Source organism: Amycolatopsis sp. NPDC059657, from assembly GCF_042734395.1.
Taxonomy (GTDB): Bacteria; Actinomycetota; Actinomycetes; order Mycobacteriales; family Pseudonocardiaceae; genus Amycolatopsis.
Genome location: NZ_JBHWEB010000023.1, coordinates 17,368 through 74,080, shown reverse-complemented (window position 1 = coordinate 74,080; position 56,713 = coordinate 17,368). Strand labels below are relative to the sequence as shown.

Sequence of the window (56,713 nt, the reverse complement as noted above, 5' to 3'; positions counted from 1 at the left end):
GAGCGGCTCGCGGAAGCGGATGAGGTCGACGAGATCTGGTCACGGTTCACCGGCTATCACGCCCAACTGGCCACCGAGCTGGAGCCGAAGGTCAGGACGGCGGACCAGCTGTCCGCCATCGCCGTCTACGACGTCGAGCAGGACAACATCATGGCGGCACTGCGCCACGCCATCGACACGGCGGACGCGCCGCGCGCGTGCGACCTGTCCATCTCGATGTTCTGGTTCTGGATACTGCGCGGCCACAACGAGCGAGCACTGTCGACCATGACAGAGCTACTGCCCTTGCGTGACGGCATGCCACGCGACGCGGCCGCCTCGATCAGCGCCTTCCACGCGATGAACCTCAGCATTCCGATCGTGCCGGACGGCCTCGACGTGCGCGCGGTCATCGACGAGTGCGTCGACAGCGGCGCTTTTCCCAGGTTCCCCGGCTTGAGCATCGCGTTGCCGATGCTCGCGTTCTTCAGCCATGACCTCGACCTGGCGATGCGCGAGGTCAGGCGCTCGCTCGACAGCGACGACCCCTGGGCGCGGGCGGCAGGCAACTGGATGGAGAGCTTCATCCTCAACGACCTCGGCGACGTCGAGGGCGGCTATCGCGCGCAGACCAGGGCGCTGGAGCTCTTCCAGTCCATCGGCGACCGGTGGGGCACCGCGATGACTCTCGGCATGCGCGCCGAGACGCTGTCGCAGGCAGACGACGGCCCCGGCGCGATCAAGCTGTACGAGCAGGGCCTGGAATTGGCGCTGGAGCTCAATTCCGACGACGACATCATCCAGCAGCGCTGGCGGCTCGCACTGGAACGTGCCCGCGCCGGTGACCACGACGGCGCCTGGCAAGAGGTGCGCGACGCCGAGGCGGTCGCCGAGCGCAGCGGGAACCTGCAGCTGAACCTCATGGCTTCGTTCGGCAGGGCGGAGCTGCTGCTGATGACGCGTGACCTGGAGGCGGTGCGCGTGGAGATCGAGCGCTTCCGCACGAGCGGGTCGGTCCTGCCGTTCCCCGGCGAGATCGGCGAGGAGTGGCTGGCCGCGCTGGAAGCCCGGCTGGCGCTGCTCGAGGAGGACTGGGACACCGTCGCGGACCGGCTCAAGAAGGTCGCGCGGTCCACCGTCGACCGCCGTGACATGCCGGATCTCGCCCGCGGCGTCGAAGTGCTCGCGCAACTCCGGTTCGGGCAGTGCGACGCCGCCACGGCCGCGACCGCGCTCGGGGTGAGCGAGGTCATCCGCGGCCGCTTCGACTTCGGCAACCCGGAGCTGCGCGCACTGGTGCCCCGCCTCGAAGAAGAGCTCGGCGCACCCGAATACGCCGAGCTCTACCGCCTCGGCTCCGCACTGTCCAAACCGGACGCCACCGCCTGGGCCCTCCGCGAAATCGGCGCCTAATCCCTCGTTTTTATCCCAATGTGGCTTTCGTCAGGTTTCATCTGACCAATGCCACATTGGGGGTCTCGAACCTGACGAATGCCACATTGGGGGTTTTGCTAGACCCGCCTGCGGTAGGCCCACATCGCCAGCGGGAAGAACACCGCGACCAGGCCGGCCATCCAGCCGAACGCCCCGAGCAGCGGCCCGGCGAACTCGCCGCCGTTCATCAGCCCGCGACTGGCGTTCGCCATCAGGCTCACCGGGCTGATCTCGGCCCAGGCACGCAGCCAGCCGGGCATGGTGTCGGCGGGCGCGAACACGTCGCTGCCGAAGGTCAGCGGCATGAGGAACACGAACATCACGCCCTGCACCGCGCCGGGTGTCTTCATCAGCATGCCGACGAACACCGAGATCCAGCAGGTGCAGAGGCCGAACAGGAGCAGCAACGCGACCGTGATCACCAGGGACGCGAAGTCGGTCTGCAGGCGGTAACCCATGATCGTCGCGACGACCAGCAGCACGACCATGCACACCACATAGCGGACCAGGTCGGCCAATACCGCGCCGATCAGCGGCGCCGACCTGGCGATCGGCATGCTGCGGAACCGGTCGAACAGGCCCTTGCTGACGTCGGTGTTCAGCGAGACGCCGATGGTCATGCTGGCCTGCAGGATGTTCATGGCCATCACGCCGGGCACGACACGCTGCAGGTAGGCGCCGATGTCGCCGTTCGCGATCGCGCCGCCGAAGATGTAGACGAACATGACGAGGAAGGTGATCGGCATCAGCGTGACGTCGATCAGTTGTTCCGGGTTCTTGCGGATCTTGAGAACTCCGCGCCAGGCAAGGGAAATCCCGTCCTGGAGCACCCGGCCGGGGCTGAGGCGCAACGGCGCCGGTGCGGTCATCGTGGTCATACCAGGCTCTTTTCGGGTTCGGCCTCGGCGGGCTTCCCGGTCAGTGCCAGGAAGACCTCGTCGAGACTGGGCAGGCGCAGCGCGAGCTCGTCGGCGGTGATGCCGGCGTCGTCGAGCCGCCTGACCAAAGTGGACAGCAGAACGGGGTCGGCCACGGGCGCTGTCAGCAGCCCGGTGTCCTCACTGCGGGATGGCGCCACGCCGGTCAGCTCGGCGAGTATCCGGCCGACGGCGTCGAGGTCGGCGAGCGAGCTCGGCCGCACCTGCAAGGTCTGGCCGCCGACGCGGCGCTTGAGCTCGTCGGCGCGGCCGTCGGCGACGACGCGGCCGTGATCGAACACGGTGATGCTGTCGGCCAGCTGGTCGGCCTCTTCGAGGTACTGCGTGGTCAGCAGCACCGTCGAGCCGCCGGCGACCAGGCGCCGCACGACCGCCCACACCTCGTTGCGGGCGTGCGGGTCGAGCCCGGTCGTCGGCTCGTCGAGGAACAGCACGGCAGGCCGCCCGACCAGGCTCGCGGCCAGGTCGATCCGCCGCCGCATGCCCCCGGAGTAGGTCTTGACCGCGCGCGACGCCGCGCCGGTCAGCTCGAACTGCTCGAGCAAGTCGACCGCACGCGCCTTCGCGTCCCCACGCGAGAGCTGCAGCAACCGGCCGATGAGCACCAGGTTCTCGGTGCCTGACAGGTCTTCGTCGACCGAGGCGTACTGCCCGGTCAGCCCGATCATCTGCCGGACCCGCACGGGGTCCTTGACGACGTCGAAGCCGCCGACCGTGGCGTGCCCGGCGTCGGGCTTCAGCAGCGTGGCCAGAATCCGGACGGCCGTGGTCTTGCCTGCGCCGTTCGGCCCGAGCACCCCCACCACCTTGCCCTCCGGAACTTCGAGGTCGACCCCCGCCAGCGCCTTCGTGGCGCCGAATTCCTTTACCAGGCCTTCCGCCCGGATCGCATGAGACATCGTGTGTCCTCCCTTTCACCGGATCTCAGCTTCGGCGGCGGGCCTGGCAGCGGCCGCACAGCGGGCTGGCAGAAAATCGGCGGCGCTGACAGGGCCTGTCAGGCACGATGCGCGGATGGGGCTCGAAGATGACCCGTTCGAGTGGCGGGCGACGAAGAACGGCCAGGTCATGGTGGCCAGAGGCGGCCGGACGGTCACCGTGCTGCGAGGCAAGGCCGCGGCCGCGTTGCTCGGCAAGCTGACGAGTGCTTCCGAGGAGGCGGCTCAGCAGCTGCTGGCCCGCGCGACCGGGCACTACCGGCATGTCGGCAGGCCGAAGGGTTGAGTTGGGCAGATCTCGTGTAGGTCCTGTGTAGACCGGGCCTGACCGGCGAAAACTGGGCAGACTGGGTGCGTGCAGGTAGTTGAGAAACCCCGCGTCCGCGTGGTCGCGCTGTGGCTCGCGGTCGTCCCGTTCGCCATGCTCACCGGGCTGCGGCTACTCGGGATCGACGGCCCGAAGCAGACCATCGCCGCGATCGCGCTGACGCCCTACGCGACCGTCTGCGCGGTGCTGCTCGCGGCGCTTTGCCTGGTGCTGAGGGAGTGGCGGGTCGGCGCGGCCGCGGTGGTCGTGGTGCTGGCGTTGACCTCGATGGTGTTGCCACGCGCCTTCGCCAATGAGCAACCCGCTGTTTCCGGCCCGACTTTGCGGGTGATGGCGTCGAACCTGCTCGCCGGTGAAGCCGACCCGGCCGAGGTGGTCCGCCTGGTCCGCGTCCAGCACATCGACGTGCTGAACCTCGTCGAGCTGCCGACCTCGGCGGTCGCCCGCCTCGACCAAGCCGGGCTGGGGGAGATCCTGCCGTTCCGCGTGGTCCATCCCAGCCGCGGCGCCGCCGGTGGCGGGATCTTCTCGCGCTACCCGCTCACCGAGGTCCCGCTGACACGCAAGCAGCCGATGGCCTCACTGACCATCGACGGCCGGGCGGTCGAGATCGTCGCGGCCCATCCGGCGGCGCCGATGTGGGAGGCGGGCGTCTGGGCCACGGAGTTCGCCGACCTGCCGCCCGCGGGTCCCGGGCTGCGCATCATCGCGGGCGACCTGAACGCGACCCTGGACCACTTCAAGCTCCGCGACCTGCTCGCCACGGGCTACCACGACGCGGCCAACGAGGTCGGCTCCGGTTTCGACCCGACCTGGCCGTCAGCGAACTTCCCGCCCCCGGTGACGATCGACCACGTGCTGGCCGACCAGCGCATCGCGGTCCGCGCCTACCAGGTCTTCGACATGCCGGGGAGCGACCACCGTGCGGTCTACGCCGAGCTGGCCCTGCCCTGACCCGGGGAAAAAAATCCCAATGTGGCGTTCGTCAGCTCTGGAACCCCCAATGTGGCTTTCGTCAGCTCAGAGCTGACGAAAGCCGCATTGGGAGGCTGAAACCTGACCAATGCCGCATTGGGATTTTTTCCCCGGGTCAGGGCACGCTGAGCAGGGCATCGATGGCCGTCAGGGTTTCCAAGGCGCCCGAGGCGAGGGAGACGCCGCGGTCGTGCCGGATCCGGGGTTCGCGCGGGTTGACGCGGATCAGGGCGCCGCTGGCCGCGCTGGCGATTTCGGCGTAGCGGCGGACCGTCGGGACCGCCTGGCCTGCCCCGAGTTCGATGACCACCAGGTCGCGCTGGGAGCGGCGCCAAGCCGTCAGGCCGGACATTTGGGCGTCGGTGCGGGCGGACTCCCAGCTGTAGTCGTCGAACATCAGGATGTTCGGCCTGGCGAGTCCGCCACACGAAACGCACGACGGCAGCTCCGAGACCGCGCGCATGGTTTCGGGGTCAACGGAGACCGAGATCTCCGCCGGCCAGATCCCCGAGCCGCACTGGTCGACGCACTGCAGGTGATGGATCGAACCGTGAGCCTCGACCACGCGAGGGTAACCGGCGCGCTGGAACTGTCCGTCCACATTGGACGTGAAAGCCCAGACGCCGCCTGGCGTCGAAGCGCCCCACTCGAGCAGCAGCCGGAAGCCGTCGTGCGGCACCGTCTCGCGATACAACGCGAGACGGTGCCCGTAGAAGCCCCAAGCCAGCGCGGGGTCGTCCGCGAAGTGCCGCGGGTTCGCCAAAGTCACGAACTCGAGGCCCAGCCGGGCGTACGGCGGGTACGCCTGCCAAAAGCCTTCGTCGCCGCGGAAATCCGGTAGGCCGGAGTCGACGCCCATGCCGGCGCCCGCGCATACCAAGAGCGCGCCAGCCGAAGAGATCAGCTTGGCCGCGCGTTCGAGATCGGTCACCGAAGATCAGTCAGCGAGCGGGACGACCTCGAACTCCAGCAGGTTCGCGCCGCTGGCCACCGGCTTGGCGCGTTCGCCCGCGTGTGCCTCGACCGCGGGGCCGTTGCGCCACGCCTGGAAGTGCTCTTCGGTCTCCCACTTCGTGTAGACGAAGTACCGGTTCTCGCCCGCGACCGGGCGCAGCAACTCGAAACCGAGGAAACCGGGCTGTGAGTCGACCGCGTGCTTGCGTGCCGCGAACCGCTTCTCCAGCTCGGGGCCCGCGCCTTCGGGAACTTCGATCGCGTTGATCTTCACTACTGCCATGGCCTCCACCCTACTGGCCAACCCGCGTGACCCGTGCCACTCTCGAACCATGGGGGACGACCACGAATTCGCGATGGACCTGCACCGCATCATCAAGTCGACGGCCGACGCGGTGGCGGGCGCCGGTTCGTCGAACGAGCTGGTGGAGAAGGTCACCACGCATCTCGGCATCCCGCTTTCCCAGGTCGTGCTCGTCGGCCGCGACGGGCCGCAGTGGGAGCACGCGTCCGTCCAGGCCGGTGTCGACGCTTACCTCGAGAAGCACGGCGCGGGCGAGTGGTTCGGCATCGTCGGCGGGCAGCGCGTCCACGAAGAGCTGATCAGCATGCTGGTGCAAGCGCGGCGCAGCGGCACGTTCGAGCTGGGCGCGGTCGACTACGCCACCGTCGCGACCGGGCCGGATGACGCCACCGAGGTGATCCAGCTCGGCCTGGTGCCCGCGACCGCGGCCGGCGGCACGCCGGTGATCATCGGGATTCGCGGCGCGAACGCCATGTTCGGCCAGGAGGTCTGCCGTCTCGAAGTGCTCGCGGGCGCGCGCGAGGTCGCGGCAGCCGTGCGCGAGGAGATCGAGCGGCTGATGGGCACGCACAACGTGCTGCGCGGCCAGGTGCTCTCGTTCGGCACCAACGAACATCGCGGCAACGAGCTGTTGAGCTTCATGCCGCGGCCTCAGCTTTCCGACGACGAGGTGATCCTCCCCGAAGGCGTGCTCGAAGCGATCGAGCGGCACACGGTCGGCATCGACGCGCACGGCGAACGGCTGCTCGCCGCCGGGCAGCACCTCAAGCGCGGCCTGCTGCTGCACGGTCCCGCGGGCACCGGCAAGACCCACACGGTCCGCTACCTGCTGGGACGCCTGCCCGAGAGCACGGTCATCGTGCTGACCGGAATGGCCATGCGCTGGATCGCGAAGGCGGCGGAGCTGGCGAGACGGCTCCAGCCGAGCGTCGTGGTGCTGGAGGACGTCGACCTCATCGCGCAGGAGCGCAGCTACGGGCCCGTCGGCGCCAACCCGTTGCTGTTCATGCTGCTCGACGCGATGGACGGCATCGGGCGCGACGCGAACGTCACCTTCGTGCTCACCACCAACCGCGCCGATGAGCTGGAGCGCGCGCTGACGGACCGTCCCGGCCGGGTCGACCTCGCCGTCGAGATCCCGAAGCCGGACGCCGACGGCAGGCTGCGGCTGCTCGAGCTCTATGGCCGCGGCATCGAGCTGACCGCGGATCTCGCGCCGATCGTCGAGTCGACCGAAGGCGTGACGGCCTCGTACATCAAGGAGTTGCTGCGCCGCGCCGTGCTGAAGGCGATCGCCGCCGACCCCGGCGGCGACGCGGTGACCGTCGACAGCGAGACGCTGACCGCGGCGCTGGCCGAGATGCAGGGCGACCACAACGCGCTGACTAGGGCTTTGCTGGGTGCCGGCGAGGCTCAGCCGCGCAGTTTCCCCGGGTAGAGGTCGGCGTCGGCAGGCACCTTGTCGGAGTGGAACCAGGTGTCGAAGAAGGCGTTGAGCTTCTCGCCAGCCAGATTGCTGGTGAACAGCTCGAAGTCGCTCCAGGACGCGTTGCCGTTCTTGAACTGCTGCGGCCAGCCGGTCAGCAGCCGGTTGAAGACGTCTTCGCCGAGCTTCCGCCGCAACGCGTGCATGGCGAGGATGCCCTTGTCGTAGACGCCTTCGAACTCGTGGCCCGCCGCCGCGCCGGTCAGCCGGTGCGACCAGAACTCCGGGCTCTTACCGGTGATCTCCAGCGCCGCGCGGTAGCGGGCGTCGAGGTTGTCGCCGCTCTTTTCCTGCCACAGCCACTGCGCGTACGAGGCGAAGCATTCGTTGAGGCAGACGTCGGACCAGGACCGCACCGAGACCGTGTCGCCGAACCACTGGTGGGCGTTCTCGTGCACGATCGTGCCGAGATCGGCCCATTTCGCGTACGTCGGGCGGGTCTGGGTCTCCAGCGAGAAGCGGATGTCCTCGTTCACGAAGATGCCGCCGGCCGCGCTCTGCGGATACGGGCCGAACTTGCTCTTGAGGAAGTCCAGCACCTCGGGCAGCTTGTTCTCGATGTCGCGCTTGGCCTCGGTGCCCGGCGCGTACGCGTTGAGGATCGGGGTGCCGTCCGGCAGCGTCGCGCGGTCGACGGTGAACTTGTCGATCGCGACCGTGGTCAGGTAGCTCGCGATCGGGTTCTGCTCGGTCCACGTGGTGGTCGACCAGCCGCCTTCCGACTTCGGCGGCGTCTCGCGGCCGTTGGAGATCACGGTCCAGCCGTCCGGGACGCGCGCGGTGAGGCGGAAGGTCGCCTTGTCGAGCGGGGTCTCGTTGACGGGGTACCAGAACGCGGCCGAATGCGGCTCGCCGACGACGTAGGCGCCGCCGGACGTCGACTTGAGCCAGCCGCCGTCGCCGAGCTCGGCAGTCGCGGCCTGCGTCGGCTTGCCCGAGTAGATGATCCTGGTCCGGTAGACCGTGCCGGAGCGGATCGGCTCGGCAGGCGTGATCGCGAGTTCGAAGTCACCTTCGCGGGCGAACTGCGCCGGCTTGTCGTCGATCTGGACCGAAGCGACCTCCAGGCCGCGCAGGTCGAGGTTGAACCGGCTGAGGTCCTGGGTGGCGCGCGCGGTGACCGTGGTGTCGCCGTCGAGGTGACTCGTCGCCGGGTCGAACCCGATGCCGACCTGGTAGTCGAGCGCGTCGTAGCCGCCGTTGCCGTCGTTCGGGTACGCCTCGTCGCCGGCGCCGGGCGCACCCGGCTTCGGGTCCATCGGCGCTGGTGGCGGCTTCGCGAGCACGGGCGGGGCTTGGGTGTCGGCACTGCAGCCGATAATCGTGACGGCGATCAGCGCGAGCATGATCGTCGGGGTTCGGCGGCGGCGCATGAAAGCGAGTCTAGGTGATCCAGCGCGACGGTTTGATTACGTTCGGCGGTCAAGGACGGCCGATCGTCCTGCTGCACGGGCTGATGGGGCGGGCCCGTACCTGGTCACGGGTGGCGCGCTGGCTCGAACCATATGGTCAGGTTCTCGGACTCGACGCGGCCGGTCACGGGCGTGGTTCGCGCAGCGGACCGTGGGAGACCGAGCGGTTCGCGGACGACGTCGCGGCGCTCGTGCGTTCGCTCGACGCGGGCCCGGCCGTGGTGATCGGGCACTCGATGGGCGGGCTGCACGCGTGGGCGTTCGCGGCGAAGTACCCGTCGCTGGCGCTGGCCGTGGTGAGCGAGGACTTCGCGCCGGATCAGCGCGGACGGACGGTCGACCCGTGGAAGGCGCACTTCGAGTCCTGGCCGGTGCCGTTCGGCTCGCTCGACGAGGTGCGCGCGTTCTTCGGCTCGCTGGGCGACTACTTCGCCGACTGCTTCGAGGAGCGCGCCGACGGCTATCACCTGATCGCGGAACTGCCGACGCTGTACGAGATCGCGGCCGAGTGGGGCCGCCGCGACTACTGGTCCATTGTGGACTCGATCAAGTGCCCGCTGCTGGTCATCGAGGGTGAGCACACGTTGATGCCGCCGGGTCAGCAGGCCGGGGTCGCCGCGCGTGCCGCCGACGGGCGGCACCTGGTGGTCGCCGGCGCCGGTCACGTCGTCCACGAAGACGCCCCGTGGGAGTACCGGGGCGCCGTCGAGGCCTTCCTCAGCGAGGTCCTAGCTCGTTGAGGCCAGCTGTGCCTTGAGACCGTGTGGATCATTCGTGAGCAGTGGCCACAAATCGGCGCCGAGGAAGCCGGATTCGTCGGCGTTCGCGCTCGCGTAGCAGGTCGCGGACGGCACACCGCGCGAGTCGGCGAACGACCGCGCGGCATCCTTTGTGGACGGACCGAACACGCCGTCCGTCGGGACCTTGAAGCCCTTGTCTCGCAGAAGCCGTTGTGCGATAAGGACTCGCTGCCCGGTGGCACCTGGCTTGAGCAGAGGCCACTCGGTGACGACTGTTCGCCTGGCCGCGTAGCCGAGCAGTCGCGAGACCTCGTCGCGCAGCTCCGGCAGCCGGTCGTAGAGCACCTGGCCTGGGCATTCGGTCGAGTTGAAGTCGCGGTGGCCCTTGATGAACTCGGGGTCGACCACGTACTGCTGCGCCATGTACGCGACGAGCTGCACCAGGGAGTTCCAGAGCGCGCCCGGCACGTCTTCGGTGCTGTAGAGGCCCTCGTTCTCGATGCCGACGCACTCGCTGTTGTGGTTGCCGACGTTCGCGCCCTGCACGTGTTTCGTGCCGCCGCGCAGTACTTCGAGGCTGCGGTGGCGGCCTTCCATCACGTAGCCGCCTCGGCTGTTCGTGAACTGCTGGCCGGTGTCGATCCAGCCGCGGGTGTCCATGTGGAAGTTCTGGATCGCCCGCGCCGCCCAGAAAGCGTGCGCCTTCGAGTAATCGTCGACGTTGCCGGGTTCGACGGTGTGGTGGACGACGATGTAGGTCGGCCGGTGGTTTTCCACCGTGATCGGTGCGGACGCGGGTCGCGCGGCCCATTCGGTGCAGCTGTAGATGCGGGGCGACGGGATCGCGTGCGCGACTCCCGTGCCAAGGATGCCGGACGCGCCGACGGCCGTGGCGGCCAATCCGCTTTTGAGCAGGGTGCGGCGATCAACCATGTCGAACTCCCTCGCCGGGATGCAGGTGCGAGGAAGGTAACCCCGGTCACAGCTATTCGACAACTACCAACAGACTTTTGGCCTAACGCGTTAGTGTTCGCCGGGCAGCGCGAACAGTCCGTCACGGGTCTGTTCGAGCAGCCCGTCGACCAAAAGCGAGTCGAGGCAGCGGGACCGTTGCCCGGCATCGTGCCAAACCAGGTCGAGTTTCGCCTGTTCAACCGGGCCGTCGGTGCCGCGCAGCACGTCGAGCAGCAGTCCGCGCACCTGACGATCGGTCCCGGCGAACTTCTGCACGGCCTTCGCCGGGCCCGCGTACGCCGGGCGCCCCGCTTTTTGCCACGCGCAATCCGCGTACAACGGACAATCGGCGCATCGCTGCGATTTCGCCGTGCAGATCAGCGCGCCGAGTTCCATGAGCGCGGCGGAGAACTTCGCCGCTTCGGCATCTTGGGCGGGCAACAGCACTTCGACGTCCGCCATGTCACGCGTGTTGGACGGCGGCCCGGCGTCCCCGGCGCCGTGCACGGCCCTGGCCACAACCCGGCGGACGTTGGTGTCGACGACCGGAGCCCGCTTGCCATAGGCGAAAGCCACGATCGCGCGAGCGGTGTAGGCGCCGATCCCCGGCAGCGCGAGCAGAGTGTCCACATCGGACGGAACAACGTCGCCGTGCTTCTCGGCGATCTCGGCCGCGGCGGCGTGCAGCCTGAGCGCGCGCCTCGGGTACCCGAGCTTGCCCCAAGCGCGGACCACCTCGCCCTGGCTCTCGGCGGCGAGCGCCGAGGGGGTGGGCCAGCGCTTCAGCCACTCTTCCCAGATCGGCTGAACCCGCGCGACCGGCGTCTGCTGCAACATGATTTCGCTGACCAGCACGCCCCAGCCGGTGCACTCCGGCTCACGCCACGGCAGATCCCGCCCATGCTCGTCGAACCAGTCGATCAAAACCTCTGCGCGCACCGCCGAGACTCTACTCATTTGCCCCAATGTGGCATTGGTCAGGTTTCGAACCCCCAATGTGGCTTTCGTCAGGTTAGAGCTGACGAAAGCCACATTGGGAGGCTGAAACCTGACGAAAGCCACATTGGGATTTTTTTCCCAGGCCCCGGGGTCAGGCGCAGCGGTGGCAGTCGGCGTTGTCGGCGTCCGGGTCGACCTCGGTCAGCTTGCCCGTGAAGACGTCGTAGACGAAGCCGCGCACGTTGTCGGTGTGCGGGAGGAAGTCGCTGCGGCGGACGCGCTGCATGGAGCGGCGGACGCTGTCGTCGACCTCGCGGAAGGCTTCGATCGACCAGGTCGGCCGGACGCCGCCCGCCGCTTCGAGTTCGTCCTTGAACGAGTCCTCGGTGACGAGCGAGAGGCCGCAGTTCGTGTGCTGGACGATCAGCACTTCGCGCGTGCCCAGTTTGCGCTGCGACAGTGCGAGCGAACGGATCATGTCGTCGGTGACCACGCCGCCGGCGTTGCGGAGGACGTGTGACTCACCTTGGAGCAGACCGAACATCTCGAACACCCTGATCCGCGCGTCCATGCACGTCAGGATCGCGACGTGGAGTGAGGGCTGCGGGGACGAACGGTCACCCTTGCGGTCATCACCCAGGTCGTCGTGTCGCTTGAGCAATACGTCGATGGAGGTCATCAGGTCCCACCCTTCGGCGTTCTCGGCTGTTCACCTATTGGACCCGGTGAACAGCCTCGCGGGCAACGCCGTTAGGGGTTCAGTTGACCAACATCACGGGCCGAACCAGCGCTCCTCGGCGGTCCTAGGGGGTCCTGACGTCCGGCCGACGCGCAGTTCGGTCGGCAGGGTGATGATCTTGGGTGTCACCCGTTCGGAGGCCCCGAGCAGCAGTTTTCCGGCCGCCTTGCCCTTCTCGAGCACCGGCTGGTGGACCGTGGTGAGGCCGATCCGCTCGGCTTCGGCGATGCCGTCGAAGCCAGTGACGGTCAAATCACCCGGAACGTGCAGCCCGCGCCGCTCGGCTTCGGCCAGTGCGCCGAGCGCGAGGATGTCCGAGGTGCAGATCAGCGCGGTGACCTGGGGATTGGCGTCGAGCAGTTGCCTGGCGGCCGACGCGCCCTCGTCGACGGTGTGGTCGAAGCGCTCGACCACGGGCACGTTGGCCCAGTCGACGCCCGCCAGCGAGAACGCGGCGGCCAGCGCCTCCAGGCGCAGCCGCTGGACGTGGAAGTGCGCGTTGCTCTGGCGTTCCAGCGTGACGAAGCCGTCGTTGCGCTCGCGGGCGAGCCGCATGCAGAGCACGCCGATCTGGCGGTGGCCCAGTTCGACGAGGTGATTGGCGATGTTGGCGACCGCGGCGGCGTCGTCGGGGCCGACGCGGTCGACACCCTCGATGCGCGGCTGGTCGATGATCACCGTCGGCACCGGGCGTTGCAGCACGGCTGCCAGGTGCGGATCGTCGTCTGGCACCGAATAGACGACGAACCCGTCGACGCCCGCGCGATGCACGGCCGCGACGTCCTCGTGGCCCGCGGGGCTGGCGGGCACGAGGTGCAGGCCGACGCCGGCATCCTCGCAGGCCAGCGCCAGTCCCTCGAGCACGCCGACGGCGGCCGGGTCGCGGAACGCGTAGGACAGGTTCTCGGTGAGCAGCAGCCCGACGGCTCCCGCCTTGCGGGTACGCAGTGATCTGGCGACCGGGTCCGGGCCTGGATAGCCGAGGCGGCGCGCTGTCTCCAGCACGCGCCTGCGCAGCTCGGGTGAGAGCTGATCAGGCCGGTTGTAGGCGTTGGACACGGTGGTTCTGGACACGCCGAGTTCGGCGGCCAGCGACGCCAGTGTCGCCTGCCTCCTGGTGCGGATAGGACGGCCCATCCGGAAACCGTAACGGTTCAGAAGGTATTCGGTGAAGAGACACGACACGTGTGCGATGTCTCGATTAGGTCGTGACCGTCAGTGCCACGGGTCACCTCGGTTTGCGTTTCGACCCCACGATCGGGGTAAAGTGAATCTGACAACGATTTCCATTAACGATACGGTGCGTGTCCGAGCGTGCCGCGAGTGTGTTCCCACTAGGAGTACTTCGATGACTTCCCGACGCGCGAGGGTGTTCGCCGCCGCTGCCGTGTCCGTGCTGGCCTTGGCCACGGCGGCGTGTTCCGGCGATAGTGGCGCGTCCGGCCAGGCGAGTGGCGACAAGATCAAGGCGCTCGCCTCGATCGACGTCTGGGGCGCCGTGGTGAGCGCGGTCGGCGGCGACAAGGTGGCCGTGACCTCGATCATCCACGACCCCTCCGCCGACCCGCACTCCTACGAGACGACGCCAGCGGACAGCCTCTCCGCGCAGCAGTCGAAGCTGACCATCGGCAACGGCGGCGGCTACGACGACTTCTTCGGCAACCTCTCCAAGCAGGCGGCGGGCGACGCCAAGAAGCTGACCGCGTACGAGATCGCCGCGACCGGCGACGAGAACGAGCACGTCTGGTACAGCCTGCCGACCGTCAAGAAGGTCGCCGACCAGGTCGCGGGCGCGCTCGGCGAGATCCAGCCCGCCTCGAAGCAGGTGTTCGCCGACAACGCCGCCGCGTTCAAGGCCAAGGTCGACGACCTCGAGAAGAAGGTCACCGGCGCGGGCACCGCGCACCCGGGCAGCAAGGTCGCCGCGACCGAGCCCGTCGCGCACTACCTGCTGGAGACCGCCAAGGTCACCGACGCGACGCCGGAGGAGTTCTCGAAGGCCGTCGAGGAGGAGCAGGACGTGCCGGCCGCGGCAGTCGCGGAGGTCAAGGCGCTGGTCAGCGACAAGAAGGTCAAGGCGCTGATCAACAATGTCCAGACGGTCACGCCGACCACCGAGCAGGTCGTCGGGGCCGCCAAGAGCGCCGGTGTGCCGGTCGTCGACGTGTCCGAAACGCTGCCCGGCGGTGTGACGGACTACATTGCCTGGATGAGCAAGCAGGTCGACGCGCTGGTGGGAGCACTGAACGGCTGATGTCAGCGGTACTGCGAGAGGCCAGGCCCTCGGTCGACGTCCGAGGGGCCAGCCTCGCGTTCGGCAGCCGGACGCTGTGGTCCGGGCTCGACCTGACCGTCGAGCCCGGTGAGTTCCTCGCGGTGCTCGGGCCGAACGGGTCGGGCAAGACGAGCTTCCTCAAGGTCCTGCTGGGCCTGCAGCAGCTGTCCGGCGGCCAGGTCACGCTCGCCGGGCACAAGCCGGGCGGGGTGAACTCCAAGGTCGGCTACATCCCGCAGCAGCGCGCCATGGACGAGGGCCTGACGCTGCGCGGCACCGATCTGGTCGGCCTCGGCCTCGACGGGCACCGCTGGGGTACCGGGCTGCGCACCCGCGCCGAGCGCCGCCGCAAGGTCGCCGCCGCCGTCGAGTCGGTCGGCGCCACGCGCTACGCGAACGAGCCCGTCGGCAAGCTTTCCGGCGGCGAGCAGCAGCGGCTGCGGGTCGCGCAGGCGCTGGTCGGCGATCCCGAGGTGCTGCTCTGCGACGAACCACTGCTTTCGCTCGACCTCGCGCACCAGCGCGCGGTCAGCGACCTGATCGACGCGCGGCGCAAGAGCGCGAACACCGCGGTCCTGTTCGTGACGCACGAGATCAACCCCATCTTGTCCTATGTGGACAGGGTGCTCTACCTGGTCAACGGCCAGTTCCGGATCGGCAAACCGGATGAGGTGATGAGCTCCGAGACGTTGTCGGAGCTCTACGGCACGAAGATCCAGGTGCTCAAGGTCGGCGGCCAGATCCACATCGCGGGCGCGCACAGCTCGCTGTGTGAGGAAGAGCCACACCATCACGAAGAAGCGATGAGCGAGTGAACGAGCTTTTCGATTTCGGCAAGACGGCTCAGCTTCTCGGGCTCGACAGCGTGCAGACGGCACTGCTCGCCGCCGCCGTGCTCGGCCTGGTGGCAGGCCTATTGGGGCCGCTGATCGTGATGCGCCGGATGTCCTTCGCCGTGCACGGCACCGCGGAACTCGCCTTCACCGGCGCGGCAGGCGCGTTGCTGCTGGGCGTCGGCGTCGAGTACGGCGCGCTGGCCGGGGCCATCGTCGCGGCGCTGCTGCTGGGGATTCTCGGCGGCCGCGAGTCCGACCGTGACTCGGTGATCGGCGTGATCCTGTCGTTCGGGCTCGGCCTCGGCGTGCTGCTGCTGTCGTTCTACAAAGGACGGTCCGCGAACAAGTTCGGGATTCTGACCGGCCAGATCATCACCATCGACTCGACCAACCTGGTCGCGCTGGTCGGCGGGTCCGTGCTGGTGCTGATCGTGCTCGCGCTGGTCTACCGGCCGTTGCTGTTCGCCAGCGTCGACCGCAACGTCGCCATCGCGCGCGGCGTGCCGGTGCGGGCGCTGACCATGGTCTTCGCCGTGCTGGTCGGCATCTCGACCGCGCTGAGCGTGCAGGTCGTCGGCTCGCTGCTGGTCGTCGCGCTGATGGTGACGCCCGCCGCGGCCGCCGCGCGGGTGACCGCCAGCCCGTGGAAGGCCACGGTGCTCGCGGTGATCTTCGCCGAGGTCGCCGCGCTGGGCGGGATCGTGCTCTCGCTCGCGCCAGGCAAGCCGGTGAGCGCGTTCGTCACGACCATCTCGTTCGTGATCTACCTGGTCTGCCGGATCGTGGCGAAGGTGCGCGACCGCGTGCCTACCCGATTGGATGCTCTTCCAGCTTTGCCCGCACTGCGCTGAGGAAACCGTCCTCGATGAAGGTCAGCTGACCGGCGGAGACACTGCGTTCCACCGCCTCGACGACCACGATCTCGGCGTTGACGAACTCGTCGATCGCCTGCTCCTGCGTGGTTTTCGAGGTGAAGTGCGCGAGCATGGTCAGGTTGGTGAAGCCACCGGGCAGGTATCGCGAAGACGCCTTGGTGAACGAGTCGCCGTAGATCAGCGTCCGCTTGTCGATCGTGCCGACCAGCGGGCTGGTCTTGCGGTAGACCGGCTTGTCGATGTCGCCGTTGGACAGGCCGCCGCGGTCGACGGCCCCGTCCGGCTTGAGCGAGTACTCCTGCAGCGTCTTGACCTCGTTGCGGCCGAGCAGCGGCGGCAGGTCGGCGTTGACGTCGTACTTGCGCGTCGGCGTGCTGACCCAGGTCTGCGTGACGCCGGGCTGGACGGCGTTGGCGAGGTCGCGCGCCATCACGAGCGCGCCCTCGTCGGTCCAGTGCGTGTCGTTCGGCGGGTAGATCGGGTGGCCGACCCGGCCTTCGGACTTCTTGAGCTCGGGCCGCAGGTCCAGCGCGCCCGCCGCGAGGAACTGCGCCCAGTCCGGCTCCTGCTTGGGGACTGAGCAGTCCTTGTCGGGGTAACTGGCGGGCAGCTTCTGCGGGACCATCGTGGTCTTGTCCGGCGCGATGACGAACACGAACTTGCGCCCGGAACTCTCGACGGCCTGGCGCAGCGTGTTGATGCGGCTCAGTGTGTCGGCCAGCGGGCGGCTCGGCGCGCACTTGGCCTCGGCGTCGTAGCCGTAGTACAGCCAGCCGTCGACACCCTGCACGACCCGGCGGTACCCGGCCTGGCTGTTGGGGCTGCCCTGCGGTGACGGCGCGTTCTTCGGCGTGGCGGGCGTGCCGCCGGGGATCGGGCCCGCGACGGGCGGCGGCGCCTGGTCGAGCGGGGCGCCTTCGCCGAACAAGCCGCGGCTGATGCCGTCCGCGGCCTGGATCGCGCCGCTGCGGAAGGACAGCTGATCGGTGGCCCAGCCGGGCAGGCCGGTGAAGAACTTCCAGCCGTCGCCGAGGCTCGGGAAGCTCGCGAGCTTGTGGTTCTCGATCTCGCTCGGGCGGACGCCGACGATCCACAGCAGTGTCGGTGTCACGAAGAACATCAGCGCGCAGACCAGCGCGGTCATCTGCCGTCCGCCGTGGCGTGGCCGGTGCAACGCGTGCTCACGGGGGAGCCACGCTTCGTGGACGGCAGGCAGCTGCTGAGGTTCGGATGCCACGCCTCCACGGTAACGGGCAGGTCAGTGCAGCATGAGCAGAACCTGCAGTTCGCCGACCAGGAAACCGATGAACCCGCCGACCGCGATCAGCTTCCACTCGTCCTGGCGGAACGCGGGCCGCAGCAGGCCCTCGTACTGCAGCGGGGTCAGCCGCAGCATCCGGTACTCGACCATCTGCGCGACGTCCATCGCCTGCGTGAGATAGCCCTCGGCCTGCCGGACCGTCGCCGGGAACGACTCGACGGCCTTGCGCGCGGCCGCGGTCTTCATCTCCCGCAGCCGCTGCCCGCCGATCGCGAGCGCGACGAGCGGCTTCGCGACGCTGGCCTGCTCGTCGACGGCCTTGGCGACCGTGCGCTGGACCATGGCGAGCAGCCGGTCCGACCGCGGACCGGCCAGCACGGCCTCCATCAGGTTCGGCACGGTCAGCACCTCGTGCGCGATGAGCTCGCCGTACTGCCTCGCGACCTCGGCCTTGCGTTTCTGGAACTTGCCCTGGAAGGTCAGCGGGCCGAGCCGGATCGGGTCGCGCGGCACGAAGATCAGCTTGATCGCCAGCCAGTCGGTGAACAGCCCGACCAGCGCGCCGAAGATCGGCAGCACCAGCGGTTCCTTGGTGACCGCCCAGGTGATCGCCTGGACGATGCCGAGCGTGAACCCGAAGACGATGCCCGCCCGCGCGATGAAGCCCATCTCCGGGCGCGAGGTCTCGCGGATGAGCCGCACGAGCAGTTTCTTGTCGCGGGTGAGCGTCTGGACGGTCATGTGCTTGACGTCGAGCACCTCGTCGAGGTTCTCGCGCAGCTCGTCCATCAGCTCGCGCACCAGCCGCGGCGTCGACGCCTGGACCTGCTTGATCAGCAGCTCCTGCGCCATCGACGGCATGACCTCCCACATCCGCGGGTGGTACTCCTCGAGCACGGCGCGCGCGATGTCGTCGACGGCCTTGAGCAGCGGCTGCTCGATCTGGCGGGTGATGAGGTCGGGATCGATCCTGTCGAAGACCTCTTTGAGGTCGAGCAGGTTGGTGGTCAGCAGGTCGGTGGCGACGGCCGCCATCCGCCCGCCGTGCTTGGGCACCACGCCCTGCCAGCCGAAAACCGGCTTGATACCAACGAATTCGATCGGCCGGAACATCATCTCGATGGCCACGCGCTTGGTCACGTAGCCGATCAGCGCGGCGACGAACGGGATGGCCGCGTACAGCGCCCAGTGCTGCTCGAGGTCGTTCAGCACGGCGTTCACCAGGGCACCTTAGTGCAGCAGGAGCAGGACTTGGAGCTCGCCCACGAGCCCGCCGATGATCGCGCCGACCGCGATCAGCTTCCACTCGTCCTGGCGGAACGCGGGCCGCAGCAACTGCTCGAACTCGAGCGCGGTCAGCTTGCGCATGCGGTCCACGATGGTGTTGCGGACGTCGAGCGCGTTGATCGCGTAGTCCTCGGCGTGCCGGATGGTCTCCGGCACTCGCTCGGCCGCCTTCGTGGCCGCGGTCTGCTTCATCTCCTGGAACCGGCGGGTGCCGACGGCGACCGCGACGAACGGCTTCACGATGCTCGCCTGCTGGTCGATCGTCTTCTGCACCTCGCGGGTGATCAGCTGGAAGAGCCGGTCCGATTTCGGGCCCTTGAGCACGGCCTCGATCAGGTTCGGGATGGTGATGATCTCGCGCGCGATCATGTCGCCGTAGTCGGCGGCGACCTGGTCGCGGCGCTTCTGGAAGACGCCTTGCCAGGTGTAGAAGCCGAAGAACGTGCGCGGCTCACGCGGCAGGAAGATCATCTTGAGCGCGAGCCAGTCGGTGAGCCAGCCGATCAGGAAGCCGAACAGCGGCAGCACGATCGGTGATTTCGTGACCGCCCAGATGATCAGCTGCACACAGCCGAGCACGAAACCGAAGAAGATTCCGGATTTCGCGATGAACCGCATCTCGGGGCGCGAGATGTCGCGGATCAGCCGGTTCAGCAACGCCTTGTCGCGCACCAGGTTCTCGACGACCATGTGCTGCAGGTCGAGCACGTCCTCGATGTTGTCGGCGATCTCGCGCATGATCTTGGCGATCGCGCGCGGCGCTTCGGCCTGTACGCGCTTGAGCAGCAGCGCCTGCGCGGTGTTCGGCAGCACTTCCCACAACCTGGGCTGGTACTGCTCCATCACCTCGCGCGTGACGTCCTCGACGACGCGCAATAGCGGCTGCTCGATCTCGCGCGCGACCTGCTCCGGATCGAGCCTGGAGAAGATCTCCTTGGGATCGACGAGATTGTGCGTGAGCATCTCGGTCGCGGTGCTCGCCATCCGGCGCGCGTTCGCGGGCAATACGCCCTGCCATCCCAGGAATGGCTTGATACCAACGAATTCGACCGGCTTGAACATCATCTCGATGGCGACCCGCTTGGTCACGTAGCCGATCAGCGCGGCGATGAACGGCATGGTGACATAGACCTGCCAGTGCTCAGCGAGTCCGTTCACCCGCAAACCGTAGCGGTCACCGCGCGTGTTCTCACGGGACACGCGGTGAACGTCACGTCAGTGCAAGAGCAGCAGCACCTGGAGTTCGCCTACGAGCCCGCCGATGATCGCGCCGACCGCGATCAGCTTCCACTCGTCCTGCTTGAAGGCCGGGCGGAGGATCCCCTCGAACTCGATCGGGGTCAGCTGCTGCATCTTCTCGACGATCGTGTTGCGGACGTCGAGCGCGTCGGTCGCGTAGCCCTCGACGTGCTTGACCGTTTCGGGCAGGTATTCGATCGCCTTGGCCGCCGCGGCGCGTTTCATCTGCTGGTATTCCTTGCCGCCGACGGTCAGCGCGACGATCGGTTTCGCGATGCTGGCCTGCTGGTCGATGGTGCGCTGGACCTCGCGCTGGATCATCGCGAACAGCTTGTCCGACTTCGGCCCGGTGAGCACGGCCTCCATCACGTTGCGGACGGTCAGCACCTCTTCGGCGATCAGCGCGCCGTAGTCGGCGGCGACCTGGCGGCGGCGTTTCTGGAACATGCCCTGCCAGCGGAAGAAGCCGAACCCGCGCGGCTCACGTGGGTAGAAGATCATCTTGAGCGCGAGCCAGTCGGTCACCAGCCCGGTGAAGAAGCCGAAGATCGGCATGATGATCGGCTGCTTGGTCAGCGCCCACGCGACGAACTGCACCAGGCCGATGACGAACCCGAACCAGATGCCGGACCGCGCGATGAACTTGAACTCCGGCGCGGCCACGTCCTTGATCAGGCGGCAGGTGAGCGCCTTGTCGCGGACCATGGCCTCGATCAGCATGGCGTTGACGTCGAGCACCTCGTCGATGTTCGTCGAGATCTCCCGCATCAGCCGTTCGACGACCTTGGGCGCTTGCGCGCGCACCTGGTTGACCAGCATCTGCTGTGCGCGGGCGGGCAGCAGCTCCCACAGTCTGGGCTGATGCTGCTCCATGACCTCGCGGGTGACGTCCTCGACGGCCTTGAGCAGCGGCTCCTCGAGTTCCTCGACCATGCGCTGAGGGTCGAGCCTGGAGAAGATCTCCTGGGGGTCGACAAGGTTCTTCGTCAACAGGTCGACGGCGGTGGTCGACATGCGCCGCGCGTTGGCCGGGATGACGCCCTGCCAGCCGAGAAACGGTTTGACGCCAACGAATTCGAGTGGCTTGAACATCATTTCGATGGCCACGCGCTTGGTCAGATAGCCGATCAGGGCGGCGATGAACGGCATCGTCAGATAGACGTGCCAGTGCTCGCCGATGTCGTCGAGGATCGCCTGGACGTTCACGACGACCTCCCTTACGGCCCGTCAATACCGTGGAGCATGCCATGGGCGTCCGGAGTGGACCAAACGTCGTAATGCATCCGTTTGGCGGTACGAGAAAATGGGAGGTGCATCACTAGAGTTGCGCAATGGTCGCTGCTGACACCTCTGAGAAGTCCGCCGAACCTGCCCACTTCGCCGTCGCGGTGCGCGGGTACAACCAGAAGCAGGTCGATGAGCGTCTAGCGAGCCTGTCGGCCGAGCTCAAGACGACCTCGCGGAACCGTGACGAGGCCGTCGCCACCTCCGGTGAGCTGTCCAAGGCACTGAGCTACGCCCAGAAGGAGCTCGCCGACGCCAAGGCCGCGCTGGTCCGCATGACCGCGAGCCCGTCCGGCGCCGGCGCCATGGCCGAGCGCGTCCGCATGATGATGCAGCTCGCCGAGGAGGAGATCGCCGAGCTCAAGGCGAGTGCCGAAGCCGACGCCGCGTCGACCCGCGAAGAGGCGGACAAGTACTCCCACGAGAGCCGCCGCGCAATCGACAAGCTCACCAAGGAACGCGCGGCCGAGCACGAGCAGCTCATGGCCGACGGCCGCGCCGAGAACCAGCGCCTCGCCGACGAGGCCAAGGCCTACCGAGAGAAGCTCGACGAGGAGGCACTCGAACGCCGCCACGCGGCCGACAAGAAGGCCACCGACGAACTCTCGGCCCGCATCGCCGAGACCGAGCGCGCGGCCACCGAGCGCATCAAGAACCTCGAAGCCGAGGCCGCGGCCAAGCTCGCCGACGCCAACCGCCAGCTCGCCGAGGCCGAAGAGCGCCAGCGCGTCACACTCGCTCTGAAGGCCAACGTCGCCGACCGGCTGGCCGCCACGGACCTCGCGGTCCAAGAGGCGATCCGCGCCCTCGCCCCCGGCGAAGACAACCCCAAGCCCACCCCCAAAACCAAAGCCCCCGCGGCGCCCGCCGCCAAGCCCCAGTCCTGAAAGCCCCTTCCGGGCCCCGCCACGCCCCAAACGCCTGGTCTGAGGCCTCGCGCCGGTCCAAAAAATCCCAATGCGGCTTTCGTCAGCTTTGAGCGCGCCAATGTGGCATTCGTCAGCTGAAAACTGACGAATGCCACATTGGGATTTTTTCCGGCTGGGACCGGCTAGGAGGCGGCCGAGGCCTCGACGCCGTGGACCGCGTCCAGGAGTTCGGCGACCGTGGGGTCGTCGACGGCGTCCTTGATGCAGCGCCAGAGCTCGAGGTTGGCGCCTGCCCAGCGTGAGTACAGCGCGGCGGCCTCGGGGTTGTAGAAGTAGTAGCCGTCGTCGTGGACGTCGGCCTGCTCGCCGACGATCTTGTGGGCCAGCTCGCGCAGGCTCAGGCCGTTCTCGCTCAGGTAGCGGTGGGCGAGCACGACCGGGGTCACCGGCAGCGCCTTGAACAGCGTGTCCGCGTCGGAGAGCGCTTGGGCCTCCAGCGAGATGTGCGGGCCGCGGTTGGCCATCTCGGCCTCGTCGACGAGTTCGTCGATCCAGCGTGCGACCGCGGGCTCGACGCCGGCCTCCATGAGGATGCCGAGGCGGAGCTCGCGGCCTGCCGCGGCCGGTGAGTTCTTCAGGACGATGTAGTTCACGTCGTGCACGAGCGCGGCGGTTTCCACGACCGAAACGTCCGCACCGTTGCATTCGGCGAAGCCGACCGCTTTCGTGCGGACGAAATTCACGTGGTGCCAGCCGTGGAATGGCAGGCTCTCGGCGTACTTCCAGCACAGCTGATGGACACGTTGTTCGACGATAGCGATGATCGAATTCGACACCGTGCTCTTGTGGGCGCGCATACACCTCTCCGATCCCGGCCGGTTTCTGACAGGCGGGTGGAGTAATGGTAGGCGTATTCGACGCCGCTGTGTAGCTACGGGTAGCTAAATTCGCCTAGCTAGGTCCCCCAATCGGACCTCAACCGGAACATGCCGGTGACTGATCCTTGTCGAAGGGTCATAGGAAAGACTCGATTCGCGCACCGCGCGCGACTTGACCAGGAAGGTCATCGCGTCTTCGGCCGCCGTCGGTATCCGGTGGAATTCGTCGGCCTGCAACGATCCCGACGCGCCGACCAGGCACACCGTGCGCTGCCGCAGCGTCGCCGAGGAGATCAGCCCGGTTTCGGGATGCAGTTCCGCGTCATATCTTTCATGGACGTAGTTACCGCGGAGGATCGTGGTGCAGAAGTGATACCTGTGATTGTGCACCGAATCGGCGTAACCGTGCCGCCAGTCCTGCTGGGGTTTGTATTCGTGCAGCCAGAAGGAGAACGGATCCTCCGGGCGGTCCAGCAGGCACCAGGCGAAATGCGTGGTCGTCTCGCGCGACTTGCTCGCGACGGTCAGCGCCAATTCCGGTTGCAGTGTGCGCACATGCCTGCGCAGCGCCTGCCGTAGTCCCGGCTGTGCGGCCCATGGCCGAAACCAGTCGTCGACGGCGTGCCAGTTGTCGGTCAACGGGAATTCGGCGTCGCGCAGCTGCATCGCGAGTTGGTCGAGTACGGACACACGGGTGAGCAAGACGATCAGCTCCCCAGCTCGGCGATGGTGGAGAACTCCCGGCGGAAGGTGTGGAACTTGGCCTCCAGTTCCAGGAACTGCTCCTCGGTCAGGGTATTGCCGGTGATCTTTTCGAACAGGGCGAGGAAATCACGGCGGCTGGTGTCGGGGGTGATCAGGAAATGGCGGCCGGTGCGCGAGTTGCACACACGCAGGAACTCGGTGCGTTCCATGTTGTACATGAACGAGCCTTCGGTGAACCGCAACGTCCTCGGGTAAAGCGTGCTCGCGCCGCCGATGTCGCTGTACAGGGTCAGCCAGACGCTTTCGTCGAACATCTCCAGCCGGTCCAGCGGCGGGTCGGCGACCACGGTGATGTCGACCTGCGCGCACCGGCTGCGCGCCAGGTACAGCCCGACCAGTCCGATGGAGATCTCTTCGTGCAGGCGGGTTTTGATGGACTCGTAGTCCACGCCCGCCTCTTCGCGCCGCAGCAGATAGCGCGCACGCCCGTTGATCGAACTGGCGTCACGCGGATCCGCGATCACCGCGCGAAGTTCCCGCTCGGTACGGGAAAGCAGCAGCCGCGCCGCCGCGTGCCGTCCCGAGAACCCGCGGAAGAAGTACTGCCGGGTGGCGTTCAGGTCGGCCATCATCACCCGGTTGAACTTGGGGTCCGGATGGGTGGTCGCCTCGAACACGTCGGTGGGGAAGAACTCGTTGTTGAGCGAGCGGTATTCGGCACTGAGCTCCTGCAGTGCGCGACGGCTCTCCTCGATCACCGGCGCCACCAAAGCCCGTTGCGAGGCACTGGCGGTGATCAGGGTTTGGCCGAAGCCGACCACGGCGGAGATCAGCGTTCCGGTGCCGAGCGCGTTCAACAGCGTTTTCGCCGCGCCGGCGGGCATCGAGCTGGAGATCCACAGGCTCGAGCCGGAGATCACGACCAGCACCAGTAGAAGCAAATTCGTTCTGGTCCAGAAGATCTCTTGCAGTGGGCTACTGCGGAGCCTTTTGGCTTCCGCGGACACTTCGGTCACCTCCTCGATGGCCACCCGAACGGACGAGTGCTGAGAGTGTCTGTTCGAGCGCGGGGAGTTACTCTACGCTTTGCGTGTTAACCGCGAAATAAGAAATTCGGGCGACTGTTGCCGGTCCGCCAAGTTACCGGTTGCAACTTGCACTCTGCGTGCAAGGTAATCCTTACTGCAGAGGCGATCCACCAGGCGGCGGCCTGTGTCATTGACACGGGTGCACTGGCTACAAGATCGTCAGCACCCAGCGTGATCAGGAAAATCATCCGGACGGCCTAGCCACAGCGCGTGTTCAAAGCCCTTGCGAAGCCCCATTTCCGGGCTTTCAGTTCGGCAGCACGTCGGTGACCTTGACCTTGAGTTCAGCCTTAGACGACTTGGTCTGGATCATTTCCTGTGAGTCGAACCGGGCGGTGGTCCCGGTCAGTGTGAAGCTGCCGTTCTGGACGTCCTCGCCGCCGACGATCTCGTACAGCACCGTGCACGACGGGAAGCACGGCGTGGTGGTCTTGGGATCGATGCGATAGGTGACGTTGCAGCCCGCCGACCCGAAGCACTTCTTCTCCAAGGTCTTCACGGTGACGGTGAAGTCGGCGGGGCTCGCGAGCAGCGGGGCCGGTGTCGGGGTGGCCGTTGTGGTCGGGCTCAGGTTTTCCCCGTTGGCGCCGATGAGCTTTCCCGCGTCGTTGATGCACGGCGGACTCGCCTGCTTGTTCACACAAGGACTGCTGGTCGGCGCGGTCATGACCGGGGTCGGAGCGGCGGGGGAGGCCGTGGTCGAGTGGCTTCGCAGCGCGAAGAACGCGGCCGCGGCGAGCGCGAGGATCACAAGGACGGCACTGATGATCAGCGCACGCGGTGAAACGGTCATGGCCTCCCCGATCTGTCGTGGGAGGTCAGTCGCCGCGCTCGCCCGAGCTGTTACGAGCGGTTACCCGTTCGGGATCTGGGGTCGTGAGTGGTACGGCCGGTTCTAACCGGCGGTACCACTCACGACCCCATCAGAACTGGTAGTACAGGAACGGGCTGAAGGTTCCGGTCGCGACCAGGATCGCCGCGTACACCAGCCCGACCGTCATCACGCCGATCCGCAGGGCGTTGGCCGGGCGGCTTCGGGACGACTCCAGCAGCGGGCCGGTCACCGGATGCGAGGGCAGGAACACGATCACCATCGCCGCCAGCAGGATGACCACGCGCTGGTTCGTCACCGTCGCCTCGACCACGTCACCGAGGCCCGTGAAGTCCGGCAGCAGCATGTGACCGAGCATGCCGAGCGCATGCGCCAGGTCCACCGACTTGAAGAACACCCACCCGATCACCACGAGCACCAGGGTCAGCGCACGCCGCCCGACGCGCGCCATCACCGAAGCGGGCGTCGTGTCGTAGCCGAACGCGCGCTCGATGATGAGCAGCGCACCGTGGTACATGCCCCAGACCAGGAACGTCCATTGCGCGCCATGCCAGAAGCCGGTGAGCACGAAGACGATGCACAGGTTGCGGTACGTCTTGGCCGCGCCGTGGCGGTTGCCGCCGAGTGGGATGTAGACGTAGTCGCGGAACCAGCGGGACAGGGACATGTGCCAGCGGCGCCAGAACTCCGTGATGGTCACCGCCGAGTACGGCCTGGCGAAGTTCTCCGGCAACCTGAAGCCGAGCATGCGGCCCAGGCCGATCGCCATGTCCGAGTAACCGGAGAAGTCGAAGAACAGCTGGAGCGTGTACCCGATCGCGCCCAGCCAGGCGGTCGCGAAGGTCATCTGGTTGGGCGGGGTGGCGAAACAGGCCTCGACCATCGGGCTCAGTGAGTCCGCGATGATCGTCTTCTTGCACAGGCCGAGCGCGAAGCGGGGGAAGCCTGCCGCGATGTCGTCGAGGCGGTGGGAACGCTGCTGGGGGAGCTGGTCGGCGATCTCCCGGTAGCGGACGATGGGGCCCGCCACGAGCTGGGGGAACATCGCGATGTAGGCCGCGAAGGACACGATGTTGCGCAGTGCCCTGCGCTCGCCGCGGTAGATGTCCACCACGTAGGAGATGTGGTGGAAGGTGTAGAACGAGATGCCGATCGGGATGACCAGGTTGGCCACCGGGAAGTTGCCGCCGAACAGCTGCGCGAAGGCCGCGATCTGCTGGGTCGCGAAGCCCGCGTACTTCCAGACCACCAGCACCGCGACGTCGAAGGTGATCACCGCGATCAGCAGCCTGCGGCGGAACGCGTGCCTGGCGTCCCACTCGTTGGGCTCCAGTGAGCGCCCCGCGAAGAAGTTCACGACCATGCAGGCGAGCAGCAACAGCAGGAACGGGCCTGCTCCGGTCGCGTAGAAGATGAGGCTGCCGACGGCCACGATGCCGTTGCGCCAACCACGAGGGAACACCAGCACGGCGAGCAGTACCGCCGGCATGAAGTACCACAGGAACAGTGGCGAGACGAACGACATCGGTGCGGAGCCCCCTTGACCTTTCCCGGTGACGATAACGCCAGCACTTGCTAGCCCGTGGCGAAGGTTGGAGTCTTGACGCTGAAGCCGTCGAAAGCAGGGGAGGCCCCATGAGTGAGCCGTCGACCCGTGGACTGGACTGGTGGCGTGGCGACCGCGGGAGATGGGTGGAGCTGTCCTTCACCGCGTCCCCGGACGAATCCGTCACCGACCTGCATGCCGCCGCCCGTGCGGCGGTCTTGCGGGAGCTGTTCTCCGACAGCACCGATGAGGACGCCGACTTCCTCGTCTACCTGCTCGCGCAGGAGACACTGATGCACCAGAGTGGCTGGTCGTTCAGCGACAGCATGGGCATGGCCGCGCTGCTGGTGGCCGAGCGCAAGCGCCTCGGTGACGTGTTCGCGCTCTGGAACGCCAAGAACGCCAACTTCGACACCATGTTCGGCCTCGACTCGGAGCTGCTGTTCGCGGCCGGTGTCGAGGAAACCATCGTTTTCGTGGAAGCATCCGATGATCCGGCGCGTGACGGGATCATGCGCTACGTCTCGGGCACTTCGCTGCCCACCGATGCCGAGGTCGCGGCCCGGCTCACAGGCCTACGCCACTATCACACCGCGTAATGGCGTTCCGGGCGGTTCTGAGCCGCCCGGAACGCTCACGACTCAGATCCGGCCGGCGATGCGGCGGCGGCGCGCCACCTCGGCGAGCAGGACGCCCGCCGCGACCGAGGCGTTGAGCGACTCGACGCCCGCGGCCATCGGGATGGACACGGTCGCGTCGCAGGTCTCACGGACCAGGCGCGAGAGGCCGCGGCCCTCGGAGCCCAGCACGATGACCAGCGGGTCGGCCGCCAGGTCCAGCTCGTCGATGTCTACGGAACCGTCGGCGTCGAGCCCGACGATCATCAGGCCCTGGTCGGCCCACGCCTTCAGCTGACGGGTCAGGTTGGTCGCCACCGCGATGGGCAGCTTCGCCGCGGTGCCCGCGCTGGTGCGCCACGCCACGGCCGTCATGCCCGCGCTGCGCCGCTCGGGCAGCAGCACGCCGTGCGCGCCGAACGCGGCCGCCGAGCGGATGACCGCGCCGAGGTTGCGCGGGTCGGTGACGCCGTCGAGCGCGACGAACAGCGGCGTGTCGCCGGAGTCGCGCGCCACGGTCATCAGGTCGTCGGGGTGCGCGTACTCGAACGGCGGCACCTGCAGGCCGAGGCCCTGGTGCATGGCGCGGCCGGTCTTGCGGTCGAGCTCCTCGCGCGGGATCTCCAGAATCGAGATGCCCTTGTCGCCCGCGAGGCGGACGGCCTCGTTGACGCGGTCGTCGAGGTCGATGTTCAGCGCCACGTACAACGCCACCGCCGGCACGTCCGCGCGCAGCGCCTCGACCACCGGGTTGCGCCCGGCGATCAGCTCCGGCCGGTCCGCCTTCTTCTGGCGGGCGTCCTGCGCGCGGTTGGCCGCGTTGGCCATCTTGTACTTCTTGTGGTTGGGCCTGTCCTCGGCCTTGGGTGTCGCGCCCCGGCCTTCGAGACCCTTGCGCCGCTGCCCACCCGAGCCGACGACCTGGCCCTTCTTGGAGCCGGGCTTGCGAATAGCGCCCTGGCGCCGGGAATTGCCTGCCATGTCTTCTACGCTTCTTTCACTGTCCATTTAGGACCGTCGGGGGTGTCTTCCACCGCGATGCCCGCCTCGATGAGACGGTCACGCGCGGCGTCGGCGCGGGCGAAGTCGCGCGCGGCGCGCGCTTCCTGTCGCTCCTTCAGCAGGCCGTCGACGATGTCGGACAGCGCCTGCTTGTACGGCGCGTCAGCACCGCTTGCCTCGGACCACCGCGCCGAAAGCGGGTCCAGACCGAGCACGTCGACCATGGCACGCACGGAGGCGGCGAGGTCGAGCGCCTTAGAAGTATCAGCGCTGTCCAGCGCGGCGTTACCTTCACGCACTGTGTTGTGCAGCACGGCGAACGCCTGCGGCGTCGCCAGATCGTCGTCGAGCGCCTTCGCGAACTCCGCGGGCACCTGCCCGATCGCGACCGCGCCCGCGCGCCGCAGGAACTGCTCGATGCGCCGGTAGCCGGTCGCGGCCTCGGACAGCGCGCCGTCCGAGTACTCGATGTTCGACCGGTAGTGCGGCTGGATCAGGTAGTAGCGCAGCTCGGGCGCCCGGTACTTCGCGAGCATCGCCGGGATCGCCACGGTGTTCCCGAGCGACTTGGCCATCTTCTCGCCGGACATGGTCACCCAGGCGTTGTGCAGCCAGAACCTGGCGAACGGGTCGCCGACCGCGTTCGACTGGGCGCGCTCGTTCTCGTGGTGCGGGAAGATCAGGTCGATCCCGCCGCCGTGGATGTCGAACTCCGCGCCGAGGTAGGCCGTCGCCATCGCGGAGCACTCGAGGTGCCAGCCTGGCCTGCCGTTGCCCCACGGCGTCGGCCACGAGGGCTCGCCTGGCTTCGCGGCCTTCCACAGTGTGAAGTCGCGCGGGTCGGTCTTGCCCTCGCCGAGGCTCTCGCCCTGCTGCATGTCGTCGGGGCGCTGCCCGGAGAGCGCGCCGTAGTCCTCGAACGACTTGACCGAGAAGTAGACGTCGCCGCCGGACGCGTAGGCGTGGCCGGAGTCGATGAGGCGCTGCATCAGCTCGATCATCTGGGTGACGTGGCCGGTCGCGCGCGGCGCGATCGACGGCGGCAGGCAGCCGAGCTGGTCGTAGGCGTCCTCGAAGGCGCGCTCGTGCGTCGCGCCCCACTCCCACCACGGCCTGCCGGCGTCGGCGGCCTTGGCGAGGATCTTGTCGTCGATGTCGGTGACATTGCGCACCAGGAATACGTCAAGTCCACTGTGGACGAGCCAGCGGCGCAGCACGTCGTAGTTCAGCGCACCGCGGACGTGTCCGATGTGCGGCGCGCCCTGGACGGTGGCCCCACACACGTAGATGGACGCCGTTCCGCTCACGGCGGGCTGGAATTCCCGCACGCTTCTGGTCGCCGTGTCATAGAGGTGAAGAGCCACCCCGAAATGGTACGGGTTCGGCGTGAGCCCTGTCGCACCCGCCGAGGTTAGGGCGAGGAACACGCCCTTAGGACCCCAGGTGAGTGCGCAGCGCGCCCAGCAGCGCGTCCGGACGCTCCGCCGTCGGCAGCGGATCGACCAGCGCGAACTCGCAGCCGATGGCCCTCGCGCCGCCGTCGGCGTCGACGTGGTCGCCGACCATCAGCGTCTGTTCGGCCGGTGCGCCGAGCTTGCCGACCGCGATCCGGAACACCTCCGGCTGCGGCTTGATGGCGTTGACCTCGAACGACAGGACGAACTCGTCGATGTAGGCGTCCCAGCCGCGGCTGCTGAACGCCGGCCGGATGTCGAAGGCGATGTTACTCAGCACGCCGACCTTGAGCCCGCGACCGGCGGCGGCCTTGAGCACGGCCTCGGTGTCGGGGTACGGCGTCCACTGGGTGGGATCGATCAGCCGGTTGTAGAGCGCCACGGCCTGGTCGAGGCGCGGTACGCCGGACTGCTTGAGCACCTCGAGGTACACCTTGCGGTGCAGCCCCGGGTCGAGGTCGCGGTTCTCCCACGCGTGGGTGTACTCGTCGTCGAAGTCCACCACCTTGCCGACCGGGGCGGTCATCCGCCGCATCAGCTCGGTCTGCGCCTCCAGGTCGAGGCGCGCGCCGCCGGTGTCGGTCAGGTCGGCCAGCCAGGTCTCGTCCTGCTCGAGGCGGAAGAGGGTGCCGGAGAAGTCGAACAACACAGCCCGAATCGTCACATCATCCAGCGTAATGGTTCGGACCACTCAGAGGGCGAACGGAACTATCTTGTCCACGATGACCCGGATCACAACGCAGAGGTCGTCGAACTCGTCCGGCTCCTTGGGGATGCCGGTGTACTTGATCGAGAGCTCATTGAGGAAGTCTTGAACATTGTTCTCCGTGAATTCCGCACGGCCGCGCACCTCGGCGGACCGGTAAGGATTTTCCACATCGAACACGGAAACGCTGACCATCGGCCGGGCCGCGATGTTACGCCCCTTGACGTTGTTCCGTTGCGTACAGAACAGCACTGTGTCACCTTCGCGTTTAGCCCAGACAACGGAAGAGTGCGCGCTCCCGTCCTCGCTCACCGTCGCCACGACGGGAAAGTTCGGCGCGTCGAATAGGGCACTTGTCATCTCGTCGAAAATGACCGCCATAGTCCGCGAGCGTAGTCAACCAACACCCTTGACCACTGCCCCCTATTTCGGACAAAAACCAGTCATTCGTTGATCAAGAACGCAGCAGGAGCGCCGACGCGATGGCTGCGATTCCCTCACCGCGCCCGGTGAGCCCGAGTCCGTCGGTCGTCGTGCCCGCGACACTGACCGGTCCGCCGACTGCCTCGCTGAGCACTCGCTGGGCTTCGTCTCGGCGTTTTCCGATGCGCGGAGCATTGCCGATCACCTGAACGGTCGCGTTGCCCAGCCGCCATCCGTCCGATTCGATCCGGCGGCGGACTTCGGCGAGCAGCTCGGCGCCGTGCGCGCCCGCCCAGCGCGGGTCGCCGGTGCCGAACACCGCGCCCAGATCGCCGAGCCCGGCGGCGGACAGCAGCGCGTCGCACAACGCGTGCGAGGCGACGTCGCCGTCGGAATGCCCGGCGCAGCCGTCCACGCCCTCCCAGAGCAGTCCGGCGATCCAGCAGTCCCGTCCGGCTTCGATCGGGTGAACGTCGACGCCTTGGCCGATCCTCATAGCGTGTTCTCCTGACTTCCCGCGGCGAGCAGCGCTTCGGCCAGGCGGAGTTCGAAGGGGGTGGCGACGCGCATCGCGTCGGGATGACCTGGCACCGTCCTGGCGCCCGACGGCAGCGCGAACTCGCCGGTGGCATAGGCGGCGCGCAGTGCTTCCTCGGTGAATCCGGCCGGTGTTTGGGCTGATCGGAGCAGTGACCGGTCCAAAGTGCTGATAATCACATTCGACGCGCCGACCGCCTTGACGGTGTCCGACATCGGCAGCACGGGCACCACGGCCGGGCTCTCGGCGCCGACGGCGGCGGCCACTGCCTCGATCACCGAAGCCGGGGTGAACGCGCGCAGCGGATCGTGCACGAGGTAGACGTCGTGGCCCGGTTCGATCGCGTCGGGCACGGAGCCGGGCGCCACCCGGCAATCGAGACCTGACAAAGCATCCCTGAACATGACTACACGCCGTGCTGGGGCCACTACGACGACCGAATCCACGTGTCCGGTGTCGAGCAGCCCGCGCACGGCGTGCGTCAAAATAGGTTCACCATGGACCGGTGAAAGCACATCCGTTTCACCGGTGACATGAGCGACAGCGTCAACAATCGCGGCAATGGTCTTCATCGGGCGCGATCGTATCCATGAACGGCTAGCTGCCCATGGAGCCTTAGACTGTCGCGGTTTCCAGAACTTCGTCGAGGAGGACTTCGGCCTTGTCCTCGTCGGTGCCCTCAGCGAGAGCGAGTTCACTGACCAGGATCTGCCGCGCCTTCGCCAGCATGCGCTTCTCGCCTGCCGACAAACCGCGGTCCTTCTCTCGCCGCCAGAGGTCTCGCACCACTTCGGCCACCTTGTTCACGTCGCCGGAGGCGAGCTTCTCGAGGTTGGCCTTGTACCGACGAGACCAGTTCGTGGGCTCTTCGGTGTGGGGAGCGCGCAGTACGTCGAAAACCTTGTCTAGTCCTTCTTGCCCGACCACGTCACGTACGCCGACGATCTCGGCGTTGTCAGCGGGCACACGAACCGTAAGATCCCCTTGCGCGACTTTGAGGACGAGGTACTTCTTTTCCTCGCCCTTGATCACGCGGGTTTCAATGGCTTCGATGAGTGCGGCACCGTGGTGCGGGTAGACGACGGTCTCTCCGACCTTGAAAACCATGTGTCCTCTGCCCCTTTCGCTACCCCTATCCTATCACGTGCTGCCAGGGGGCACCTAGCGGCCCGCATCCGTCGTCGCAGGTCAGCGGCCTGTTGACAGTCCGGCCGGGGTTGACAAGCCCGTAATCACCATGCTCATGCAGGTGGCGGCGAACGGTTCGCCTGACCCGGGTGAATCCATTGTGGACATCGTTGTCCGCCAGTGGATCTTCGCTCGAACGAGCACCGGGTTCTCCGCGGCGCGGGGCGCCCGGCTAGTCTTCGCGGTGATTCAGGCGTTGAGATCGGAAGGACTCTGACGTGAGGCTGCAGAATCGCCGCGTGTTCGGCGTGTCCGCGCTTGCTCTTGGCGCGGCGCTGGTGCTGGGCGGGTGCGGAGCGGGTCAGCTCACCCAGACCGACAGCCAGCAGCCGGCGGTCAACGGTACGCACGGCGAGGCGGGCAAGCTCTCGCTGCGCAACGTCGCGTTCGGGTTCCCGAAGGCGGGTGCCTACGCCAAGGACGCGTCCGTGCCGCTGGGCGTCACCATCGTCAACAACGGCTCCGCCGACGACGAGCTCGTCGCGGTCGCTTCGGACGCCACCGGCGGCCCCGCGGTGATCGGTGGCTCGAAGGTCATCGTCGCGGGCCACGCGCTGGTCGTCGCGACGCCGGACGTCTCGATCGAGCCGCCCGCGGTCTCCGCGACGCCGACGACCACCTCGTCGTCGTCCGCGACCCCCACGACGCCGACCTCGACCGGCAAGTCGTCGCCCGCCACCTCTTCCTCTTCCGCGGAGAGCACGCCGGCCACGACCGCGCCGCCGTCCGCCTCCGCCAAGCCGGGCGAGGCGACCGTGACGCTGCCGAAGCTGAAGTCGCCGCTGTGGCCGGGCATGACGCTGAAGGTCACCTTCACCTTCAAGCTCTCGGGCACCGTCACGCTGGACGTGCCGCTCGCGCCCGCGCCTCACGACCGCACCGAAGCCCCCGAGGCTCCGGAGTCGAAGCCCGCCGAGGGTCACTGACCGTTTTTGTCGGTGCGGGTGGTTAGCCTGCGCTGGTGGTCAAGAAGAGCACGGTCTCCTATCGCTGCGGCGAGTGCGGGTACGAAGCGGCCAAGTGGCTGGGACGCTGCCCGGAATGCCAGGCGTGGGGCACCCTCGAGGAGCGCGGCGACAGTCGCCCGGCGATAGCCAGGCTGGGACTCAGCCTGCCCAACACGCCCGCCCGCCCGATCGGCGAAGTCGACATCGAGGCGGCGCGAGCGCGGGAGACCGGGGTCTCCGAACTGGACCGCGTGCTCGGCGGCGGCCTGGTGCCCGGCGCGGTCGTGCTGCTGGCGGGCGAGCCCGGTGTCGGCAAGTCGACGTTGCTGCTCGAGGTCGCCTACCAATGGGCCGCGCGCGAGGGTGATTTCGGGCCTTCGCTGTACGTCACCGGCGAGGAGTCGGCCGGTCAGGTGCGGCTGCGCGCCGAGCGCACCGGCAATATCCACGCCGGGATGTACCTGGCGGCGGAAAGCGATCTCGCGGTCGTGCTCGGGCATGTCGACGCGGTCAAACCGGGTGTGCTGATCGTCGACTCCGTGCAGACCATGGCCTCGCCGCAGGTGGACGGCGCGCCGGGTGGCGTCACCCAGGTCCGCGCGGTGACGGCGGGGCTGGTCGCGGTCGCCAAGGAACGCGGGCTACCGGTGATCCTGGTCGGGCACGTGACGAAGGACGGCTCGGTCGCCGGTCCGCGGATACTGGAGCACCTGGTCGACGTGGTGCTCCAGTTCGAGGGCGACAAGCATTCGACGCTGCGGCTGGTGCGCGGCGTGAAGAACCGCTTCGGCGCTGCCGACGAGATCGGCTGTTTCGAGCTGCGCGAGGACGGCATCGTCGGCGTCGCCGACCCGTCGGGGCTGTTCATGAACCGGACCTCGGAGCCGGTGTCCGGCACAGCGATCACCGTGACGGTCGAAGGAAAGCGCCCGCTGCTCGGCGAGGTCCAGGCGCTGGTCTCGTCGTCGTCCATGCCGCAACCGCGCCGCGCGGTGAGCGGGCTGGACGCGTCACGGGTGTCGATGGTGCTCGCGGTCTTGGAGAAGCGCGGCGGCGTCAAAATGGGTGACAAGGACGTCTACACCGCGACCGTCGGCGGCATGAAGATCACCGAGCCCGCGATCGACCTCGCGGTGGTGCTCGCGCTGACCTCCTCGGTGCAGGACGTCCCGATCTCGCCACGGCTGGTGGTCGTCGGCGAGGTGGGACTCGCCGGTGAGGTCCGCCGCGTGCCGAACGTCGGCAGGCGGCTCGCCGAGGCCGCCAGGCTGGGTTTCACGCACGCGCTCGTGCCGCCGGACTCGGGCAAGCTCCCCGACGGCATCCGCGTGCTGGAGGTCGGCGACGTCGCGAGCGCGCTCAACGCCGCCAACCACGCACGCTGACCTGGGTCGTGAGTGGTATCGCCGCTTAGAACCGCCCACCCGTCGCCACCCTCAACGGAGGCGCTGCGCGCCGCAGTGTTGCCCTTGCGGAAACGGGTTTGGGGCCGCCCAGCGGCCGAAAACGCGCACGCTCATACCCGACGGCCGCCGGTCCGCCACGCGCTACGGCAGCGAGGGGCACCCTGGGTGTCCACTACGCACCGAGGGCGCCCCTCGCTTCGACCCAGCGCGGCTCGTGAGTGTTGCGGGCGGTTAGGAACCGGCCGTACCACTCACGACGGCTTGGTGGTCGTGGTCGACGGGATCGGCGGCCGCTCGCTGACCATGGTCTTGTAGTAGGACTCCCGCAGCGGCGTGCCGGCCGGGTACCCGTCCGCGTTGTAGACGGTGACGATGCTCTGTGAAACCGGCAACCCGGTGCTGGTCTGGAGCACCAGCTTGGTCCGCTCGTTGCGGCGCTCGAAGATGTAGGTGGTCTGGTCGTTGTCGTTCCTGGTCATGAAGCCGGGTACCAGGCTCAGCGTCCGCGCGAAGAGCAGCCGGTAGTCCGCGGGCAGCCTGCCCGAGGTCAGCAGGTCGGCGATGGTCCGGAAACTGAAGACGTCGATGTCGGTCTCCACAGGCGGCTTTCCCTTGCCGAACTCGGCTCGGAGCCGTTCGTAGACCCACGCCGGGTCCTGCCGCAGCGTTGCCAGGAACGCGGGCGTCGGGTTGGTGAAGTCGCCGGGGCCACCGTCGAGCCGGCTGTGTTTCTCGGTGACCTCCGGCGGCCCGTCGGCCGGTTTGGGGTCCGCGGTGGAGCTGTCCGGTCCGGGGAAGGGCAGCGTCCGTCCGGTGGAGGTTTCGCGTCGCAGCCACTCCTGGCCGGGCACGGCGGGGAGCCACAGCTCGATGATGGTCTCGTAGCGCTGGCCGTACACCGGCGAACCCCAGCGTTGCTCGTAGAGGAGTCGCGCCTGGCCAGGCTTGAGCGGGGCGTCCGGTTTGACCACGCCGGTCGAGCCCAGCTGCAGCAGCGACGGTTCGGTCGCCGGCTCTCCCGCGAGGTTCGACACCGTCACGATCCCACCGGCGAGCACCATGACGGCTGCGGCCGCCGCGACCCAGGCCCACTTCCGGCGCGGCTTCGCTGCAGGCAGCTGTTCGGCCGGTGCGGCACCCGCGGCTCGAAGCAGGGTCGCGCGCACCGCGCTGAGGTCGGCGGACGGGGCGTCGGCGTGCAGCGCGTCGAGCGCGTCGTCGAGTTCGGTCTCGGACCAGACCTGGTGCAGGCTGGCGTCAGACATGACTCGATCCTTCCTCAGTGGACTGTCCTTTGTGTACTCGCGGAGCCTGTATCCGCAGTCTTCGCCTGATCCGGTGCAAGCGGGAACGCACTGTGCCCGGCGGTAATCCGAGCGCTTCGGCCACTTCGGACGGTTCGAACCCCGCCCACGAGACGAGCAGCAGCACATCGCGGTCGGCCGGATTCAGTTCAGCCAGCGCGCCGGCGAGCTGCGCGGCCTTGACCTGAGCGTCCACTTGCTCGCTGACCCGTCCGTCATGCCCGGCGATCACGGTTTCGCTGGCGTTCGCGAGCCGCGCGGTCGCGGTGAGGCCCCGCAGTTCGGTACGCAGATGCTGCCGCAGCAGATTGGTCGCGATCCCGTACAGCCATGACCGCGCGGTCCCGAGCTCCGGTTGATACGAGTCGCGCCGCCGCAGCGCGACGAGGAACGTCTCGGCGACGAGATCGTGCGCGGTCTCCGGCCCGACCCGTCGCGTGAGGTAGCGGTGCAGCTGCCCGGCGTGACTGTCGAAGAGCAGGCTGAAAGCCGGTGCCGGGTCCGGTCCGCCCAGGTCAGGGCGGTCGGGTCCGGGCACCGGCTCGGCCGGGTCGTGCGCTGCGGTGATCACCTGCATGCAGCGTATTGGCCGCAGCGGCCTCAAGCGTTCACGGACGGGTTCCTATGCCGTTGACCACGGCGTATGTGTAAGTGACGCGCGTGAAGACCTGGTCGGGGTTGAGCAGGGAGTGGACCGAACCGATGACGCGGCCGTCGCCGGGCGACAGATACGTCGTCGTCCGGGAGGCCCGATCGCGGGGATCGGCGGAGGCGGCGTGTTCGTAGGTGAACTCGGTGGCGGGGCGGCCGTCGATCGAGTGGGTGTTCTCCGTGACGCGCATACCCGGCTGTTCCCGGAGCAGCTGAACCAGCGGTGCCCGTAGCTCGGCGGGTGCCGGTGCCGCCAGCACGTCGGTCAGCAGAATGGGCCGGTCGGGCTCGGGAATGGCCGCGAAATGGCGGCGGAGCCCGTCGAGATCCCTTGGCAGGACGGTGACCAGCCGCCTGGCCTCGGTGGGGCCGACCTTCGTCCCGCCGGCCGTGCCGCCGCCGTCGCCGAACTGCCCGCCTGGTGCGATGAGATCGGAGCCGCCGGGCACCCCGTTCGGCGTGATCTGGATATGGCTGTGCCAGTCCTGGTCCCAGACCGCCGGTATCCAGTATTCGGTGACTTCCTTGCTGGCGATGCTGACGGCTTGGTCCTCGACGCGCAGGTAGAAGCGCTGGTCGGGGCCGAGAACCGGGTCGGTGAAGGTGGCGGGCGCGGCGGGTTCGCCACCACCCCGGGAAGCGACGAACACCCCCGTCCCGGCGGCGGCGAGCGCGGCGGCCGCGGCGGCCAGTGGCAGGAACCGGCGCCGTGAGATCGTTCGCGCCGGCGCGAGGGCGACGACACCGGAACTGGCGGCCTGCACGCGGGTCAAGCCAGCCGTGTAGGCGGCCTCAGACATCTCCGGTGGCTCGGAAAGCAGTTCGGCGACTGCCTTGTCGACGGGGTCAATCATGGGGGATCTCCTCGGTGGCCAAGGCTTTGCGAAGGGTCTGGCGAGCCCGATGCAGGCGAGTCCGCGCCGTGGTGACGTTGATGCCGAGCGCTTCCGCGGCCTCGGCGGGAGTGAAGTCGGCGAGCGCGACGAGCAGCAGCACGTCACGCTCCACGACCCGTAGGCGCGCGAGTGCCTCGGCGAGCTTGCCTGCCTCCTTGCCCGCGTCGACGCGGGCTGCCGCCCTGTCGTCCGGCGGAGCGCTTTGGACACTGCTCGCTTGCTCGCGAGCGAGTGCGCGCAGGCCGCGTACCTCGCTTCGGGTGTGGTTGCGCAGCAGGTTGGTCGCGATGCCGTACAGCCACGCGCGTGCGGTTCCCCTGGCGGTGTCGTACTTCGCGCGCTCGCGCCAGGCCTGCAGGAAGGTCTCGGCGACGAGGTCGTCCGCGGTGGCAGTGTCGAGCCTGCGCGCCAAGTACCGATGCAATGCTTTGGCGTGTGTCTCGTAGAGCAGCGTCAGCACTTCAGCGGTCAGTGCGCCGAGGCCTGTCATGGTCATGCCTGTCTGTTAACCGCTCGGGCCGCGAGCGTTCCGGGCCCTACGTTCGTCGTGGGCCGGTCGGGTGATTCGGGACCGTAGGGTGAGATCTTGCCCTGATCATTCCCTTGTTCGACGGTAACCAACAACTGTCACTTCTGGGGAAGGACAACCAATGGGTCGCGTCAGAATCGCGGCGGTGCTCGCCATCGCCCTCTCCGGCCTGCTAGGGCTGCCAGGCCTGTCCAGCGCGGGCAACCGGGATACCAAGATCGTCGTCGAAGCGCCCGATTTCGTGAAGGCCATGGCGCCGCCGGCGAAGGTCGACGGGATCCACGCGTCGGCTGTGCTCAACATTCAATATCAAGTGCAGGAAACCGGCTACTGGTGCGGGCCCGCCGCGACCAGGATCGCGCTGTCCGCGAAAACCTCGAATCCGCCTTCGCAGGGCACGCTCGCCTCGCAACTCGGCACCACCACCAACGGCACCGACTGGATCGGCCAGGTCACCGGTGTGCTGAACCGCGACCTCGGAACCTCTTACTACGAAACAAAAGAGATGCCGAACGACCCGCCGACGCAGGCGCAGCGGGACCTGCTCTGGCGTGACATCACCCTCGACATCAACAACGGCTGGGCGCTCGTCGCGAACATCGTCGCGCCCGCGAACAACCACCCGCCCGGCTATCCGAACTACACGATCTACCACTACTTCACCGTCATCGGCTACGACAGCTCCGACATGACAGTCAAAATCGCCGACCCCGCCAATTTCGGCGGCAACAAGATTTACTGGCTGACGTTCAATCAATTGGCGACGCTCATTCCGCCGAAGGGCTATTCGGCGTAAGCCTGGTGGCGGCGGGTTCGCCCGCCGTCACCCGGTTGGCGCAGTGACGAAGCGTGATCTTTTGTCAGATACATTTCACATGGTTGCCAAGCGCTGTGTTAACTGGCTACCTTGCAGTCGACCGGAATCTCATTGGGGCAGGTTCCGGCGTTGGTGGCTACTGGGGGCTTCCTGTGTTAAGACGCGCCTTGCTGTGCGCTGCGTGCGTAACCGCGATCGTGTCCGGTGTGGCTGTCACGCCGGCGCTCGCATATTCGACCGAGACAGCCGTTTTCGCTGGTACGGCGGCTGAAGAGTATTCCGATGACTGGTACTGGGTGCGCTATCTGGCCAAGGCCCACCCCTATAGTTCGGTAAGGACTTCGGCCTGGAACGCCTTGGTCAGCTCCGACCCGGACGCGGCCATCGTCGAATTCCTGGCCACCGGATACGACTTCGCGGTGAGCCGGGCACAACAACGCAATGCCCGTAATCTCGATTTCGTCCGAAGGGTTTACGAAACCACCACGGCCGAATATTCGCCAGAGGTGCATAACGAGGCTCAACGCCTGCTCACGGGGTCGGATTCGGCGCGCGAGACATTCGTGCGCAGCGGCTACGAGGCGGCCAAGTCGCGGGACCGCGCGTATCGCGACACCGTCGGCGCGCAGAAGCAGGCGCTGGTCGACCGCGACCGCCAGTTCGTCGGCCTGCTGGCCACCAACGACCCTGGTGAGCAGGTACGCCTCTCCGCGCAGGTCGCCACCCGCCTGGGTGCGACCGACGACGACCTGGTCGAGTTCTTCGCGTACGGCTGGGCCAACGGCGCCCGGCTCGACCTGGACGTCTTCCGGCTGCGTGGCGCGGACAACAACATGCGCTGGCGCGACACCATCACCCGCCTGATCGCCGACGCCGAGGCCGCCGAGAAGGCCGCGCGCGAAGCGTCCGCGGAAGCGAAGGAGCAGGCCAAGGCGCAGGCGGCCCGAGCATGGGCGCAGGTGGGCGAGCAGACGGCGCCCGCCCGCTCCGGCTGGGGCGAGGCGGAGGACTTCGCACGCAGGCAGGCCGAGAACTGGCACGCCGTGCTGCTCGCGGCGCAGGCGGCCCAGGGGCCGAACTGGACCGCGATCGTCGACCCGGCCACCGCCTCGGAGACCGCATGGCAGGCCGAGCAGTCGACGGCCGCGCAACAGGCCGCCTACTGGAACGCCCTGCTCCAGCAGGCCCGCGACGGCGAGCAGCGCGTCAAGCAGAGCTGAAAAAAATCCCAATGTGGCTTTGGTCAGCTTTGCCCTGACGAACGCCACATTGGGGGGCCGAAATCTGACGAATGCCGCATTGGGATTTTTTCTTGCCGGGCAGGGGGTTCTTGGGTGACCTCCTGCCCTCCACCTAAGAAGAGGTAACTGGGGATATGCGAAGAACACTGATCCACCGCAAGGGGTTCGCCCGCGGGGTCGCGGTGACCACCGCGGCCGTCGCGCTGGCCGGGGTGCTCGGGCCGGTGACCGCGTACGCGGTGCCCGCCACTGCCACCGCGGCGCCCGCCCCGACGCCCGCGCCGCCGGCCGCGGGTTCGCTGGCTGCCAAGCCGCAGTCGCTGGCGCCCGCGGTCCCGCAGGAGACGACGGACGCCAAGGCCACCGCGCTCTCCGAGTCGTCGGATGTCGAGAAGGTCAGGGCGGTCCGTGAGATCGAGGTCGGTGAGGCCACCGACGAGTGGCTGATGCTGACCGACAAGAACTTCGTGTTCAAGGTCTACGACACGATCAACGCCGACAAGTTCCCGCTCACCAAGGCCGAGGCTTACCGCGTCTACCGCATCGTGGTGAACCAGGCCGACGCGCCGGACGCGACCGCGTTCATCCGCACCGGTGTCTTCGACTTCGCGGGACGTGACCGCATCGCCTACGCCGACCGCCAGGAAGCGGCGCGGCAGGCGAAGGAGGCGCGCCAGAAGGCCGCCGCGTGGGCCGAGATCCCGGCCGACGCCGCGATGATCGACGGCACCGACCAGAACTTCGTCTACCAGGTGTGGCGCCGCTCGACCGGCCCCAAGGTCAAGGCGGGCGCCGGCGAGGCGTGGGGCGGCGACGCCACCGCGTGGAAGACGTTCATCACCACCACCATTTACAGCCTCCACCTCGAAGACCAGCGCGACGCCATCGAGAAGGCGAAGCAGGAGGACGCCGAGAAGGCCCGCATCCTGGCCGCGAAGCTGGCGAAGAAGAACGCCGTCGCGGTGCTCGCGGTGACCGCGCCGGACGCGTGGAGCGATCTCTCCGACGACAACTTCATCCGCCAGCTGCTGACGCTGCCGGAGCTGGCGCAGCCGCGCCACATCGAGATCACCAACGCCGCCAACGCCGCGCTGCGCAGCACCGACCCTGCCGTCTGGAAGGCGTTCATCGACACCGGCATCTACGACGCCGACAAGCGTGACGCCGCCCGTGAGAAGGCCGCACGCGAAGAGGCCGACCGCCAGAAGGTGCGCGAGATCAAGGCGAAGGCCGAGCAGAGCAGGCTGCGCCCGCGCCTGGTCGCGGCCGCCAACGCCGCGCTGGCCGGCACCCCTGCCGACGTCACCCAGTTCCTCGCCGAGGGCCAGTACAACACCCTCGCGCAGGCGCTGATGACCACCACCCCGACCGTCAAGGGCTGGTTCGTCCGCTCCGACGGCGGCGACGCCTGGATCACCCCCGGTACGCCCAGTGCGACCGCCGGTGAGGGCAAGCTCGGCGCCGCGACCTGGAAGGTCGTCTCCGGCCTCGCCGACCCGGCCTGCTTCTCGTTCGAGTCCTCCGGTCACGTGGGCAGCTACCTGCGCCAGCAGGACATGCGTGTCAAGCTGCACGCCAGCGATGGCAGCGACCAGTTCAAGAAGGACGCCACCTGGTGCCCGAAGGCGGGCCTGACCGGTTCCGGTGTCTCGCTGGAGTCGAAGGCGCTGCCGGGCCGGTTCCTGCGCCACATCAACGGCTCGCTCTGGGCCGCGAACGACAGCGGCGCGAACTGGTGGGACGGCAACCTCGACGTCTACAAGGCGGACGCCACCTGGAACGTGGTCGATCCCGACCCGAACATCACCACGCCGATCATGCTGCGCTGGTACAACGACGACGCGTTCCGCGGCTTCGTCGGCAACCCGAAGGCGGCCGAAGTGGTCGACGGCCCGGTCCGCTTCCGTGAGTTCGCCAACGCGACCACCTACTGGAGCCAGGCGACGGGCGCGAAGTACATCTGGGGCCCGATCCTCGAGAAGTACAAGGCTTCGCTCGGCTACAAGGCCAGGCTGCCGATCGACGACTCGTGGAGCACGCCGAGCAAGCCGGGTGCGTTCCAGCACTTCGAGAACGGCCTCTCGATCTACTGGAGCCAGTCCACCGGCGCGCACATGGTCTACGGCGCGATCCGTGACCACTGGCAGAAGCTCGGCTGGGAGAACTCGTACCTCGGGTTCCCGACCACGGACGAGTCGCCTGCGGGCAACCTGCGCCGCAGCACCTTCCAGTTCGGCAATATCGACCACGACCCGTCAAACGGCGGCCGTACGTGGGACTACCGCGTCTAACCTCACCCATTGAACGAGGGGACCCGGCGCTCGGTGAACCGGGTACCGGGTCCCCTTTTCCACGCCTGGGGGCGTAATGAGCTTCAGACCGTTACGAAGAATTGTGGTGGCCTCACTGGCCTTCGCACTACTAGGCGGGATCGTGCAGCCCGCCGCCGCGGCGGCGGTTCCCGCGCTCGCCGCGGCGCCTGCCGATGATCCCGGCCCGCAGCCGACCCCGATTTGGGACGGCACAACGGGTTTGCCCGACCTCGGCGACCCGAGGTTCCGCCAGATCGTCGCGGACAACGCGGAGCTGGCCGAAGACATCGAGGTCCGGCAGGCGGCCACGGCCGCGCTGGCGGGTGGCCGTCAGGCCATCATGGACTTCCTCGACACCGGCTTGGACATCGCCAAGCAGAAGGCGGCCGCCCGCAAGGCCGAGCAGGCACGCCAGGACCGGGCCAAGATCGAGCAGCTGCGTGGCACCGGCGGTACCTATCTTCGGTCCGAAGTGGACAGAGTGCTCGCCGGTACCGACACCGACCGCGCGCAGTTCCTGTTGTACGGCAAGCAGATCGCCGAGCAGCGTGACGCGCAGGTGACACAGGGGCTCGCCGAGCTCGCCGCACAGAACCGCGCGCGTGTCGAAATGCTCGTCGGTGTCGCGGGCACCGAGGTGAAGAAGGCGGCGCAGGCCGCGCTCGCCGCGGGCGACGGTGCGATCTCGGACTTCCTCGCGAACGGGTACCTCGTCGCGGCGAAGAAGGACGCCGACGCGCGTGAGCAGTTCCTCAGGGACGAAGAGGAGCGGCAGAAGGCGGCCGAGCAGCTGTCCGAGCTGGCCAAGAAGGCCGCGCGGGCCGCCGAAGCCCGGCGCCAGCTGATGATCCTGCACGGCAACGGTATCCGCGCGCTGCAGCGTTCGTCGAACGCCTTGGTGCTGGCCGGGAACGAGGCACGCAAGGCCGCGCAGATCCTCGTGGCGAACAAGGCGGGCGGGCAGCACCCGGCCGACGCGTTCAACGGCGTCAAGGCCGAGGTCGCCAGGCAGCTGGGCTACGCACAGCAGGCCGCGGCCGACGCGCAGCAGGCTTCCGCGCAGGCGAAGGTGCAGGCCGACGTCCTCGTCGACACCGGGCTGACCTATGGCGTGCAGTGGGCGACCATGGCGCAGGGCATGGCCGAAGCCGGTCGCGCCGCGCAGCTCGCGGCCGAGACGGCGTCGCACGCCATCGACGCGACGGCGTTCACCGACGCCGCGCGCAACGCGCAGGAAGAGGCCGAGCGGCACGCGGCCGAGGCGGTGAAGTGGCGTGAGCACGCGCAGGAGCACGCCCGCGCGGCGGCCAAGATCGCCGACGCCGCAAGGGTTCAGGCCGACGCGGCGAAGGACGCGGCTGCTCGTACCAAGGCCGCACGCCAGGCGGCCGAAGCCGCGGAAGCGCGTGCCTGGGCGGCAGCGGAACGCACCCGCAACGCGCGGATCGTCGCCGAGAACGAAGCGGCGAAGGCCGCGGCTGCCCGCCGTATCGCGGAGCAGCAGCGCGCGGTCGCGGCGGCGGCTCGCGCACGGGCGCAGCAGCAGGCGGCCATCGCGCATGCCGCGCGTGGCCAGGCCGATTACCAGGCTTCGATCGCGGCGGCGGCCAGGCAGAGCGCCGATCAGCAGAACGGGATCTCGGCGCAGGCCGAGGCCAACGCCATCCGTGAGGAGCAGAACGCGGCCAACGCGCGCAACGCGGCCGCGGTGGCGAACCACCAGAACAACGCGAAGGAAGCCAGGGCCAGGTCGCTGGAATCGCTCGCGGCGTCGGCACGTGGCACCGCGAACGAGCGTGCGGCGCAGGACGCGGCGAACCGTGCCCGGTCGGACGCGGGCGCGTCCAACACCGCGGCCGGTGCGGCTCGCAACGCGGCGAACGTCGCCAGCGGTGCGGCGGCGGGTGCGCGTTCGGCGGCCACCGAGGCGGGCCGGGCAGCGGCCCGTGCCCAGGCGGCGGCCGCGGCGGCGGCAGCAGCGGCAGCGAGGGCAAACCAGGCCGCACGGGTGGCCGAGGCGGAAGCCGCGGCGACGCACCGCGCGGCCATGGAAGCGGAGGCCGCCGCGGCCGACGCGACCTTGAACGAGACCCAGGCCGCCGAAGCGGCTCGTTCGGCGACCGCACTGGCCGAGCAGGCCGCTTCCGAAGCGCTGCAATCGCTTCAGGCGGCTGAGCGGACCAAGGCCGAAGCCGATGCGGCGTCGACAGAGGCTGTTTCCGCTGCCACACAGGCGAGTCTGGCCGTTCAGGCGGCTTCGGCGGCGAAGGCGTCCTCGCAGGCGATCACCGATCCAGCGAACACCGCGATCGTCATCGTCGCGCCGTACACGAACGACGACATCGGCGCCGACTTCGTGACGCGGGTGGCCAACCAGGCCACCGCCGTCGGTGCCGAGCAGGCCGCGGCCGCCAGGCAGCGTGCCGACGAGGCACTGGTCGCGGCGAAGGCGGCCGCCGACGCGGCGGCTCGTGCCGCCGCCGAGGTCAAGCCCGCTTTCGAGGCGGCGGCAGCTGCCGCCAAGTCCTCGGCCGACGCGGCCAGGTCGGCGGCGGAAGCCCAGCAGTCGGCAGCCGAAGCCGCGGTGGACGGTGCCGCGGCCAGGGCCGCTTCCTCACGGGCGAACCAGGCCGACGCGCAGGCACGCCAGGACGCCATCCTGGCTCGCCGCGCGGCCAACGCGGCGAACAACGACGCGGCCATCGCGGGTCGCAACGCCGCGGCCGCCACCAGGGAGGCGTCCATCGCCCGGTCAGCGGCCAACGCGGCCGCGGCCGACGCCGCGGCGGCTCAGAGCGCGGCCAGCCGTGCGGAATCCGAAGCGGCGGCGGCCACCGCCGCCGCGGACAGCGCGCAGAAGCACGCCGACGGCGCGGCGGAGGCGGCGAAGAACGCTCTCGCTTCGGCGCGGGACGCGCAGAAGCAGGCGGATGACGCCGAGGCGCGCGCTCGTGCGGAAATCGAAGCAGCGGAAGAACAACGGCGTAAGGCCGGGCAACCGGGAAGCAATATCCGGGAGCTCTACACGGTCGGCCATCTGGTCGAGACGAAGGACAACCAGCCGCTGTACTACACGACGGCGGAGGATGTCCGGCGCGAACTCATGCGCTGCTTCAACTGCAGTTTCCCGATCGACGGCGCGCCGGCCCACTACCCGGCGCCCGGCGAGCAGATCCCGCTGTCGGCCTGCCTGCCGATCCTCGGCTTCGTCTGCCAGGACGCGCCGGTCAGGGCCTATGACCTGCCACTGGTCAACGGGAAATGGCAGGGCTTCTACTTCATCGCGCAGGACGGCCATTTCGACGGCGCGGGCTCGGTGGTGGAATTCCGGTTCTTCCAGAACAGCCAGGGAATGCTCGTGGTGCAGGTCACCGGTAAGGTGAATGACCCGACAGCCCCTGACTGGCTGAACGAGTACGCCGCCGATTCCAAGTGGCACGATTTCAGCATCGCGCTCGGCGAGAACATTCACACACATCGCTGATTCAAAATCCGGTGTGGTCGCGCTAGACTGCGACCACACCGGATTTTCCGGGTAAGGGGGATCCTCGCTGTGCTCTGGGTCGACGTATTCAGCGCGTTGAGCTGGGCCGTCGCGTACATGCTGCTCGTGTACGCGGTCGAACGGTTCGGCAAGTCGCCGGTGCGGCACGTCGTTCCGTTCGCCGGCCTGGGGGTCTTCGCCGTGGCGTATCTGGGGATCGCCTGGCAGTACGGCCGCTGGCCCGCGCTCGTCGTGGGCACGCTGCTGGCCGTCGTGACCGGCGTGGTCATCGGCGTGCTCGGCCGCGCCCGCGCCGTACGCCACTGACTTCAAGTCGTCCGAGGTTTCTGGGTGGGACCTCGCTGGGGAAGCAGGAGATCTGTGATGCGCACGCGCATTGTGCTCAGTGCTGTCTGCCTTTCGCTGGTGTGCACCGGGATCGGCGTCGTCGCCGCTCCGCCGTCGGTGCTCGCCGCGACCGGCGTCAGCGTTTCCGAAGATTCAGCCGACAAGATTTTCGTCCAGTATCTCGCCAGGCGGGATCCGCGCTCGACCGTCCGGATCGGAGCGTGGCAGGCCTTGCTGTCCAGCGCGCCCGACGCGGCCATCGCGCAGTTCCTGGACACCGGTTTCGACTACGCCGTCAATCTGGCTGCCCAGCGCAAGGCGCGCAACGCGGACTTCGCGAAGCGCGTGCTGGCCACCTTCACGGCCGAGTTTTCGCCGGAGGTGCACGCGGCGGCGCAGTACGCGGTCAACAGCCGTGACGACGCCGACCGCGACCGCTTCGCCAACGGCGGTTTCGCCGCGGCGCGCCAGCGTGATAGCGCTTTCCGCGTCACCCAAGGGCAGCAGGCGCAGGCGCTGGTCGAGGCCGACCGCGCGTTCGTCCGCCAGCTCGCGGTGAACGACCCGGGCGCACAGGTGCGGGTCAGCGCGTCCTACGCGGTGCGAGCCGGCGCGACCGACGCCGACATCGTCGACTTCTACGCCTCGGGCTGGGCCTTCGGCGCCCGGCTCGACCTGGAGACCTTCCGCCAGGCCGCGGCCGACAACGACATGCGCTGGCGCGCCACGCTCACCAGGCTGATCGTCGAGGCACAGGCTGCCGAGAAGGCCGCGCAAGACGCCTCGGAGGAAGCGAAGGAGCAGGCCAAGGCGGCCGCCGTGCGTGCGTGGCAGTCCGTCGGCAAGCAGACCGAGCCCGGCCGGTCCTCCTGGAGCGACGCGCAGGACTTCACCGCGCGCCAGGCGTCCACCTGGGCCGCCATCGCCGAAGCCGCCCGCGCGGCCACCGGCCCGAACTGGGCGGCCATGGTCGACCCGGCCACGGCCAACCAGGCCGAGTGGGACGGCGAGCGCGCCTTCGCCGCCGACCAGGCCAAGTACTGGAACGCCATGTTGCAGCAGGCACTCGACGGAGAGCAGAGGGTCGCGCGATGAGCATCGTTCGAAGAGCCTTACTCGCTTCGCTGACCTTCACGGTCTTCGCGGGGCTGATCCAGCCGGCCGAGGCTGTGCCGGTGCCGGTCCGCGCCGCGATGGTGGCGGACGCCGAGCCGACGACGCCACGGCCGATGCCGCCCGACCCGTACAAGGAGTGGGACGGCAAAGCCGGTGTGCCGAACGTCGGCGACCCGAGGCTCCGGCAGCTGGTGGCGGACAACGCCGAGCTGGCCGAGGACGTCGAGGTCCGCGACGCGGCGAAGGCCGCGCTGGCAGGCGGCCAAGCCGACATCATGGCGTTCCTCGACACCGGCCTGAACGAGGCGAAGGCGAAAGCCGCCGCACGCAAGGCCGAGCAGGCACGCCAGGACCGTGCGGCGATCGAGCCGATGCGTGGCACCGGCGGACCGTACCTGCGTGCCGAGGTCGACAGGGTGCTCGCGGGCACCGACAGCGACCGGGCCGCGTTCTTGGCCTACGGCAAGGGAGTCGCGGAACAGCGTGACGCCGCGACCAGTCAGTCCGCGCGTGATCGTGCCGACCAGAACCGCGCCAGGGTCCAGCTGCTCGTCGGTGTCGCGGGCCCGGAGGTCAAGAAGGCGGCACAGCTCGCGCTGAACGCTGGCGACCAGGCGATCGAGCAGTTCCTGGCCAGCGGCTACCTCGTCGCGGCGAAGAAGGACGCCGACGCGCGCGAGCAGTTCCTCAAGGACGAAGAGGAGCGCCAGAAGGCCGCGGAGGCGGTATCCGACCTCGCGAAGCGGTCGGCCCGCGCCAACGAGGCGCGCAGGCTTTTGCTGATAGCGCACGGAAACGGCGTCCGCGCGTTGCAGCGTTCGTCGAACGCCTTGGTGCTGGCCGGGAATGAGGCTCGCAAGGCCGCGCAGATCCTGGCGGCGAACAAGGCGGGTGGCCAGCACCCGGCCGACGCGTTCAACGGCGTGAAGGCCGAAGTGGCCAGGCAGCTGGGTTACGCGCGCCAGGCCGCCACGGACGCCCAGCAGGCATCGGCGCAGGCACAGGTCCAGGCGAACGTGCTGGTCGAGACCGGGCTGCCGTACGGCACGCAGTGGGCACAGATGGCGTACGGCATGGCCAACGCCGCCCAGGCCGCGGTGTCCGCTTCGGAGACGGCGTCCAACGCGATCGACGCGACGGCGTTCACCGACCAGGCACGCAACGCCCAGGAGGAAGCCGAACGGCACGCGGCCGAGGCGCACAAGTGGCGTCTGCACGCGGAGGAGCACGCCCGCGCGGCGGCGCAGCTCGCGGAGGCGGCGAAGGTTCAGGCCGACGCGGCGAAGGACGCGGCGGTCAGGACGAAAGCGGCGCGTCAGGCGGCGGAAGCCGCCGAAGCGCAAGCGTGGGCGGCAGCGGAGCGGACGCGGAACGCACGCATCACCGCGGAGCGCGAAGCCGCGAACGCGGCGGCGGCGCGAGCGGTCGCGGAGCGAGAGCGCGCGAACGCGGCAGCGGCGCGCGGCCGAGCGGAGCAGCAGGCCGCGGTAGCGCGAGCGGCCCGCGGCGAAGCGGAGTTCCAGGCAGGCATCGCGGCCCGCGCCCGCCAAAGCGCGGAGGCACAGGACGGCATCGCGGCCGGCGCCGAAACCGGCGCCCGCAACGAAGAACGCAACGCGGCCCAGGCACGTGACCGCGCTTATCAAGCCGAGCGTGACCAGCGAGCGGCCGAAGCGCGTGCCGCGGCGCTGGACGCCGCAGCCGCCGCGGGCCGGGGCACCGAGTATGAAGGCGCTGCCCGCGACGCGGCGGTACAGGCTCGCATTGATGCCAACACCGCGAAGGGGGCGGCTGGTGCGGCGCGCGGCGCGGCCAACAACGCGACCGGCGCCGCAGCCGGAGCGCGTGCCGCGGCGACCGAGGCGACTCGGGCAGCAGCACGCGCTCGTGCGGCGGCGAACCAGGCACAGGCGGCAGCCGCCAGGGCCAACGCGGCCGCGAACAAGGCCGAAGCCGAAGCCGCGGCGACGCACGCGGCGGCGGAACGGTCGAACGCGGCCGCCGCGGACGCGACGTTCAGCGAGGCCCAGGCGGCCGAAGCGGCTCGCAACGCGGTTTCGCTCGCCGAACGTGCGGCGTCCGAGGCTGTGCAGGCTCTGCAGTCGGCCGAACGCACGAAGGCCGAGTCGGACGCGGCATCGGCAGAGGCTGTTTCCGCTGCGACACAAGCGAGCCTGGCTGTTCAAGCGGCTTCGGCCGCGCGGATGTCGTCGAAGGCGATCACAGATCCGGCCAACACCGCGGTCTCGGTGGTCGCGCCGTTCAGTGGCGCGGACATCGACGCCGACTTCGTGATACTGGTGGCGAACCAGGCTCGTGCGGTTGGTGCCGAGCAGGCCGCGGCGGCTCAGCAGCGGGCCGCAGAGGCCGTCGAAGCCGCCCGCCTGGCCGGTGAAGCGGCCGCGCGTGCTGCCGCCGAGGTCAAGCCCGCTTACGACGCGGCGGCAGCGGCTGCTCGCTCGTCGGCGGATGCCGCCAAGTCCGCTGCCGAGGCACAGAAGGCGGCGGCTGAAGCGGCGGCCGACGGTGCCGCGGCCCGATCGGCGGCGGCACGAGCGAATCAGGCGGATGCCCAGGCTCGCCAGGACGCGATACTCGCTCGCAAGGCGGCCAACGCGGCGAACAACGACGCGGCCATCGCCGGGCGTGCGGCTTCGGCTGCCGAGCAGGACGCGGCGGCCGCTCGATCCGCGGCCAGCCGCGCCGAAGCGGACGCGGCCGCGGCCCGTGGCGCGGCTGATCGTGCGGAAGCTGACGCTGTCGCGGCCGACGCGGCCGCGACCAGTGCGCAGCATCACGCCGAAGCCGCCGCCGAGGCCGCGAAGAACGCGATGAACAGCGCGATCGACGCGAGCAAGGCAGCGGATCGAGCGGAAGAAGCGGCGCGCAAGGCAGACGAGGAAAGGCGACGTCAGCAGGCAGGCGCGGGTGATGCGGGCCCGGGCCTCAGCCCTGAAGAAGAACAGGCGATCTTGGAATGGGGCGGCCAGGAGCTTCTCGACGAGTATCGGAAGTCCTACGCGGACGCGAAGAAGAGCGTCATCGACTACATCATCGAGGTCGGTGGTGAGGTGCTGCTCGACGTGCTCGGGGTCACCGACGCCAAGAAGTGTTTCGGTGAGGGCGATGTCGCGGCCTGTCTGTGGACCGTGATCAACGTCGGCTCCCTGTTCCTCCTGGTCGCCAAGCTGCCCAAGGTCAGTGCGGCGGTCGCGAAGGTGGTCGGCGGGCTGACGAAGTTCCTCGAAGCGTCGACCGCGGGCAGCAAATTCCTCGACAAGGCGCGCGATCTCGCCGGTATCTTCAAGAACGCCTGCGTGCCGACCGCGGCGGCGAGAGGGGTGGCCGCACAGGCCGCAGCCGCTTGCCGGATCAAACATGTGTCACCTGTCGACCAGGATTGGGGCACCAAGGGCGCGCACATCAACCTGGAGAACGGCCGGGAAGTACGGATCTTCCCCGACAACACGGGCAGCATCGGTGGCGGCAGTATTCCGGTGCAGGCAGGCCTGGCCACGGACAAGGAGATCGCCGCCGTCGTGGCCGCGATCAAGAACAATCCCAAGCTGCGTGCCGACTTGATCGCCAAGACCAAGTCCGCCATGGAGAAGATGAACGCCGGCGAGTGGGGGATGGATGCCAATCGTGCGGCGGAAATGATGTTCCTGATCAAGGCATTGGAGAAGATGTAGGTGACCGACCTGGATTTCTACGCACGTGCCGTCATCGACGGCAAGGTGCTGGGCCTCGGGCAGGGGTCCCTGCCCGAGGAATGGGAGGACCGGCTTGGCGCGGGTTACGTCGATGACGTCCGAAAGGGACGTATGCGCCGTGATTTCGGGTTGGTAGAGGTCTCGTTCCAGCGTGTGCGGGGAATCTGGCAGTGCTTCGGTGCCGGCATACAGGTGCATCGGCTGGGCCGGGGCGGGGAAGCCGTCGTCCCGGCCCCGCTACTGGCCGAATTCGGCGAATTCGGGAGTCCGGTCGGGTTCGCCGGACTTGATGCCGCGGTAGCGCGTATGGGCGGTCGTCTCGAAAGCGCCAATGACGGAGGTAGCACCTACCATGATCAGTTCTTGTCAACCTCTTCCAACGTCAGGGTGCACGTAGTGTCCCAAGTGGATGATCCAGGTGATGGGGGCACATCGGTCGGCGATGTCTGGTCAATTCATCTTTCCTGGCTCGGGAGTTAGGAAAATCCGATACCGGATGAGTCTTCCTGCTATGTGGGTATTTATTCCGGTTAACTTCATTATGAAGGCTTGTGAGGGGTAATGAAAAAGAACGGTATCGTGGTGACGGTGACCGCCGTCGCGTTGGCCGCCGGGTTGCTCGGCGTGCCGGCGCAGGCGGCGCCCGCCGCAGCATCCAGACCGGCGGCTTCGGCCTCCGCCGCGCAGGCAGCCGCGGCGCCGGAGTCCACAATGGAGGACAAGGTCCGTGCGGCCGCGGCGCTCGGCATCGTGGCGGGCGACGACCTGCTCATCTTGAGTGACCGTAACTTCGTCATCGCGTTGTGGCGGCAGGCCACGGGTGCCGAGGTGCGCGCGTCGGCGGAACTCGCGTTCGCGGGCTCCGATTTCGAGTGCACGCAGTGGATCAAGACGGAGATCCACGAGGCGAAACTGCGTGACGATGTCCAGGAGCAGCGTGACGCCGAAGTCGCGCGCGCCGCTCGTGAGCTCAAGCAGCACGCGGCCGCGACCATTGGTATCTCGGCCGAGCCGGAGTTGCTCATCCAGAGTTACAAGGACTTCGTCTACGCACTGTGGGAGCGGTCGACCGGGCCGAAGGTGAAGGCGGCGGCGCTGGTCGCGTTCGGTGCGTCCGAGGCCGATCAGAAGGAGTTCTTGCTCAACGGGATCGTCGCGGCGCACGCGCAGGACCAGCAGGACAAGATCGACGCCGACACGGAAGCCTCCGAAGCGGAGAAGGCACGGCTGGCGGCGAGAGACGCGAAGTCCCGTGCGGCGGCCGTTCTTGGCATTGTCGCCACTGAGAGCCTGCTGGTGCTCACTGACGACAATTTCATCCGGGAGATCTGGAACCGGGCAGCGGCGAAGGAGGGCGCGGAGGAGGTCGCCGCGGCGGCGGAGACTGCGCTGCGCAGCCCTGCTCCGGCGGACTGGAAAGCGTTCATCGACACCGGTATCCACGAGGCGAACAAGCGTGACATCGCGATCGCGCTGAAGAAGAAGCAGGACGCGGACAAGCGGCGGCTGCAAGAGCTCAGGACCAAGTCGGCGGCGAGCGGTATGCATCCCGCGCTCGTCGCGCTGGCCGACCGCGCGCTGGCGGGCACTCCCAACGACGTCGAGTGGTTCCTGCGGCGCGGGCAGTTCGAGGACGCGGCCTTGCGTCAGTCGTTCCAGGCGGAAACCATCGGCTCACGCCTTTCGTACATCCGAGGCACACCGGGCGCGCAGGCCGTCATCGGGTTCGGCCACGTGAACCCCGAGCCTGGTGACGGCGCCGACGCCACCTGGAAGGTCGTCCCCGGCCTCGCGGACACCGGCTGCTATTCGCTCGAATCCGTCACCAAGCCGAATTTCTTCCTGCGTCAGCTCAACTTCAAGGTGAACATCGCGTTCAACGACGAGTCCTCCCAGTTCCGGGTCGACGCCACCTGGTGCACCAAGCCCGCCCCGTTCGCCGGCGGTGTGACACTCGAGGCGAAGGGACAGCCGGGTCGATTCCTGCGCCACCACGGCGGCCAGTTGTGGGCGGCGAACAACAAGGGCGCGAACCCGTTCGACGCGGCAGCCAACTTCGACGTCGACCGGTTCTGGTGGGTCAATGCCGAGAACCCCGTCAGTACCGCGATCTACCGTCGCTACTTGAACGACCTGCCGATCCGCAACCGGGTCGGTGCCCCGGTCGGCGAGGAGAAGATCGAAGGCGCCATTCGTTACCGCGATTACCAGAAAGGCAGGCTGACCTGGTCGGCGTCGACCGGTGTCAAGGAAATGGAAGGGAACATCCTCGCCAAGTACAAGGTGGCGAACGGGCTCGCTCACGATTTCTACGGCGCGCCGACCACCGATGAACTGGGTACGCCCGACAAGATCGGACGCTACAACCACTTCGCGGGCGGTGGCTCCATTTACTGGACCTCGGCCACCGGTGCGCACATGATCTATGGCGCGATCAAAACCCGATGGGTGGCACTGAAATCGGAAACCTCTTACCTGGGTTATCCGATTACCGACCTGATCGATGTTCCAGGCGGCCGGTGTGTCAACTTCCAGCACGGTTCGATCAGCTGGAACTCGACGACGGGCAAGGTTCTCGACGTCAAGGTCGCCTGCTCGAAGGCGTAGCTACAGAACAGTTCACGTAAGGGGACGCTCGCTTTTCGCGGGCGTCCCTTACGTGTCTGGTGCCTCATACTTTTTACCTATTGTTGAAACCGTCAGCACTCGGCTATGGTCGTCATGGAAAAATCTGCCGGCTCATCCGGCATCTGGGGATTTGACTTTTCATGCTCATGCCTGCTCATTTCACTGAGTGGACTTTGACGACTGCGAGGAACAATGCGAAGAACGCGTGTAGTGGTGACGGCGACCGCCGTCGCTTTGATCGCCGGGCTCCTGGGAGCGCCTGCACAAGCGGTTTCCACCGCTTCGGCCAGTCCCGCGGCTTCGGCGGCCGCACAGGCAGCGGCCACGCCTGAGTCCACAATGGAGGACAAGGTCAGGGCCGCCGCGGCGCTCGGCATCGTCGCCGGCGACGACCTGCTGATCTTGAGCGACCGTAACTTCGTCATCGCGTTGTGGCGGCAGGCGACCGGCGCCGAGGTGCGCGCGTCGGCGGAACTCGCGTTCGCGGGCTCCGATGGCGAGTGCACGCAGTGGATCAAGACCGGTATCCACGAGGCGAAGCGCCGCGATGACATCCAGGAGCAGCGTGACGCCGAGGTCGCGCGCGCCGCTCGTGAACTCAAGCAGCACGCGGCCGCGACCATCGGGATCGCCGCCGAGCCGGAACTGCTCATCCAGAGCTACAAGGACTTCGTCTACGCGCTGTGGCAGCGTGCCACCGGGCCGAAGGTGAAGGCGGCCGCGCTGGTCGCGTTCGGTGCCACCGAAGCCGACCAGAAGGAGTTCCTGCTCAACGGGATCGTCGCGGCGCACGCGCAGGACCAGCAGGACAAGATCGACGCCGACACGGAAGCCTCCGAGGCCGAGAAGGCGCGCCTGGCCGCCCGTGACGCGAAGTCCCGCGCGGCGGCGGTGCTCGGCATCGTCGCCACCGAGAACATCCTGGTGCTCTCCGACGAGAACTTCGTACGTGAGATGTGGAACCGCGCGGTGCCCGGCAGCGAGATCGCCGTGGCCGCCGAGCGCGCGCTGCGCAGCTCCGTTCCTGCGGACTGGAAGGCGTTCATCGACACCGGCATCTACGACGCCAACAAGCGTGACATCGCGATCGCGCTGAAGAAGAAGCAGGACGCCGACAAGCGCCGCCTGCAGGAGATCCGGACCAAGGCCGCCAACAGCGGCATGCACCCCGGCCTGGTCGCCGCGGCCGACCGCGCGCTGGGTGGCACACCGGACGACATCGACACGTTCCTGCGGGTCGGCCAGTACGACGACGCCGTGCTGCGCCAGTCGCTCTGGGCTGACTCGCAGGGCTCGCGCGGTTTCCAGATCCGCGGCGACGCCGGCGCGCAGGCCGTGATCAGCTTCGGCCGGGTCAACCCGGAGAACGGCGACGGTCTCGACGCGACCTGGAAGGTCGTGCCCGGTCTCGCCGACTTCGACTGCCACTCGTTCGAATCCGCCACCAAGCCGGGCGTCTACCTGCGCCAGCTCGACTTCAAGGTGCTCATCGCGGCCTCGGACGGCTCGGACCGCTTCCGCGCCGACGCGACCTGGTGCACCCGGCCCGCGCCGTGGGCACACGGCGTGAAGCTCGAGTCGAAGGGCCTGCCGGGCCGCTTCCTCCGTCACTCCGGCGGAAAGGTGTACGCCGCCGACAAGAGCGGCGCGAACCCGTTCGACGCCGCGACGAACTTCGACGTCGAGGCCTTCTGGCGGGTGTTCCCGGCTACTCCGGCGACCACCGCTATCGATCGCCGCTGGCTCAACGACGACGCGGTCCGCGCGCTGCTCGGCGACGCGGCCGACGTCGAGAAGATCCAGGGCTCGCTGCGCTACCGCGACTTCCAGAAGGGCAGGCTGACCTGGTCGCAGGCGACCGGCGTCAAGGAGATGCGGGGCAACATCCTCGCGAAGTACAAGGAGACCGGCGTCATCACCAGCGGCATCTACGGCGCGCCGACCACCGACGAGACCGGCACTCCTGACGGCATCGGCCGCTACAACCACTTCGCGGGCGGCGGCTCGATCTACTGGACCGCGGGCACCGGGGCGCACCTCGTTTACGGCGGGGTCAAGGACCGCTGGCGCGCGCTGGACTGGGAGCGTTCGTACCTGGGTTACCCGGTGTCCGACCCGATCACCGTGCCGGGCGGCACCTGCTCCAACTTCCAGCACGGCTCGATCAGCTGGAACTCGACCACGGGCAAGGTCGTCGACTCACGCTCCGCGTGCTCGACGGCGTAACCACATAAAACGAGTCGTGGGGGGGGGGGGGGGGGGGTGTCGGGGGGGGCCGCCACCACCCCCTTTGTTGCT

General features: G+C 68.2%; 51 protein-coding genes (1 of these 51 cut by a window edge). 22 read left to right on the top strand and 29 right to left on the bottom strand.

Annotated features, from left to right (window positions below):
- A protein-coding gene (locus ACFV15_RS15465; protein ID WP_378351094.1) for an ATP-binding protein crosses the window boundary here: on the top strand, nt 1-1,392 show its end. Its footprint begins 1,779 nt before the window's first position; the window shows 1,392 of its 3,171 coding nt (coding positions 1,780-3,171); its start codon lies off the left edge, out of view; the stop codon is at nt 1,390-1,392.
- A 98-nt stretch (nt 1,393-1,490) separates the two neighbouring features.
- On the opposite strand, the gene ACFV15_RS15460 is transcribed toward ACFV15_RS15465, so the two are convergent.
- Together ACFV15_RS15460 and ACFV15_RS15455 are read right to left on the bottom strand one after the other, a co-directional pair.
- Nucleotides 1,491-2,291, bottom strand: a complete 801-nt coding sequence (locus ACFV15_RS15460; protein WP_378351093.1) for an ABC transporter permease — start codon at nt 2,289-2,291, stop codon at nt 1,491-1,493.
- Nucleotides 2,288-3,250, bottom strand: coding sequence for an ATP-binding cassette domain-containing protein (locus ACFV15_RS15455; RefSeq protein WP_378351092.1), 963 nt, complete (start codon nt 3,248-3,250; stop codon nt 2,288-2,290). The genes ACFV15_RS15460 and ACFV15_RS15455 overlap by 4 nt, the downstream gene beginning before the upstream one ends.
- 115 nt (nt 3,251-3,365) lie before the next feature.
- On the opposite strand from ACFV15_RS15455, the gene ACFV15_RS15450 reads away from it, so the two are divergent.
- Nucleotides 3,366-3,575, top strand: a complete 210-nt coding sequence (locus ACFV15_RS15450) for a hypothetical protein (protein ID WP_378351091.1) — start codon at nt 3,366-3,368, stop codon at nt 3,573-3,575.
- Between the two features lie 69 nt (nt 3,576-3,644).
- Nucleotides 3,645-4,571 (top strand): endonuclease/exonuclease/phosphatase family protein, encoded by a 927-nt coding sequence (locus tag ACFV15_RS15445; RefSeq protein ID WP_378351090.1) that lies wholly within the window; start codon nt 3,645-3,647, stop codon nt 4,569-4,571.
- A 136-nt stretch (nt 4,572-4,707) separates the two neighbouring features.
- Here the strand turns inward: ACFV15_RS15445 and ACFV15_RS15440 are convergent, their stop codons facing one another.
- Both ACFV15_RS15440 and ACFV15_RS15435 read right to left on the bottom strand, forming a co-directional pair.
- Nucleotides 4,708-5,523 (bottom strand): NAD-dependent deacetylase, encoded by an 816-nt coding sequence (locus tag ACFV15_RS15440; RefSeq protein WP_378351089.1) that lies wholly within the window; start codon nt 5,521-5,523, stop codon nt 4,708-4,710.
- 6 nt (nt 5,524-5,529) lie between these two features.
- Nucleotides 5,530-5,829, bottom strand: a complete 300-nt coding sequence (locus ACFV15_RS15435) for an antibiotic biosynthesis monooxygenase family protein (RefSeq protein ID WP_378351088.1) — start codon at nt 5,827-5,829, stop codon at nt 5,530-5,532.
- A gap of 49 nt (nt 5,830-5,878) precedes the next feature.
- Between ACFV15_RS15435 and ACFV15_RS15430 the strand changes: the two genes are divergently transcribed.
- Nucleotides 5,879-7,288 carry an AAA family ATPase gene (locus ACFV15_RS15430; RefSeq protein ID WP_378351087.1) on the top strand — a complete coding sequence of 470 codons (1,410 nt, stop codon included), beginning with the start codon at nt 5,879-5,881 and terminating at the stop codon, nt 7,286-7,288.
- Here the strand turns inward: ACFV15_RS15430 and ACFV15_RS15425 are convergent.
- Nucleotides 7,264-8,709 (bottom strand): M1 family metallopeptidase, encoded by a 1,446-nt coding sequence (locus tag ACFV15_RS15425; protein ID WP_378351086.1) that lies wholly within the window; start codon nt 8,707-8,709, stop codon nt 7,264-7,266. The two genes, ACFV15_RS15430 and ACFV15_RS15425, sit on opposite strands and share 25 nt — an antisense overlap.
- A gap of 32 nt (nt 8,710-8,741) precedes the next feature.
- Between ACFV15_RS15425 and ACFV15_RS15420 the strand changes: the two genes are divergently transcribed.
- Nucleotides 8,742-9,488, top strand: coding sequence for an alpha/beta fold hydrolase (locus ACFV15_RS15420; RefSeq protein WP_378351127.1), 747 nt, complete (start codon nt 8,742-8,744; stop codon nt 9,486-9,488).
- Here ACFV15_RS15420 and ACFV15_RS15415 read toward each other — a convergent pair.
- From ACFV15_RS15415 to ACFV15_RS15400, 4 genes are all read right to left on the bottom strand, one after another.
- Nucleotides 9,477-10,421 carry an N-acetylmuramoyl-L-alanine amidase gene (locus tag ACFV15_RS15415; protein WP_378351085.1) on the bottom strand — a complete coding sequence of 315 codons (945 nt, stop codon included), beginning with the start codon at nt 10,419-10,421 and terminating at the stop codon, nt 9,477-9,479. The genes ACFV15_RS15420 and ACFV15_RS15415 overlap by 12 nt on opposite strands.
- Before the next feature lie 90 nt (nt 10,422-10,511).
- Nucleotides 10,512-11,399, bottom strand: coding sequence for an A/G-specific adenine glycosylase (locus ACFV15_RS15410; RefSeq protein WP_378351084.1), 888 nt, complete (start codon nt 11,397-11,399; stop codon nt 10,512-10,514).
- A gap of 133 nt (nt 11,400-11,532) precedes the next feature.
- Nucleotides 11,533-12,060, bottom strand: a complete 528-nt coding sequence (locus ACFV15_RS15405) for a beta-class carbonic anhydrase (RefSeq protein WP_378351083.1) — start codon at nt 12,058-12,060, stop codon at nt 11,533-11,535.
- A gap of 93 nt (nt 12,061-12,153) precedes the next feature.
- Nucleotides 12,154-13,257 (bottom strand): LacI family DNA-binding transcriptional regulator, encoded by a 1,104-nt coding sequence (locus tag ACFV15_RS15400; RefSeq protein ID WP_378351082.1) that lies wholly within the window; start codon nt 13,255-13,257, stop codon nt 12,154-12,156.
- A 211-nt stretch (nt 13,258-13,468) separates the two neighbouring features.
- On the opposite strand from ACFV15_RS15400, the gene ACFV15_RS15395 reads away from it, so the two are divergent.
- From ACFV15_RS15395 to ACFV15_RS15385, 3 genes are read left to right on the top strand one after another with little or no spacing between them, the layout of a single operon-like run.
- Nucleotides 13,469-14,374 (top strand): metal ABC transporter solute-binding protein, Zn/Mn family, encoded by a 906-nt coding sequence (locus tag ACFV15_RS15395; RefSeq protein WP_378351081.1) that lies wholly within the window; start codon nt 13,469-13,471, stop codon nt 14,372-14,374.
- Nucleotides 14,374-15,210, top strand: coding sequence for a metal ABC transporter ATP-binding protein (locus ACFV15_RS15390; RefSeq protein WP_378351080.1), 837 nt, complete (start codon nt 14,374-14,376; stop codon nt 15,208-15,210). Before ACFV15_RS15395 ends, ACFV15_RS15390 begins: the two co-directional genes overlap by 1 nt.
- Nucleotides 15,207-16,082 (top strand): metal ABC transporter permease, encoded by an 876-nt coding sequence (locus ACFV15_RS15385; RefSeq protein ID WP_378351079.1) that lies wholly within the window; start codon nt 15,207-15,209, stop codon nt 16,080-16,082. Before ACFV15_RS15390 ends, ACFV15_RS15385 begins: the two co-directional genes overlap by 4 nt.
- Here the strand turns inward: ACFV15_RS15385 and ACFV15_RS15380 are convergent.
- From ACFV15_RS15380 to ACFV15_RS15365, 4 genes are all read right to left on the bottom strand, one after another.
- On the bottom strand, nt 16,039-17,343 hold the full coding sequence (locus ACFV15_RS15380) for a hypothetical protein (RefSeq protein ID WP_378351078.1): 1,305 nt from the start codon (nt 17,341-17,343) through the stop codon (nt 16,039-16,041). The two genes, ACFV15_RS15385 and ACFV15_RS15380, sit on opposite strands and share 44 nt — an antisense overlap.
- A 21-nt stretch (nt 17,344-17,364) precedes the next feature.
- Nucleotides 17,365-18,588, bottom strand: coding sequence for a DUF445 domain-containing protein (locus ACFV15_RS15375; protein ID WP_378351077.1), 1,224 nt, complete (start codon nt 18,586-18,588; stop codon nt 17,365-17,367).
- A gap of 9 nt (nt 18,589-18,597) precedes the next feature.
- The gene (locus ACFV15_RS15370; protein ID WP_378351126.1) at nt 18,598-19,773 is read right to left on the bottom strand and encodes a DUF445 domain-containing protein; all 1,176 of its coding nucleotides are present in this window, start codon (nt 19,771-19,773) and stop codon (nt 18,598-18,600) included.
- 96 nt (nt 19,774-19,869) lie between these two features.
- On the bottom strand, nt 19,870-21,099 hold the full coding sequence (locus ACFV15_RS15365; RefSeq protein WP_378351076.1) for a DUF445 domain-containing protein: 1,230 nt from the start codon (nt 21,097-21,099) through the stop codon (nt 19,870-19,872).
- Nucleotides 21,100-21,224: 125 nt separating this feature from the next.
- Between ACFV15_RS15365 and ACFV15_RS15360 the strand changes: the two genes are divergently transcribed.
- Nucleotides 21,225-22,064: a hypothetical protein gene (locus ACFV15_RS15360; protein ID WP_378351075.1), complete on the top strand. Its 840-nt coding sequence runs from the start codon at nt 21,225-21,227 to the stop codon at nt 22,062-22,064.
- Nucleotides 22,065-22,228: 164 nt separating this feature from the next.
- Here ACFV15_RS15360 and ACFV15_RS15355 read toward each other — a convergent pair whose 3' ends face one another.
- The 5 genes from ACFV15_RS15355 to ACFV15_RS15335 all read right to left on the bottom strand — a co-directional run bounded on the left by ACFV15_RS15355 (nt 22,229) and on the right by ACFV15_RS15335 (nt 27,074).
- Nucleotides 22,229-22,903, bottom strand: a complete 675-nt coding sequence (locus tag ACFV15_RS15355) for an HD family phosphohydrolase (protein WP_378351074.1) — start codon at nt 22,901-22,903, stop codon at nt 22,229-22,231.
- An 84-nt stretch (nt 22,904-22,987) separates the two neighbouring features.
- Nucleotides 22,988-23,626: a hypothetical protein gene (locus tag ACFV15_RS15350; protein ID WP_378351073.1), complete on the bottom strand. Its 639-nt coding sequence runs from the start codon at nt 23,624-23,626 to the stop codon at nt 22,988-22,990.
- A gap of 5 nt (nt 23,627-23,631) precedes the next feature.
- Complete coding sequence (locus ACFV15_RS15345; protein ID WP_378351125.1) at nt 23,632-24,570, bottom strand: hypothetical protein; 939 nt, start codon at nt 24,568-24,570, stop codon at nt 23,632-23,634.
- A 394-nt stretch (nt 24,571-24,964) separates the two neighbouring features.
- Entirely contained in the window at nt 24,965-25,510 is a 546-nt protein-coding gene (locus ACFV15_RS15340; protein WP_378351072.1) for a hypothetical protein, read from the bottom strand.
- A 130-nt stretch (nt 25,511-25,640) separates the two neighbouring features.
- A complete protein-coding gene (locus ACFV15_RS15335; RefSeq protein WP_378351071.1) occupies nt 25,641-27,074 on the bottom strand; it encodes an MBOAT family O-acyltransferase in 1,434 nt (477 codons plus the stop codon).
- A 110-nt stretch (nt 27,075-27,184) separates the two neighbouring features.
- On the opposite strand from ACFV15_RS15335, the gene ACFV15_RS15330 reads away from it, so the two are divergent.
- The gene (locus ACFV15_RS15330) at nt 27,185-27,694 is read left to right on the top strand and encodes a hypothetical protein (RefSeq protein WP_378351070.1); all 510 of its coding nucleotides are present in this window, start codon (nt 27,185-27,187) and stop codon (nt 27,692-27,694) included.
- A 42-nt stretch (nt 27,695-27,736) separates the two neighbouring features.
- On the opposite strand, the gene rlmB is transcribed toward ACFV15_RS15330, so the two are convergent.
- The 7 genes from rlmB to ACFV15_RS15295 all read right to left on the bottom strand — a co-directional run bounded on the left by rlmB (nt 27,737) and on the right by ACFV15_RS15295 (nt 32,942).
- Nucleotides 27,737-28,693, bottom strand: coding sequence for a 23S rRNA (guanosine(2251)-2'-O)-methyltransferase RlmB (rlmB, locus tag ACFV15_RS15325; protein ID WP_378351069.1), 957 nt, complete (start codon nt 28,691-28,693; stop codon nt 27,737-27,739).
- Between the two features lie 5 nt (nt 28,694-28,698).
- Complete coding sequence (gene cysS, locus ACFV15_RS15320; protein ID WP_378351068.1) at nt 28,699-30,078, bottom strand: cysteine--tRNA ligase; 1,380 nt, start codon at nt 30,076-30,078, stop codon at nt 28,699-28,701.
- Between the two features lie 67 nt (nt 30,079-30,145).
- Complete coding sequence (locus tag ACFV15_RS15315) at nt 30,146-30,832, bottom strand: HAD family hydrolase (protein ID WP_378351067.1); 687 nt, start codon at nt 30,830-30,832, stop codon at nt 30,146-30,148.
- A gap of 27 nt (nt 30,833-30,859) precedes the next feature.
- Entirely contained in the window at nt 30,860-31,255 is a 396-nt protein-coding gene (locus tag ACFV15_RS15310; RefSeq protein ID WP_378351066.1) for a PPOX class F420-dependent oxidoreductase, read from the bottom strand.
- Between the two features lie 73 nt (nt 31,256-31,328).
- On the bottom strand, nt 31,329-31,793 hold the full coding sequence (gene ispF, locus ACFV15_RS15305) for a 2-C-methyl-D-erythritol 2,4-cyclodiphosphate synthase (protein WP_378351065.1): 465 nt from the start codon (nt 31,791-31,793) through the stop codon (nt 31,329-31,331).
- Nucleotides 31,790-32,407 (bottom strand): 2-C-methyl-D-erythritol 4-phosphate cytidylyltransferase, encoded by a 618-nt coding sequence (locus ACFV15_RS15300; protein WP_378351064.1) that lies wholly within the window; start codon nt 32,405-32,407, stop codon nt 31,790-31,792. The genes ispF and ACFV15_RS15300 overlap by 4 nt, the downstream gene beginning before the upstream one ends.
- 43 nt (nt 32,408-32,450) lie before the next feature.
- Nucleotides 32,451-32,942 (bottom strand): CarD family transcriptional regulator, encoded by a 492-nt coding sequence (locus ACFV15_RS15295; RefSeq protein WP_004559016.1) that lies wholly within the window; start codon nt 32,940-32,942, stop codon nt 32,451-32,453.
- Between the two features lie 299 nt (nt 32,943-33,241).
- Here ACFV15_RS15295 and ACFV15_RS15290 point away from each other — a divergent pair, with 299 nt between their 5' ends.
- Complete coding sequence (locus tag ACFV15_RS15290) at nt 33,242-33,949, top strand: hypothetical protein (RefSeq protein ID WP_378351063.1); 708 nt, start codon at nt 33,242-33,244, stop codon at nt 33,947-33,949.
- A gap of 35 nt (nt 33,950-33,984) precedes the next feature.
- A complete protein-coding gene (gene radA, locus ACFV15_RS15285; protein WP_378351062.1) occupies nt 33,985-35,355 on the top strand; it encodes a DNA repair protein RadA in 1,371 nt (456 codons plus the stop codon).
- A gap of 272 nt (nt 35,356-35,627) precedes the next feature.
- On the opposite strand, the gene ACFV15_RS15280 is transcribed toward radA, so the two are convergent.
- From ACFV15_RS15280 to ACFV15_RS15265, 4 genes are read right to left on the bottom strand one after another with little or no spacing between them, the layout of a single operon-like run.
- Entirely contained in the window at nt 35,628-36,641 is a 1,014-nt protein-coding gene (locus tag ACFV15_RS15280) for a hypothetical protein (protein ID WP_378351061.1), read from the bottom strand.
- Nucleotides 36,634-37,257 (bottom strand): RNA polymerase sigma factor, encoded by a 624-nt coding sequence (locus ACFV15_RS15275; protein WP_378351060.1) that lies wholly within the window; start codon nt 37,255-37,257, stop codon nt 36,634-36,636. Before ACFV15_RS15275 ends, ACFV15_RS15280 begins: the two co-directional genes overlap by 8 nt.
- Nucleotides 37,258-37,288: 31 nt before the next feature.
- A complete protein-coding gene (locus tag ACFV15_RS15270) occupies nt 37,289-38,185 on the bottom strand; it encodes a hypothetical protein (protein ID WP_378351059.1) in 897 nt (298 codons plus the stop codon).
- Entirely contained in the window at nt 38,178-38,723 is a 546-nt protein-coding gene (locus ACFV15_RS15265) for an RNA polymerase sigma factor (protein ID WP_378351058.1), read from the bottom strand. Before ACFV15_RS15265 ends, ACFV15_RS15270 begins: the two co-directional genes overlap by 8 nt.
- Before the next feature lie 154 nt (nt 38,724-38,877).
- Between ACFV15_RS15265 and ACFV15_RS15260 the strand changes: the two genes are divergently transcribed.
- From ACFV15_RS15260 to ACFV15_RS15215, 10 genes are all read left to right on the top strand, one after another.
- A complete protein-coding gene (locus ACFV15_RS15260; RefSeq protein ID WP_378351057.1) occupies nt 38,878-39,552 on the top strand; it encodes a C39 family peptidase in 675 nt (224 codons plus the stop codon).
- A gap of 227 nt (nt 39,553-39,779) precedes the next feature.
- Nucleotides 39,780-40,793, top strand: a complete 1,014-nt coding sequence (locus tag ACFV15_RS15255; RefSeq protein ID WP_378351056.1) for a hypothetical protein — start codon at nt 39,780-39,782, stop codon at nt 40,791-40,793.
- Between the two features lie 155 nt (nt 40,794-40,948).
- Nucleotides 40,949-43,105 (top strand): AbfB domain-containing protein, encoded by a 2,157-nt coding sequence (locus ACFV15_RS15250; protein ID WP_378351055.1) that lies wholly within the window; start codon nt 40,949-40,951, stop codon nt 43,103-43,105.
- 106 nt (nt 43,106-43,211) lie between these two features.
- Nucleotides 43,212-46,610 (top strand): hypothetical protein, encoded by a 3,399-nt coding sequence (locus tag ACFV15_RS15245; protein ID WP_378351054.1) that lies wholly within the window; start codon nt 43,212-43,214, stop codon nt 46,608-46,610.
- A 69-nt stretch (nt 46,611-46,679) separates the two neighbouring features.
- Nucleotides 46,680-46,937 carry a hypothetical protein gene (locus tag ACFV15_RS15240; protein ID WP_378351053.1) on the top strand — a complete coding sequence of 86 codons (258 nt, stop codon included), beginning with the start codon at nt 46,680-46,682 and terminating at the stop codon, nt 46,935-46,937.
- A gap of 57 nt (nt 46,938-46,994) precedes the next feature.
- The gene (locus tag ACFV15_RS15235; RefSeq protein ID WP_378351052.1) at nt 46,995-48,053 is read left to right on the top strand and encodes a hypothetical protein; all 1,059 of its coding nucleotides are present in this window, start codon (nt 46,995-46,997) and stop codon (nt 48,051-48,053) included.
- A complete protein-coding gene (locus ACFV15_RS15230; RefSeq protein WP_378351051.1) occupies nt 48,050-51,766 on the top strand; it encodes an ALF repeat-containing protein in 3,717 nt (1,238 codons plus the stop codon). Before ACFV15_RS15235 ends, ACFV15_RS15230 begins: the two co-directional genes overlap by 4 nt.
- Nucleotides 51,767-52,267 carry a hypothetical protein gene (locus ACFV15_RS15225; protein ID WP_378351050.1) on the top strand — a complete coding sequence of 167 codons (501 nt, stop codon included), beginning with the start codon at nt 51,767-51,769 and terminating at the stop codon, nt 52,265-52,267.
- Nucleotides 52,268-52,348: 81 nt separating this feature from the next.
- Nucleotides 52,349-54,394: an AbfB domain-containing protein gene (locus ACFV15_RS15220; RefSeq protein WP_378351049.1), complete on the top strand. Its 2,046-nt coding sequence runs from the start codon at nt 52,349-52,351 to the stop codon at nt 54,392-54,394.
- Nucleotides 54,395-54,607: 213 nt separating this feature from the next.
- A complete protein-coding gene (locus ACFV15_RS15215) occupies nt 54,608-56,641 on the top strand; it encodes an AbfB domain-containing protein (protein WP_378351048.1) in 2,034 nt (677 codons plus the stop codon).
- Nucleotides 56,642-56,713: the final 72 nt, after the last annotated feature.

Excerpts from the sequence above, each read along its gene's own strand:
- ACFV15_RS15460 (WP_378351093.1), bottom strand. The coding sequence starts at position 2,291 with ATGACCACGATGACCGCACCGGCGCCGTTGCGCCTCAGCCCCGGCCGG.
- ACFV15_RS15455 (WP_378351092.1), bottom strand. The coding sequence starts at position 3,250 with ATGTCTCATGCGATCCGGGCGGAAGGCCTGGTAAAGGAATTCGGCGCC.
- ACFV15_RS15450 (WP_378351091.1), top strand. The coding sequence starts at position 3,366 with ATGGGGCTCGAAGATGACCCGTTCGAGTGGCGGGCGACGAAGAACGGC.
- ACFV15_RS15435 (WP_378351088.1), bottom strand. The coding sequence starts at position 5,829 with ATGGCAGTAGTGAAGATCAACGCGATCGAAGTTCCCGAAGGCGCGGGC.
- ACFV15_RS15430 (WP_378351087.1), top strand. The coding sequence starts at position 5,879 with ATGGGGGACGACCACGAATTCGCGATGGACCTGCACCGCATCATCAAG.
- ACFV15_RS15425 (WP_378351086.1), bottom strand. The coding sequence starts at position 8,709 with ATGCGCCGCCGCCGAACCCCGACGATCATGCTCGCGCTGATCGCCGTC.
- ACFV15_RS15415 (WP_378351085.1), bottom strand. The coding sequence starts at position 10,421 with ATGGTTGATCGCCGCACCCTGCTCAAAAGCGGATTGGCCGCCACGGCC.
- ACFV15_RS15410 (WP_378351084.1), bottom strand. The coding sequence starts at position 11,399 with ATGAGTAGAGTCTCGGCGGTGCGCGCAGAGGTTTTGATCGACTGGTTC.
- ACFV15_RS15405 (WP_378351083.1), bottom strand. The coding sequence starts at position 12,060 with ATGACCTCCATCGACGTATTGCTCAAGCGACACGACGACCTGGGTGAT.
- ACFV15_RS15400 (WP_378351082.1), bottom strand. The coding sequence starts at position 13,257 with ATGGGCCGTCCTATCCGCACCAGGAGGCAGGCGACACTGGCGTCGCTG.
- ACFV15_RS15395 (WP_378351081.1), top strand. The coding sequence starts at position 13,469 with ATGACTTCCCGACGCGCGAGGGTGTTCGCCGCCGCTGCCGTGTCCGTG.
- ACFV15_RS15390 (WP_378351080.1), top strand. The coding sequence starts at position 14,374 with ATGTCAGCGGTACTGCGAGAGGCCAGGCCCTCGGTCGACGTCCGAGGG.
- ACFV15_RS15370 (WP_378351126.1), bottom strand. The coding sequence starts at position 19,773 with ATGCCGTTCATCGCCGCGCTGATCGGCTACGTGACCAAGCGGGTCGCC.
- ACFV15_RS15360 (WP_378351075.1), top strand. The coding sequence starts at position 21,225 with ATGGTCGCTGCTGACACCTCTGAGAAGTCCGCCGAACCTGCCCACTTC.
- ACFV15_RS15355 (WP_378351074.1), bottom strand. The coding sequence starts at position 22,903 with ATGCGCGCCCACAAGAGCACGGTGTCGAATTCGATCATCGCTATCGTC.
- ACFV15_RS15340 (WP_378351072.1), bottom strand. The coding sequence starts at position 25,510 with ATGACCGTTTCACCGCGTGCGCTGATCATCAGTGCCGTCCTTGTGATC.
- ACFV15_RS15335 (WP_378351071.1), bottom strand. The coding sequence starts at position 27,074 with ATGTCGTTCGTCTCGCCACTGTTCCTGTGGTACTTCATGCCGGCGGTA.
- ACFV15_RS15330 (WP_378351070.1), top strand. The coding sequence starts at position 27,185 with ATGAGTGAGCCGTCGACCCGTGGACTGGACTGGTGGCGTGGCGACCGC.
- rlmB (WP_378351069.1), bottom strand. The coding sequence starts at position 28,693 with ATGGCAGGCAATTCCCGGCGCCAGGGCGCTATTCGCAAGCCCGGCTCC.
- ACFV15_RS15310 (WP_378351066.1), bottom strand. The coding sequence starts at position 31,255 with ATGGCGGTCATTTTCGACGAGATGACAAGTGCCCTATTCGACGCGCCG.
- ispF (WP_378351065.1), bottom strand. The coding sequence starts at position 31,793 with ATGAGGATCGGCCAAGGCGTCGACGTTCACCCGATCGAAGCCGGACGG.
- ACFV15_RS15300 (WP_378351064.1), bottom strand. The coding sequence starts at position 32,407 with ATGAAGACCATTGCCGCGATTGTTGACGCTGTCGCTCATGTCACCGGT.
- ACFV15_RS15295 (WP_004559016.1), bottom strand. The coding sequence starts at position 32,942 with ATGGTTTTCAAGGTCGGAGAGACCGTCGTCTACCCGCACCACGGTGCC.
- ACFV15_RS15280 (WP_378351061.1), bottom strand. The coding sequence starts at position 36,641 with ATGTCTGACGCCAGCCTGCACCAGGTCTGGTCCGAGACCGAACTCGAC.
- ACFV15_RS15275 (WP_378351060.1), bottom strand. The coding sequence starts at position 37,257 with ATGCAGGTGATCACCGCAGCGCACGACCCGGCCGAGCCGGTGCCCGGA.
- ACFV15_RS15270 (WP_378351059.1), bottom strand. The coding sequence starts at position 38,185 with ATGATTGACCCCGTCGACAAGGCAGTCGCCGAACTGCTTTCCGAGCCA.
- ACFV15_RS15265 (WP_378351058.1), bottom strand. The coding sequence starts at position 38,723 with ATGACCATGACAGGCCTCGGCGCACTGACCGCTGAAGTGCTGACGCTG.
- ACFV15_RS15260 (WP_378351057.1), top strand. The coding sequence starts at position 38,878 with ATGGGTCGCGTCAGAATCGCGGCGGTGCTCGCCATCGCCCTCTCCGGC.
- ACFV15_RS15250 (WP_378351055.1), top strand. The coding sequence starts at position 40,949 with ATGCGAAGAACACTGATCCACCGCAAGGGGTTCGCCCGCGGGGTCGCG.
- ACFV15_RS15235 (WP_378351052.1), top strand. The coding sequence starts at position 46,995 with ATGCGCACGCGCATTGTGCTCAGTGCTGTCTGCCTTTCGCTGGTGTGC.
- ACFV15_RS15230 (WP_378351051.1), top strand. The coding sequence starts at position 48,050 with ATGAGCATCGTTCGAAGAGCCTTACTCGCTTCGCTGACCTTCACGGTC.
- ACFV15_RS15220 (WP_378351049.1), top strand. The coding sequence starts at position 52,349 with ATGAAAAAGAACGGTATCGTGGTGACGGTGACCGCCGTCGCGTTGGCC.
- ACFV15_RS15215 (WP_378351048.1), top strand. The coding sequence starts at position 54,608 with ATGCGAAGAACGCGTGTAGTGGTGACGGCGACCGCCGTCGCTTTGATC.